Annotated in this window: 57 protein-coding genes and 2 pseudogenes (2 of these 59 running past the window's edge); 8 read left to right on the top strand and 51 right to left on the bottom strand. The window is 62.9% G+C overall.

Annotated elements, in window-relative coordinates; translation table 11 throughout:
* A protein-coding gene (locus Q8M73_05010; protein ID MDP2287906.1) for a hypothetical protein crosses the window boundary here: on the bottom strand, positions 1 to 1,389 show its 5' portion. 591 nt of this gene lie to the left of the window's left edge; only the first 1,389 of its 1,980 coding nucleotides appear in the window; its start codon is at positions 1,387 to 1,389; the stop codon falls past the left edge of the window.
* 100 nt (positions 1,390 to 1,489) lie between these two features.
* Here Q8M73_05010 and Q8M73_05005 point away from each other — a divergent pair, with 100 nt between their 5' ends.
* Together Q8M73_05005 and Q8M73_05000 are read left to right on the top strand one after the other, a co-directional pair.
* Entirely contained in the window at positions 1,490 to 2,203 is a 714-nt protein-coding gene (locus tag Q8M73_05005; GenBank protein MDP2287905.1) for a PIG-L deacetylase family protein, read from the top strand.
* A gap of 56 nt (positions 2,204 to 2,259) precedes the next feature.
* Positions 2,260 to 2,697, top strand: a complete 438-nt coding sequence (locus Q8M73_05000) for a nuclear transport factor 2 family protein (protein ID MDP2287904.1) — start codon at positions 2,260 to 2,262, stop codon at positions 2,695 to 2,697.
* Between the two features lies 1 nt (position 2,698).
* On the opposite strand, the gene Q8M73_04995 is transcribed toward Q8M73_05000, so the two are convergent.
* The 9 genes from Q8M73_04995 to groES all read right to left on the bottom strand — a co-directional run bounded on the left by Q8M73_04995 (position 2,699) and on the right by groES (position 11,948).
* On the bottom strand, positions 2,699 to 4,279 hold the full coding sequence (locus tag Q8M73_04995) for a glycosyl hydrolase 53 family protein (protein ID MDP2287903.1): 1,581 nt from the start codon (positions 4,277 to 4,279) through the stop codon (positions 2,699 to 2,701).
* A 41-nt stretch (positions 4,280 to 4,320) separates the two neighbouring features.
* Positions 4,321 to 4,677, bottom strand: coding sequence for a hypothetical protein (locus tag Q8M73_04990; protein MDP2287902.1), 357 nt, complete (start codon positions 4,675 to 4,677; stop codon positions 4,321 to 4,323).
* A gap of 8 nt (positions 4,678 to 4,685) precedes the next feature.
* Positions 4,686 to 6,251, bottom strand: a complete 1,566-nt coding sequence (gene guaA / locus Q8M73_04985; GenBank protein ID MDP2287901.1) for a glutamine-hydrolyzing GMP synthase — start codon at positions 6,249 to 6,251, stop codon at positions 4,686 to 4,688.
* Positions 6,252 to 6,285: 34 nt separating this feature from the next.
* Positions 6,286 to 6,570, bottom strand: a complete 285-nt coding sequence (locus Q8M73_04980; GenBank protein MDP2287900.1) for a CD225/dispanin family protein — start codon at positions 6,568 to 6,570, stop codon at positions 6,286 to 6,288.
* Between the two features lie 5 nt (positions 6,571 to 6,575).
* Positions 6,576 to 7,691: a GuaB3 family IMP dehydrogenase-related protein gene (locus Q8M73_04975; GenBank protein ID MDP2287899.1), complete on the bottom strand. Its 1,116-nt coding sequence runs from the start codon at positions 7,689 to 7,691 to the stop codon at positions 6,576 to 6,578.
* A 6-nt stretch (positions 7,692 to 7,697) separates the two neighbouring features.
* Positions 7,698 to 9,191 (bottom strand): IMP dehydrogenase, encoded by a 1,494-nt coding sequence (gene guaB, locus Q8M73_04970; protein MDP2287898.1) that lies wholly within the window; start codon positions 9,189 to 9,191, stop codon positions 7,698 to 7,700.
* A complete protein-coding gene (locus Q8M73_04965; GenBank protein MDP2287897.1) occupies positions 9,188 to 9,871 on the bottom strand; it encodes a DUF5701 family protein in 684 nt (227 codons plus the stop codon). Before Q8M73_04965 ends, guaB begins: the two co-directional genes overlap by 4 nt.
* Positions 9,872 to 9,938: 67 nt before the next feature.
* Complete coding sequence (gene groL, locus Q8M73_04960; protein MDP2287896.1) at positions 9,939 to 11,561, bottom strand: chaperonin GroEL; 1,623 nt, start codon at positions 11,559 to 11,561, stop codon at positions 9,939 to 9,941.
* A gap of 87 nt (positions 11,562 to 11,648) precedes the next feature.
* Positions 11,649 to 11,948, bottom strand: a complete 300-nt coding sequence (gene groES / locus Q8M73_04955; GenBank protein ID MDP2287895.1) for a co-chaperone GroES — start codon at positions 11,946 to 11,948, stop codon at positions 11,649 to 11,651.
* A 162-nt stretch (positions 11,949 to 12,110) separates the two neighbouring features.
* Here groES and Q8M73_04950 point away from each other — a divergent pair, with 162 nt between their 5' ends.
* Entirely contained in the window at positions 12,111 to 13,310 is a 1,200-nt protein-coding gene (locus Q8M73_04950; protein ID MDP2287894.1) for a hypothetical protein, read from the top strand.
* Here the strand turns inward: Q8M73_04950 and tsaD are convergent.
* The 13 genes from tsaD to Q8M73_04885 form a co-directional block, all read right to left on the bottom strand.
* On the bottom strand, positions 13,281 to 14,336 hold the full coding sequence (tsaD, locus tag Q8M73_04945) for a tRNA (adenosine(37)-N6)-threonylcarbamoyltransferase complex transferase subunit TsaD (protein MDP2287893.1): 1,056 nt from the start codon (positions 14,334 to 14,336) through the stop codon (positions 13,281 to 13,283). The genes Q8M73_04950 and tsaD overlap by 30 nt on opposite strands.
* Complete coding sequence (rimI, locus tag Q8M73_04940; protein MDP2287892.1) at positions 14,333 to 14,803, bottom strand: ribosomal protein S18-alanine N-acetyltransferase; 471 nt, start codon at positions 14,801 to 14,803, stop codon at positions 14,333 to 14,335. The genes tsaD and rimI overlap by 4 nt, the downstream gene beginning before the upstream one ends.
* Entirely contained in the window at positions 14,800 to 15,516 is a 717-nt protein-coding gene (gene tsaB, locus Q8M73_04935) for a tRNA (adenosine(37)-N6)-threonylcarbamoyltransferase complex dimerization subunit type 1 TsaB (GenBank protein ID MDP2287891.1), read from the bottom strand. Before tsaB ends, rimI begins: the two co-directional genes overlap by 4 nt.
* Positions 15,510 to 15,968, bottom strand: a complete 459-nt coding sequence (gene tsaE, locus Q8M73_04930; protein ID MDP2287890.1) for a tRNA (adenosine(37)-N6)-threonylcarbamoyltransferase complex ATPase subunit type 1 TsaE — start codon at positions 15,966 to 15,968, stop codon at positions 15,510 to 15,512. Before tsaE ends, tsaB begins: the two co-directional genes overlap by 7 nt.
* Positions 15,965 to 17,047: an alpha/beta hydrolase gene (locus Q8M73_04925; GenBank protein ID MDP2287889.1), complete on the bottom strand. Its 1,083-nt coding sequence runs from the start codon at positions 17,045 to 17,047 to the stop codon at positions 15,965 to 15,967. The genes tsaE and Q8M73_04925 overlap by 4 nt, the downstream gene beginning before the upstream one ends.
* Positions 17,044 to 18,174: an alanine racemase gene (gene alr / locus Q8M73_04920; protein ID MDP2287888.1), complete on the bottom strand. Its 1,131-nt coding sequence runs from the start codon at positions 18,172 to 18,174 to the stop codon at positions 17,044 to 17,046. The genes Q8M73_04925 and alr overlap by 4 nt, the downstream gene beginning before the upstream one ends.
* Positions 18,171 to 19,688 (bottom strand): NAD(P)H-hydrate dehydratase, encoded by a 1,518-nt coding sequence (locus Q8M73_04915; protein ID MDP2287887.1) that lies wholly within the window; start codon positions 19,686 to 19,688, stop codon positions 18,171 to 18,173. The genes alr and Q8M73_04915 overlap by 4 nt, the downstream gene beginning before the upstream one ends.
* Positions 19,689 to 19,690: 2 nt before the next feature.
* Positions 19,691 to 21,532 (bottom strand): glutamine--fructose-6-phosphate transaminase (isomerizing), encoded by a 1,842-nt coding sequence (gene glmS / locus Q8M73_04910; GenBank protein ID MDP2287886.1) that lies wholly within the window; start codon positions 21,530 to 21,532, stop codon positions 19,691 to 19,693.
* A 379-nt stretch (positions 21,533 to 21,911) separates the two neighbouring features.
* Positions 21,912 to 23,261 (bottom strand): phosphoglucosamine mutase, encoded by a 1,350-nt coding sequence (gene glmM / locus Q8M73_04905; protein ID MDP2287885.1) that lies wholly within the window; start codon positions 23,259 to 23,261, stop codon positions 21,912 to 21,914.
* Between the two features lie 3 nt (positions 23,262 to 23,264).
* Complete coding sequence (gene rpsI, locus Q8M73_04900; GenBank protein MDP2287884.1) at positions 23,265 to 23,762, bottom strand: 30S ribosomal protein S9; 498 nt, start codon at positions 23,760 to 23,762, stop codon at positions 23,265 to 23,267.
* A gap of 64 nt (positions 23,763 to 23,826) precedes the next feature.
* Positions 23,827 to 24,270, bottom strand: coding sequence for a 50S ribosomal protein L13 (gene rplM / locus Q8M73_04895; protein ID MDP2287883.1), 444 nt, complete (start codon positions 24,268 to 24,270; stop codon positions 23,827 to 23,829).
* Between the two features lie 150 nt (positions 24,271 to 24,420).
* Positions 24,421 to 25,434, bottom strand: coding sequence for a HAMP domain-containing sensor histidine kinase (locus Q8M73_04890; GenBank protein ID MDP2287882.1), 1,014 nt, complete (start codon positions 25,432 to 25,434; stop codon positions 24,421 to 24,423).
* Complete coding sequence (locus tag Q8M73_04885) at positions 25,431 to 26,111, bottom strand: response regulator transcription factor (protein MDP2287881.1); 681 nt, start codon at positions 26,109 to 26,111, stop codon at positions 25,431 to 25,433. Before Q8M73_04885 ends, Q8M73_04890 begins: the two co-directional genes overlap by 4 nt.
* 113 nt (positions 26,112 to 26,224) lie before the next feature.
* Between Q8M73_04885 and Q8M73_04880 the strand changes: the two genes are divergently transcribed.
* Complete coding sequence (locus Q8M73_04880) at positions 26,225 to 26,749, top strand: thioredoxin family protein (protein ID MDP2287880.1); 525 nt, start codon at positions 26,225 to 26,227, stop codon at positions 26,747 to 26,749.
* Complete coding sequence (locus Q8M73_04875; GenBank protein MDP2287879.1) at positions 26,749 to 27,486, top strand: cytochrome c biogenesis protein CcdA; 738 nt, start codon at positions 26,749 to 26,751, stop codon at positions 27,484 to 27,486. The genes Q8M73_04880 and Q8M73_04875 overlap by 1 nt, the downstream gene beginning before the upstream one ends.
* An 11-nt stretch (positions 27,487 to 27,497) precedes the next feature.
* Here the strand turns inward: Q8M73_04875 and truA are convergent, their stop codons facing one another.
* From truA to Q8M73_04785, 18 genes are all read right to left on the bottom strand, one after another.
* Positions 27,498 to 28,304 carry a tRNA pseudouridine(38-40) synthase TruA gene (gene truA, locus Q8M73_04870; GenBank protein ID MDP2287878.1) on the bottom strand — a complete coding sequence of 269 codons (807 nt, stop codon included), beginning with the start codon at positions 28,302 to 28,304 and terminating at the stop codon, positions 27,498 to 27,500.
* 50 nt (positions 28,305 to 28,354) lie between these two features.
* Positions 28,355 to 28,978, bottom strand: coding sequence for a 50S ribosomal protein L17 (gene rplQ, locus Q8M73_04865; protein MDP2287877.1), 624 nt, complete (start codon positions 28,976 to 28,978; stop codon positions 28,355 to 28,357).
* 39 nt (positions 28,979 to 29,017) lie between these two features.
* Positions 29,018 to 30,037, bottom strand: coding sequence for a DNA-directed RNA polymerase subunit alpha (locus Q8M73_04860; protein MDP2287876.1), 1,020 nt, complete (start codon positions 30,035 to 30,037; stop codon positions 29,018 to 29,020).
* A 74-nt stretch (positions 30,038 to 30,111) separates the two neighbouring features.
* On the bottom strand, positions 30,112 to 30,738 hold the full coding sequence (gene rpsD / locus Q8M73_04855) for a 30S ribosomal protein S4 (protein MDP2287875.1): 627 nt from the start codon (positions 30,736 to 30,738) through the stop codon (positions 30,112 to 30,114).
* 33 nt (positions 30,739 to 30,771) lie between these two features.
* Positions 30,772 to 31,179: a 30S ribosomal protein S11 gene (gene rpsK / locus Q8M73_04850; GenBank protein MDP2287874.1), complete on the bottom strand. Its 408-nt coding sequence runs from the start codon at positions 31,177 to 31,179 to the stop codon at positions 30,772 to 30,774.
* Positions 31,180 to 31,217: 38 nt separating this feature from the next.
* A complete protein-coding gene (gene rpsM, locus Q8M73_04845; GenBank protein ID MDP2287873.1) occupies positions 31,218 to 31,595 on the bottom strand; it encodes a 30S ribosomal protein S13 in 378 nt (125 codons plus the stop codon).
* 168 nt (positions 31,596 to 31,763) lie between these two features.
* A complete protein-coding gene (gene rpmJ, locus Q8M73_04840; protein MDP2287872.1) occupies positions 31,764 to 31,877 on the bottom strand; it encodes a 50S ribosomal protein L36 in 114 nt (37 codons plus the stop codon).
* A 23-nt stretch (positions 31,878 to 31,900) separates the two neighbouring features.
* Entirely contained in the window at positions 31,901 to 32,122 is a 222-nt protein-coding gene (gene infA / locus Q8M73_04835; protein MDP2287871.1) for a translation initiation factor IF-1, read from the bottom strand.
* A gap of 102 nt (positions 32,123 to 32,224) precedes the next feature.
* Entirely contained in the window at positions 32,225 to 32,500 is a 276-nt protein-coding gene (locus Q8M73_04830) for a hypothetical protein (protein ID MDP2287870.1), read from the bottom strand.
* 63 nt (positions 32,501 to 32,563) lie between these two features.
* Positions 32,564 to 32,881 carry a hypothetical protein gene (locus Q8M73_04825; protein MDP2287869.1) on the bottom strand — a complete coding sequence of 106 codons (318 nt, stop codon included), beginning with the start codon at positions 32,879 to 32,881 and terminating at the stop codon, positions 32,564 to 32,566.
* A 176-nt stretch (positions 32,882 to 33,057) separates the two neighbouring features.
* Positions 33,058 to 33,411, bottom strand: a complete 354-nt coding sequence (locus Q8M73_04820) for a monovalent cation/H(+) antiporter subunit G (GenBank protein MDP2287868.1) — start codon at positions 33,409 to 33,411, stop codon at positions 33,058 to 33,060.
* Positions 33,408 to 33,716 carry a monovalent cation/H+ antiporter complex subunit F gene (locus Q8M73_04815; GenBank protein ID MDP2287867.1) on the bottom strand — a complete coding sequence of 103 codons (309 nt, stop codon included), beginning with the start codon at positions 33,714 to 33,716 and terminating at the stop codon, positions 33,408 to 33,410. The genes Q8M73_04820 and Q8M73_04815 overlap by 4 nt, the downstream gene beginning before the upstream one ends.
* Entirely contained in the window at positions 33,716 to 34,129 is a 414-nt protein-coding gene (locus Q8M73_04810) for a Na+/H+ antiporter subunit E (protein MDP2287866.1), read from the bottom strand. Before Q8M73_04810 ends, Q8M73_04815 begins: the two co-directional genes overlap by 1 nt.
* A gap of 35 nt (positions 34,130 to 34,164) precedes the next feature.
* A complete protein-coding gene (locus tag Q8M73_04805) occupies positions 34,165 to 35,643 on the bottom strand; it encodes a monovalent cation/H+ antiporter subunit D family protein (GenBank protein MDP2287865.1) in 1,479 nt (492 codons plus the stop codon).
* A complete protein-coding gene (locus tag Q8M73_04800) occupies positions 35,640 to 36,002 on the bottom strand; it encodes a sodium:proton antiporter (protein MDP2287864.1) in 363 nt (120 codons plus the stop codon). Before Q8M73_04800 ends, Q8M73_04805 begins: the two co-directional genes overlap by 4 nt.
* Positions 35,999 to 38,755, bottom strand: a complete 2,757-nt coding sequence (locus Q8M73_04795; protein MDP2287863.1) for a proton-conducting transporter membrane subunit — start codon at positions 38,753 to 38,755, stop codon at positions 35,999 to 36,001. The genes Q8M73_04800 and Q8M73_04795 overlap by 4 nt, the downstream gene beginning before the upstream one ends.
* 202 nt (positions 38,756 to 38,957) lie before the next feature.
* A complete protein-coding gene (locus Q8M73_04790; GenBank protein MDP2287862.1) occupies positions 38,958 to 39,734 on the bottom strand; it encodes a universal stress protein in 777 nt (258 codons plus the stop codon).
* 43 nt (positions 39,735 to 39,777) lie between these two features.
* The gene (locus Q8M73_04785) at positions 39,778 to 42,447 is read right to left on the bottom strand and encodes an HAD-IC family P-type ATPase (protein MDP2287861.1); all 2,670 of its coding nucleotides are present in this window, start codon (positions 42,445 to 42,447) and stop codon (positions 39,778 to 39,780) included.
* 739 nt (positions 42,448 to 43,186) lie between these two features.
* Between Q8M73_04785 and Q8M73_04780 the strand changes: the two genes are divergently transcribed.
* Positions 43,187 to 43,354, top strand: coding sequence for a hypothetical protein (locus Q8M73_04780; protein MDP2287860.1), 168 nt, complete (start codon positions 43,187 to 43,189; stop codon positions 43,352 to 43,354).
* 538 nt (positions 43,355 to 43,892) lie between these two features.
* Here Q8M73_04780 and Q8M73_04775 read toward each other — a convergent pair.
* Together Q8M73_04775 and Q8M73_04770 are read right to left on the bottom strand one after the other, a co-directional pair.
* Positions 43,893 to 45,509, bottom strand: coding sequence for a Na/Pi symporter (locus tag Q8M73_04775; protein ID MDP2287859.1), 1,617 nt, complete (start codon positions 45,507 to 45,509; stop codon positions 43,893 to 43,895).
* Between the two features lie 346 nt (positions 45,510 to 45,855).
* Positions 45,856 to 46,477: pseudogene (locus tag Q8M73_04770) on the bottom strand (hypothetical protein).
* Positions 46,478 to 46,614: 137 nt separating this feature from the next.
* Here Q8M73_04770 and Q8M73_04765 point away from each other — a divergent pair.
* Positions 46,615 to 47,871, top strand: coding sequence for a serine hydrolase (locus Q8M73_04765; protein MDP2287858.1), 1,257 nt, complete (start codon positions 46,615 to 46,617; stop codon positions 47,869 to 47,871).
* Between the two features lie 39 nt (positions 47,872 to 47,910).
* On the opposite strand, the pseudogene Q8M73_04760 reads toward Q8M73_04765, so the two are convergent.
* From Q8M73_04760 to Q8M73_04725, 8 genes and pseudogenes are all read right to left on the bottom strand, one after another.
* A pseudogene (locus Q8M73_04760) lies at positions 47,911 to 48,074 on the bottom strand (IS1380 family transposase).
* Between the two features lie 160 nt (positions 48,075 to 48,234).
* Complete coding sequence (locus tag Q8M73_04755; protein MDP2287857.1) at positions 48,235 to 49,209, bottom strand: carbamate kinase; 975 nt, start codon at positions 49,207 to 49,209, stop codon at positions 48,235 to 48,237.
* Complete coding sequence (locus Q8M73_04750) at positions 49,206 to 50,585, bottom strand: DUF1116 domain-containing protein (protein ID MDP2287856.1); 1,380 nt, start codon at positions 50,583 to 50,585, stop codon at positions 49,206 to 49,208. Before Q8M73_04750 ends, Q8M73_04755 begins: the two co-directional genes overlap by 4 nt.
* Positions 50,585 to 52,060 (bottom strand): acyl-CoA synthetase FdrA, encoded by a 1,476-nt coding sequence (gene fdrA, locus Q8M73_04745; protein MDP2287855.1) that lies wholly within the window; start codon positions 52,058 to 52,060, stop codon positions 50,585 to 50,587. Before fdrA ends, Q8M73_04750 begins: the two co-directional genes overlap by 1 nt.
* On the bottom strand, positions 52,057 to 52,860 hold the full coding sequence (locus tag Q8M73_04740) for a DUF2877 domain-containing protein (protein ID MDP2287854.1): 804 nt from the start codon (positions 52,858 to 52,860) through the stop codon (positions 52,057 to 52,059). The genes fdrA and Q8M73_04740 overlap by 4 nt, the downstream gene beginning before the upstream one ends.
* A 12-nt stretch (positions 52,861 to 52,872) precedes the next feature.
* A complete protein-coding gene (locus Q8M73_04735) occupies positions 52,873 to 53,784 on the bottom strand; it encodes an ABC transporter permease (GenBank protein MDP2287853.1) in 912 nt (303 codons plus the stop codon).
* Positions 53,781 to 54,887 carry an ABC transporter permease gene (locus Q8M73_04730; GenBank protein MDP2287852.1) on the bottom strand — a complete coding sequence of 369 codons (1,107 nt, stop codon included), beginning with the start codon at positions 54,885 to 54,887 and terminating at the stop codon, positions 53,781 to 53,783. Before Q8M73_04730 ends, Q8M73_04735 begins: the two co-directional genes overlap by 4 nt.
* Positions 54,884 to 56,398 carry an ABC transporter ATP-binding protein gene (locus Q8M73_04725; GenBank protein ID MDP2287851.1) on the bottom strand — a complete coding sequence of 505 codons (1,515 nt, stop codon included), beginning with the start codon at positions 56,396 to 56,398 and terminating at the stop codon, positions 54,884 to 54,886. Before Q8M73_04725 ends, Q8M73_04730 begins: the two co-directional genes overlap by 4 nt.
* 232 nt (positions 56,399 to 56,630) lie before the next feature.
* Between Q8M73_04725 and Q8M73_04720 the strand changes: the two genes are divergently transcribed.
* Positions 56,631 to 56,955, top strand: partial view of a BMP family ABC transporter substrate-binding protein gene (locus tag Q8M73_04720; GenBank protein MDP2287850.1) — the 5' portion only. The gene runs 863 nt beyond the window's last position; 325 of the gene's 1,188 nt are visible here — the first part of the coding sequence; it begins with the start codon at positions 56,631 to 56,633; its stop codon lies off the right edge, out of view.

Below are 56,955 nucleotides of genomic sequence, written 5' to 3'. Positions count from 1 at the left end.
CAAGCTCACCGTGCGCGACTCACCTGCCTGGATCGGCCCATCGGTGACCGTCTCGTACCCCACAACCGAGCCAACTGGGTGGAAGTCACTGGGTTCTGGTTCAAGCGGTGGCGGGCTGGCTGGGGTCACGGTCTGCGCAGGTGGCTTCTCTGGAGTGGCAGTCGGGGCAGGAACACTGCCGACTGGTCCGGTTGGCAGCTGGGTTGCCGAACCAGTGGCATCGGCCCGGTAGTAGCCCAGTACTTCAACGACGAGGTCGGTTGCACCCTGCGAGGTGGCAAGGGCGATGGTGCCGTCAGTTGAGACCGGGACGGTGGCCTCACCGCTTGCATCGGCATTCATCCCCACTTCAACCACCGGCTGGCTGGTGGACTGGCCTGGGGACCACACGCGGATTGTGGACTTCACATTGGAGCCTTGTGCCGTCACCCGAACGCGAACCGATCCGACGTTGGTAGCCGGGATTCCACCAACTCCGGTGATCTTGGGGAAGATGCGATGCGAGTCGCCCGTCCATCGATCCTGCTCAAGTCGGCAGCGAATCGGCACGCCAATCGTTGCTCGCGTATCCAGCACGCGCACTGCGCCTACCGGGATCAGCTCGCCGCGGGCATCCGGGTACTTGGTGCTCGCACCTGAGGTCACGCGTGGGCAGTAGGGAGCAACGATCGGATTGCCTGTCCACATTGACGTGATGCCTGCAGCGCCATCCCAGGTCAACGAGATGTGGATGTGATTGCGGTGGCAGGTGTTGTCTGAGCCCGGGGCCGGTCTGGCGAAGCAACCCTTGAGTTCTGACCAACCGCGGGCCGGGTCATAGCCACGCCAGATGCGGTCATTCCAACCGATGTACATCACGCCCATGCGCATCGCATTGGCATATGGCACTCCGTTGGCATCGGTGGCCAGGAGCCAGTTCAGGAAGGTCTCAGCGTTGGCTCGGTCCTGAGCATTTCGAACGCTGACCATCCAGTCGATTGCTCGACCTTCCTTGTGCTCACTTTGCGCGCCGACATCGCAGCCGCGGGGAACGTAGGCCTGTTGCGCGGCCCCGTAGGTTGCGCGGATGAGGTCCACGACCCGCTGCGCACCAGGCTTGATGCTCGGATCACACACCATCTGACCTTCATAGGTCGGAGCAATGTCCACCTGCGGTGGGACAGCTACCGGCAGCGCTGGCACGGCCGCCGGGGGCAGGCCGGTGCCGGGCACGGGAGCCCCAGCCACCACGCCTGTCCAGTTTGAGGGGGTCCAGCCCGAATCGGCTGCCTGCGCAGCAGGGAGGATGGAAGCGAGTAACGTGCCTGCCAGCAGCCCGGTCAGTGCGACATGTCTGCCCAGACGACGGCGTCGTTTGGGCAGGGCAAATCGCCCGTGGCGGGGAAGCACGCGCTCATGTTGTCACGGATGAGGCCAAAGTGACGACTGTGGCAGGTGCTCACGGAGTGAATTTATCCTGTGATCGGGATCACAGGGAGACTGGAGATCCATGACTCAAGCCTTCAAGCGGGCTCTTGTGGTGACAGCTCACCCAGATGACGTCGATTTTGGTGCCGCGGGCACAGTCGCGAGTCTGGTTGCCGCCGGCACCGAGGTCACCTACTGCATCGTCACCTCCGGCGATGCTGGCGGCTTTGATCCGGCTGTTCCTCGCTCGGAGATTCCCCGAATCCGCCAGGAGGAGCAACGAACTGCCGGCGCGGTTGTCGGAGTAACCGATGTGCGCTTTCTTGGCTATATCGACGGCGAACTCACGGTCACCCACGATCTGCGAAGAGATCTGAGCCGGGTCATTCGCCAGGTACGCCCAAACATGATGATCATCCAGTCCCCCGAGCGCAACTGGGCCCGCATCCCCGCATCGCATCCAGATCACCTGGCAACAGGTGAAGCCTCGATGTATGCCATCTACCCAGACGCCCGCAATCAGTTCGCGCATGTCTCCTTGTACAACGACGAAGGCCTGGAGGCGTGGACGGTGCCCGAGGTCTGGGTGATGGCCTCGCCAGATCCTGACTTCTTTGTTGACGTCACTGACTTCTTCGATCACAAGATCGATGCGCTCAAAGCGCATGCGAGTCAAACAGCTCACCACGAGGACCTCTCGGGCTTCATTCGTGGATGGCTCACTGCTGCAGCGGCAGCTGGCGGTTTGCCGGAAGGAAGGCTTGCCGAGGCTTTCAAGAAAGTGCTGATTCCCTGAGAAGGCTTTTGCGCACAGACATTCCGCCAACGGCACACAGATGCCAGACTGCGCGAATGAATACCGACGCAGCAGACATTCAGCATCTGATCGCGCGTTACCCCGTCATGGGTGATCTCGGTAAGGGAACCGACGTCGTTCGGCTCTACACCGCCGAAGGCAGTCTGGAACTGCCCGACGGTCGCGAAGCCAAGGGTCACGATGCGCTCCGAACTCTCCTGCGAGAATTTCATGCTGGCGTTGCAGGAGAGCCACGTTCGGCATCACTGCGTCATCACGTGACCAGCCACTCCTCGCAGAGCGCTGGCATCGACAAGGCGAACGCGACCACCTACTTCCTGGCGATCACCAGCCAGGGCATCGACCATTGGGGTCAGTGGGAGGACTGGCTCAGGCGCACGCCCGATGGCGGATGGCGCCTGCACAGTCGCAAGGTGGTAGTCGAAGGAGCAGTCGAGGGCTCGTGGAGTGCCTTCGCCTATCCCAAAGCCTGACTCAACTCGACGCGGTGTTCGACTTCACCCCGAAGTTTGTGACATAGGCCGAGCCAGCACCCTTGGTGACCTTGCCCACCGTGAAGCTGCCGTCAGCCTGCACGGTCGCCTTGTTGCCGGCCGTGAACTTCTTCTGCGCGCCCTGCTTCCAGAACGAGGTCACGATCTCACCGGGCATGCCTGTGCTCTGGCCTGTGATGACCAATCCGGGCTTGCCGTTCACTGAGCCCTTGGCCACCTTGATGGTGATGGTACGAGTGATCGCTGGACCAGAACCAGGCAGTGGCACGGCAGCAGCATTGGGCGTTGCCCCGAGGGTGCACTGTGCGGTATCAGCAGGCAGGCAGGTGAACTTCACCGGACCACTGGCCAAACTGACCGGACCACTGGTGTTGACGGGCTGGCCCAGCCAGTTCTCGGCCGTTGCCGTCGGTGGCTTGGTGAGGCTGGCGGCTCCATCGTTCGCAGACATCGCCAAGTAGAAGGCGCCGCCGCTGCCTGTGAAGTAGCAGCGGATGACTCCATTGAGATCATCGCAGCCCTTCAGGGTTGCGCCACTGAGCCACGCGCGCGTGGTGTTGTACGCCCCGATGGTCGTTGTGGTGCCATTGAACATCTGCACACCAAGCAGTGAGTACGAAGTGGCGGTCCACATGTACCAGAAGGTGGCATCGATACCGAGTCGAACTGAATCCACGAAGGTGCGAGCGACGAACTGGCCGCTGGTGTTGGCGTCGAAGTCTGAATGCGGCGTTGGGCCCGGACCGGCAAGACCGTAGTTGACCTCGGTGTCCCAGACCTGCTTGTTGAGGGCGGCCTGATCATTCTGGGTCGCCTCAATCAACACTCCACGCCATTCGAGCACATCCTGATAGCGATCCGCGGGGCCCTGATTTCCGGCCGGGTAGGTGTGAATGGTCCAAGCATCAAAGGGGTAGCCAGCCGATTTCAGCGCTGCGGCATAGGGAGCAAAGAAGGTGGCGACCGAACTTGCCAGACGAGTGGTCGTGGAAGCTGCAATTACCTGAGTATTGGGGCTGATCGATTTAATCGCCTTGTATGCGCGGGCAGTGAGATCAGCCATCTCGGCGGGCGTACCCGTCCAGAAGGTCTGCAGGTTGGCTTCGTTCCATACTTCGACTGCGCCGATGCGCGCGCCATAGCGCTGCATGATCGCTGTGACGTATGCGGTGTAGGTGTCCGGGTTCGATGGTGCCGAGGCCGTGCCAGCCCCCCAACGGGGATCACCCGCACTTGGATTCGCGGCCGCCCAAGTAGGCGTAAGGCCCAGCACTACCAGCGGCTTGGCCCCGGCAGCCTCGGCTTGGGCTATGCGCTGATCCATGACGGTGAAGGTGAAGACTCCCGGCGAGGGATTGATGTCGCGCCAAGCCATGCCCATGTCCCATAGCCGGATGTAGGCCGCGGCTACTCCTGGCGAGCCTGTCACTTCAGGAGCAAGGCCAAGGGAGTACTCCGCTCCAGGCACCACGACGTCCGCGGCGTGAGCCGCCGGAGCTATTCCTGAAGCGATGAGTGCAAGGGTGGCGGCGCCAACGGCAAACTTCTTGGAAATACGCATACGGACAATGTAACCCTCACTACCCACGGAAAACTAAGGGCTTAAGTCCAGAAAACTGCAAGCACCACGTTGACCAAGGTGAGCGCGCCAATGACTGCCCACAGTGCCACCTGCGGTGGCTGACGCTTGCGACCAATGAAGGCCAGCGCGGTGATCACAAGCACGATGCCGAGCTTCACCGAGATCTTCGTCATGTTCAGCGGACCTTCATCGGTCAGCTGATCTGACTCAACAATGCCGACCAGCAGCACGCCGGTCACCAATTGGGTCAGGGCGCCATGGAGCATCGCCGGATTGACGCCCTTGCTTGACGAGGACATCTGCACGATGAACCCGCCGAGCAGGCTGGCCAGGCCAATGAAGTGCAGGACGACGAGCAGATTGAAAAGAAATTCCATGACTCAGTTCACTCCCATTCGATGGTGCCCGGTGGCTTGCTCGTCAGATCAAGTACGACGCGATTGATCTGTGGGACTTCGTTGGTGATACGGGTGGAGATCTTCTCCAGGACTTCGTACGGCAAGCGTGACCAGTCGGCAGTCATGGCATCCTCGCTGGAGACCGGTCGCAGCACGATCGGGTGCCCATATGTGCGTCCATCTCCTTGCACGCCAACCGAGCGCACGTCAGCGAGCAACACCACTGGGAACTGCCAGACCTCGCGATCAAGGCCGGCAGCAGTGAGTTCCTCGCGGGCAATCGCATCGGCTTCGCGCAGGATCTCCAGGCGCTCGGCATTGATCGAGCCCACAATGCGAATCGCCAAGCCCGGTCCGGGGAATGGGTGACGCCAGACGATCTCTGGCGGCAGGCCCAGGTCCAGACCCACCTGCCGCACTTCGTCCTTGAACAACGTGCGCAGCGGCTCAATCAATGAGAACTGCAGATCCTCGGGGAGTCCGCCGACATTGTGATGACTCTTGATGCTGGCAGTACCCGCGCCTCCACCGGACTCGACAACATCAGGGTAGAGAGTGCCCTGCACGAGAAACTCGACCTTCTCGCCCGAAGCTCCGGCTTGTTCGATCACATCAAGCTCTGCTGCTTCGAATACCCGAATGAACTCGCGACCGATAATCTTGCGCTTCTGCTCTGGGTCAGTGATGCCATCCAGATGCTGCAGGAACTGCTCCTGCGCATCAACGACAACGAGCTTGATGCCCGTTGCCGCCACGTAGTCGCGCTCGACCTGCTCGGCTTCACCCTTGCGAAGGAGTCCATGGTCAACGAATACGCAGGTCAGTTGATCTCCTACTGCCTTTTGCACCAAAGCCGCCGCCACTGCTGAATCAACACCACCGGAGAGTCCACAGATCACTCGTCCCGTGCCGACCTTCGCGCGGATCAGTGCGACTTGCTCGTCGATGACATTGGACATCGTCCACGTGGGCGGCAGTTGAGCGATGTCTCGAAGAAAGTTCACCAGAATCGCCTGGCCCTGCTCGCTGTGCAGCACTTCAGGGTGGAACTGCACTCCCGCGAGCTTTCGTTCAACGTCCTCGAAGGCGGCGACCGGTGCACCCGGAGTACTGGCGGTGACGGTGAACCCCGCGGGCGCATGCGTGACGCCGTCACCATGTGACATCCACACCTGCTGCGAACTGGGGAGCCCGGCAAAGAGCGTGCCTCGTTGACTCACTTCAAGTTGGGTGCGCCCGTACTCGCGACCACCGGTGTTAGCCACCTTGCCTCCGAGGGCTTGCGCCATCGCCTGGAAGCCGTAGCAGATGCCAAAGACTGGAATGCCAAGTTCAAGGATGCCGGGATCAAGTTGGGGGGCACCATCGTCATAGACACTCGACGGGCCACCGCTGAGCACGACGGCTGCTGGGTTCTTTGCGGCCACTTCGGCGGCGGTGATGGTGAAGGGGACGATCTCGGAGTAGACCTGTCCCTCGCGAACGCGGCGGGCAATGAGCTGGGCATATTGAGCGCCGAAATCAACAACAAGGACGGTTGGCTGGCTGCTCACAGGGAGACTTTACCTGTCAGGTGATATCGCAAACTCAAGTGCTGAACGCGCCCATCAGGCCGAAGATGACCAACAAGGCCAGATTGATGATGAAACCCAGGATCACTGTGATCATCAGCCAACGGCGAGCCAGTCGACTTGATCGGCGCGCTTTGTCAGCGTCGTCATGTTCTATAGCGCGCAGGGTGCGATAGCCGAACCAGATCGCCACCAGCCCCAATGGTGCAAAGCAGAAGGCGGTTGCCGCGATAGCCCACCAGATGTACGAAGGTGGCGCTGCAGCGACCTCGGTTTCGGGTAGCGGATCGAGATCGGTCATGGCTGCTACGAGCCGCCGATGACCATCTCAACGCGCTGGAACTCCTTGAGTTCGCTGTAGCCCGTTGTTGCCATCGCCTTGCGCAAAGCACCTGCAATGTTCATGGTTCCGTCGGCGCGACGCGAGGGTCCGTGCAGGATCTCTTCGAAGGTGCCGACCTGCTCGAGCGCATTTCGCTGACCCCGTGGCAGTTGCGCATGCCAGGCCTCTGCACCCCAGTGCGCACCCTGACCAGGTGCATCCGTTGCGCGGGCAAGCACTGAACTGAGCATTGCTGCATCTGCACCGCAGGCAAAGGCTTTGACGATGTCTCCACTGCGACCCAGCCCGCCATCGGCAATGACGTGCACATAGCGGCCACCGGACTCATCAAGGTAGTCGCGGCGAGCGGCCGCGATCTCGGCGATCGCGCTGGCCATAGGTACGCGCACACCCAGCACGCCTGCAGTCGTGGATTCAGAGCCGCCACCAAAGCCAACAAGCACTCCGGCCGCACCCGTGCGCATCAGGTGCAGGGCTGCTTGGTAGGTAGCGCAACCACCCACGATTACCGGTGATTCAAGTTCGTATATGAACTGCTTGAGATTCAGTGGCTCTTCATCGCGCGTCACGTGCTCTGCAGAAACTGTGGTGCCGCGAATCACAACGATGTCGGCACCCGACTTCGACACCAGTGGCGCCAACACCGCGGTGGCCTGCGGGCTCACCGCGACAGCGACGGTGATGCCGGCAGCCTTGAGTTCCTTGACGCGCGTTGCAACAAGGTCCGGATCAACAGCGGCAGCGGCATAGATCTGCTGCAAGCGCAGAGCAACATCGGCATCGGACAGCTCGGAGATCTCCTGAAGCAAAGGCAGCGGATCCGCGTAGCGACCCCATAGGCCTTCGACATTCAAGGTGGCGAGCATGCCGAGGTTGCTGAGACTCTGAGCGCTGCTGGGGCTGACGATGGAGTCCATCGGCGCCGCGAGGAATGGCAATTTGAACTGGTAAGCGTCGATCTGCCAGTTGGTGGAGACCGCTTGCGGATCACGGGTGCGCCGACTTGGAGCGATCGCAATCTCGTCGAAGGTGTACCCACGACGGGCACGCTTGGTCCCACCGATCTCGATGGTGTCCATGTTCGCCTAACGCCCGGTGTAGTTCGGAGCTTCGATGGTCATCTGCACGTCGTGCGGATGTGATTCACGAAGCCCAGCTGAGGTGATGCGGACAAAGCGTCCACGTTCTTGCAGAGCTGGAACTGTGTTGGCCCCGGAGTAACCCATGGCCGCGCGCAGTCCGCCGACAAGTTGGTGCGCAACTGCAGTGAGTGGTCCGCGGTAGGGCACCAGACCCTCAATGCCCTCAGGAACCAGCTTGTCATCGCTGAGCACATCGTCTTGGAAGTAGCGATCCTTGCTGTATGAACGCGCCTCGCCGCGCGACTGCATGGCGCCAAGTGACCCCATACCGCGGTAGGACTTGAACTGCTTGCCGCCGATGAACACGACCTCGCCGGGCGCTTCCTCGGTGCCGGCGAGCAGGGAGCCGAGCATCACGACGTTTGCTCCTGCAACCAGGGCCTTAGCGATGTCGCCGGAGTACTGCAGGCCGCCGTCGCCGATGACGGGCACGCCAGCCGGACGAGCAGCAAGGGAAGCCTCGTAGATGGCCGAGATCTGCGGAACTCCAACACCGGCAACGATGCGAGTAGTGCAGATTGAACCTGGGCCGACACCCACCTTGATTGCGTCAGCACCGGCATCAACAAGTGCCTGCGCACCTTCGCGGGTGGCGACGTTTCCGCCCATGATGTCAACGTGGGTCTGGCTCTTGAGCAAGCGCACCATGTCGATGACTGCGCGCGAATGCCCGTGCGCGGTGTCGACAACAAGAAAATCAACGCCGGCTTCGATCAAGGCCTTTGCGCGACGCTCGGAATCCTCACCGACGCCCACTGCTGCACCCACGACCAAGCGGCCACCGGAATCCTTGGTGGCATTGGGGTACTTGTCGGTCTTGGTGAAATCCTTGACGGTGAACAGGCCGCGCAAGCGACCGCTTTCATCAATCAGCGGCAGTTTCTCAACCTTGTGCGAGGCCAAAATCGCAAGTGCATCCTCAGGGCTGACTCCAACTGGTGCAGTGACCAGCGGCATGCGAGTCATGACCTCTGAGGCAGGACGAGTCATGTCATCTTCAAAGCGCATATCGCGGTTGGTGACAATGCCGACCAGCATCCCGTTGGCGTCGACCACTGGGACACCGGAGATGCGATAGCGCGCGCAGAGTTGATCCACGTCAATCAAGGTGTCGCTGGGAAGGCAGGTGACCGGATGGCTGACCATGCCTGCTTCGGAGCGCTTGACCATGTCGACCTGAATGGCCTGCTCATCGATTGACAGATTGCGATGCAGGACGCCGACCCCACCGAACCGGGCCATGGCAATGGCCATCCGGGCTTCAGTGACGGTGTCCATGGCACTGGAGACCAGCGGCACACGCACCTTGATGTTGCGGGTCAGGTAGGCGGAAGTGTCGACTGCACTGGGCACGACATCGGACTCCGACGGCAGTAGGAGGACATCGTCGTAGGTCAAACCCAAGTATGCGAACTTATCTGGGACCTCACCTGTCATGGGCTAAGGCTACCGGTCACAGGCAGGGCCAAAGCCGCTTCCCGGCCTGCCTGCATGTGTGCTTGCGCACGGCCGGTAACGGAGGCGAATCCGAGCCAGGTGTGCCGATTGCCCGCCCAGCACCAGCCGACCTTCGGCGCTTCCTTGTTCTCTGGGCCATCTCGGCCAGTCCCGCCACTGATCCAGATCGCAGGGGTGCGTGCGTCCAGAGTGCCCTTGGCGTCCTTGATCTTGCGAGAGGCGATCGTCATGAAGCAGTGGTTTGCCTCCAACTGCTGCGGCGCAGTGAGCAGCCAGCTGATGCCTTCACTGATCGTCAGCGGACTGGTGCCGCGGCGCCGAAACTCCACGTAGGCCTCGTGCGGGCTCCAATTGCGCAGATCATCCCCGCGGTCGATCTCGTGCAGGAGGTACAGCGGTTGCTCGGGAACCTCGACGCCCGCAATTGTGTCGAACTCATCGAGATCTGGCATATCAACCACCACGAAGCCGGCTTTGTCATTGCGGCGAAGCAGCGCAGCCAGTTGACTTGGCGGCACCAGGCTTGGATGCACCGCCACAACAGCACTCTCGGACTGGCCCAGCTGCGCGCCGAGCTCCCTGAATTGGTCAGCACTTGTGCCCGCCAACTCGTGGACGCCCAGCGAAATGAGTGTGCCGATCTGGCTTGCAATGCTCATCGCCGAGAACCTCCAAACAAAGAATCCCCCGAAGCCGTCGGCTTCAGGGGATTCTTCAGTGAATCAATTAGTGGCTGTGCCCGTGGCCGCCATGTGCGCCGGCTGGCTCGTCAGCATCTTCACGCTTCTCAACCACGAGAGCCTCGGTGGTCAGGAGCATTGCCGCAATGGAAGCCGCGTTGACAAGTGCCGAGCGGGTGACCTTGACGGGGTCGATGACGCCGTCAGCGATGAGATCGCCGTAGGTGTCGGTGGCCGCGTTGTAGCCCTGGCCCACCGGGAGTTCCTGCACCTTGGAGACCACGACGTAGCCCTGCTCGCCCGCGTTCTCGGCGATCCAGCGAAGGGGCTCGACTGCTGCAGCGCGCACGATGCGAACACCAGTGGCCTGATCCCCGGAGAGACCAAGATCGTCCTTGAGTACAGAGATTGCCTGCACGAGCGCAGCTCCACCACCGGAGACGATGCCTTCGTCGATCGCTGCGCGAGTTGCCGACACAGCGTCTTCGATGCGGTGCTTCTTCTCCTTGAGCTCAACCTCGGTGTGTGCACCAACCTTGATGACGACAACACCACCGCTGAGCTTGGCAAGACGCTCCTGCAGCTTCTCCTTGTCCCAATCCGAATCCGAGGATTCGATTTCCTTGCGGAGTTGAGCAACACGATCGGTCACCGCACCAGGTGCACCGCCGCCATCGACGATGGTGGTGTTGTCCTTGGTGATCACGATGCGACGAGCGGTGCCCAGCACCTCAAGGCCGACCTGATCAAGCTTCAGACCAACCTCGGGAGCAACAACCTGTGCGCCCGTGAGCACGGCAACGTCTTCCAGGATTGCCTTGCGGCGATCACCGAAGGCCGGGGCCTTCACTGCTGCTGAGGCAAAGGTGCCACGAATACGGTTGACGACGAGCGTGGACAGTGCCTCGCCCTCGACGTCCTCGGCGATGATCAGCAGCGGCCTGCTGGCCTGCATGACCTTCTCAAGGATGGGCAGCAGCTCCTGAACGCTGGCAACCTTGCCCTGCACGATGAGGATGTAGGCGTCTTCGAGGACAGATTCCATGCGCTCGGCATCGGTGACCATGTACTGGGAGATGTAGCCCTTGTCGAACTGCATGCCCTCGGTGAACTCAAGCTCGATCTGCGTGGTGCTGGACTCTTCAACCGAGATGACGCCATCCTTGCCGACCTTGTCGAAGGCATCAGCGATGAGGTTGCCGATCTCGCGATCCTGGCTGGAGACCGTCGCCACATCGGCGATTTCTTCCTTGCCATTGACCGGACGAGCCGCCGCCTGCAGCGCCTCGGACACGGCTGCAACAGCCTTGTCGATTCCGCGCTTGAGGTCCATTGGCGATGCGCCAGCGGCGACCTGCTTGAGGCCTTCGCGGACCATGGCCTGGGCCAGGACAGTCGCGGTGGTGGTGCCATCGCCTGCGACGTCGTTGGTCTTGGTGGCTACCTCTTTGGCGAGCTGGGCGCCAAGGTTTTCGTAGGGATCATCGAGTTCGATCTCACGAGCGATGGTGACGCCGTCGTTGGTGATCGTGGGGGCGCCCCACTTCTTGTCGATGACCACATTGCGGCCCTTTGGGCCAAGGGTGACGCGTACCGCGTCAGCAAGTGCGTTGACGCCGCGCTCAAGACTGCGTCGGGCGTCCTCGTCGAATTCCAGAATCTTTGCCATGCGAGTTCTTCTCCAAATGGATCAGCGATGTGATGAACGAAGCGCCCCGCCCCGGCTGACCGGTGATCGGGGCGCTGCGTCAGAGATTTACTTCTCGACGATTGCGAGGATGTCGCGTGCAGACAGCAAGAGGTAATCCTCGCCGTTGTACTTGACCTCGGTGCCGCCGTACTTGCTGTAGATGACAACATCGCCGACTGCAACATCCAGGGGGATGCGCGCAGCGCCAGCGTCGTCGAAACGACCCGGGCCCACTGCAATCACGGTGCCCTCTTGGGGCTTCTCCTTGGCAGTGTCAGGGATGACGAGGCCAGAAGCGGTGGTCTGCTCGGCTTCGAGGGTTTGGACCAAGATGCGGTCCTCGAGTGGCTTGATGGTGACCGACACGGTTGCGTCCTCCGGATAGTCGGCTGGGCCCTTTTTAGGGGGCGAAACGGTTAGGTCAATTACTGTGCTGGTTGGCACTCCCCAGCGGCGAGTGCCAACGCTGAATCTACGCAAGGAGTTAGCACTCCGTCAAGTCGAGTGCCAACCTGCGAGGATTCCCCGATGCCATGGATCACCTCACCTCAGGGGCAAGCTGCTCGCGAGATGGCCGGGCGGCTGCTCATCGCCTTTCCCAAGGATCCACTCGTGGCCGGAACCGCTCTACGGCGTGAGCTGCCCGGCCTTGCTCCCGATGATGCCGCAATGGCCATCGTCCAGGCGCAACTGAGTCAGATCGCCCATGAGCGCTACGGCATCCAGGCTGATGCGCTGCTGCTGACCCGCGATGGGCTCGAACAGGCCACTCGCCCCGAAGTCGCCGCCCAGCGCGCTGACTTCCTGGTCACGCACGGCGCTCGTCGGGTCGTGGATCTGACCTCGGGGCTGGGATTCGACGTCCGGGCCTTCCTGGCAGCTGGCCTTGAAGTCACGGCCATCGAGCTGGAAGCACTGACCGCTGAGTATCTGCGCGTCAATGCACCCCAAGCCACCGTGCTCCAGGCCGATGCCACGCAACTGCCCGACGCATTTCTCGACGAGCTCGGGCCAGACACCGTGGTGTTCCTGGACCCGGCTCGCCGCAGCGGTCAACGAACGATGGACGGAGCGCGCGCCCAGTCAGAGCGCGACCCCGAGCGGTGGTCGCCGCCATGGTCCTTCGTCACCAGCCTGGCGCAGCGCGGACTGCGGGTGTGCGTGAAGTTGGCCCCCGGTTTCGACCCGGCATTCATGCCAACCGGGTGGTCAGGCGTATGGACGAGCATCCGTCGCGAAGCAGTGGAGGCAATGCTGTGCTCCTGGGCGCTCGGGCAGCCTCGAACTGCTCTGGCCATTGGCGATCGGCCTGTTCAGTTCAGCGGTGACGGCAGCGCTACGCATACGACAACGCCCGTGGGGGCTTGGCTGCATGAGCCCGACACCTGCTTGGTGCAAGCACGTTTGCTTGACGACTTCTGCGCTGCTCACATCCCACTTCAACGCATCGACGACGTGAGCAGCTGGCTGACATCCCACGAGGTGGTGCAGCATCCGATGCTGCGCAGTTACCGCGTGCTTGAACAGTTGCCCAATGACACACGTGCCCTGCGGAAGGAGTTGATTGCTCGAGGAGTCGGTGAACTGACGATCAAATGTCGCGGCATGAAGATCAACGCTGACGCCTTGCGCAGGGAGTTGCGCCTTGACACAGGCACTGCCGCAACCATCGTCATCACCAGAGCCGAAGGCGCGCGATCAACTCTGCTCGTGCATGAGGACCGTTGAGACCGGCAGCACCGACAGCGTGGGAAATCCCAATGGCGATGGCAGTGCCCCTTGCCGCATGAGCTTTGAACCAAGGGCCGCGATCATCGCTCCATTGTCCGTGCACAACTGCGGACGCGGAATGCGCAATGCGATACCAGCAGCCGCACAACGCTCTGTCGCCAATGCGCGCAAGCGGCTGTTTGCCGCCACGCCTCCCCCGATGACGAGGTGATCGATGCCAGTGTCCTTGCAGGCCGAAATCGCCTTGCGTGTGAGTACATCGACAACGGCTTCCTGAAATGAAGCGGCCACATCGGGGATCGATATTGCCACGCCACTGGTCTGCTGCTGCGCAACCCACCGGGCGACCGCTGTCTTGACGCCGCTGAAGGAGAAGTCGTATGGCCGCTCCTGCAAGTCACGTGACGACGTGAGCCCACGTGGAAAGTCGATCGCCTTGGGGTCTCCGTGCTGAGCCTCACTGTCGATCCATGGACCACCAGGAAACGGCAGATCGAGCAGTCGTGCGATCTTGTCGAAGGCCTCGCCCGCGGCGTCGTCAATTGTTGCGCCCAGTGAAGTGATCTCCTGTGCATCGTCGCGCACCATCAACAGCGATGAGTGACCACCGGAGACAAGGAGGCCGATCGCTGCGGCCGGCAGCGCGCCGTGCTCGAGTTCGTCAACCACCACATGGCCCGCCAGGTGGTTGACGGCGAACACCGGGATCTCCAAAGCAGTCGACAGTGCCTTCGCCGTTGCCGTGCCGATCAGCAGTGCGCCGGACAGACCCGGGCCCGCGGTCACGGCGATGGCATCGAAGTCGGCAAGACCCACCCCGGCCGTCTGGCAGGCTCGCTTGATCGTGGGAACCATTGCTTCCACATGGGCGCGCGATGCCACCTCCGGCACGACTCCCCCGAACCGAGCATGCTCATCCACACTGGACGCGACTGCATCGGCCAGCAACGTGGTGCCGCGCACGATGCCGATGCCTGTTTCATCGCAGCTTGATTCGATGCCGAGGATCAGCGGATCACTCATGAGTCCGCCCTGCTCGCCAGTGGGCGCAAGCGCATCACCAGGGCGTCGACTCCGGGTGCGTAGTAATTGCGACGAATGTTCAGGCGCTGGAATCCACGACGTGCGTACATCGACAGTGCCGCGTCATTGTCAGAACGCACTTCAAGCACTAACTGCGTGCAGTTGCGCGCAATCGCCTGATCGATCAGTTCCTCCAGCAGGAGTCGCCCGATGCCCTGGCCCTGCGCCTTGGGACTCACGGCGATCGTCTGCACATCAGCATCAGGCGCCAGGGCGAACAAACCGGCGTAGCCGAGTACTGAGACGTCATCGACTGCAAGGAAGTAATAGCGAGTGGCCTGCGCCATCTCTGCCCAGAACTGTTCGATCGACCACGCATCAACCGGAAAGAGCTGTTGCTCAAGAGCTGCCACCTGCTCGATGTGCCACCACTTCATCGGCACCAACCGAATTGGGGTGGCGTTCACTTGACGGACTCCACTGCATCTGGCCTGCGTACGTACAGCGGCAAGGCCTGCAAGAGGGTCTGGCCCGCAAGTGCGGCTGCAGTTGCGCCGAGGTCATGGCCGTGAGTTGAAAGTTCAATCGCGGTGGCGTCCACGCCCTGCCCGCCGGCGAGATGGTGCAGCGCATAGCGGGCGATCTCGCGCGCATCGGGATAGGCGACCGTCTCGGACTCACGACAGTCCAACAACTCGGCATATGACAGCGCGATCTCGCCGAACCACGGCAGTTGACGGACATCGGCGTCGATCGCGCCTGGCGCAGAGACAAAGGGCCCTTGGATGCGATCGCCAGATGATTCGTAATGCGCCCAGTAGATCTCGCGTCGGCGCGCGTCAATCGCGCAGGCGAATGGTCCGCTCACTGCATCGGATGCCGCCAGTGCCATCGCATCGAGTGAGCACACGCCATACACCGGAACATCCCAGCCAAGTGCGTAGGCCTGCGCAGAACTGACTCCCACCCGCAGCCCGGTGTAGGCACCCGGTCCGACACCACACGCAACCGCGGTGATGCGTGGCCTACCAGCCTGGATCAACGCTCGTTCAACCATGACTGCCAGCACTTCTGCATGCGAACGCGCGTCGACGTGCACTTCGTGCGCCAGGAGATCCTCGCCGTCCAGCAGCGCAACGGAGGTTGCAGCCGATGCCGTGTCGACCGCGAGCATCACCATTGCGAGGTCAGTTCCTCTACTGCTGCAGAAGTCCAGCGCGGCCCCACTCCAACGAAATCAACGCGACGAGTCTCGTCCTCGGTGTGGCTTCGCTGAATGCGCACGATCAATCGATTCTCGGCGAGGCTCTCAGTCTTGCCCTCGCCCCATTCGACCGCCACCACACTTCCGATCAGGTCCAAGTCCATGATCTCGAGCTCAACAGCCGAGCCAAGACGGTAGGCATCGACGTGGACCAATGGCAGCACGCTGCCTTCGTGCGAACGCGCAATGACGAAGGTCGGGCTGGTCACGCGCTCACTCACCCCGAGACCACGACCCAGGCCCTGCACAAATGTCGTCTTGCCGGCTCCGAGCTCGCCGATCAGCACCAGGAGATCTCCGGGCTGAAGGTGGGTGGCAACTGACTTGCCCAGATCAAACATGCGCTCACCTGTAGCCACTTCAATCATGCGTCGAGCATCCGATCTACTGCGAGATCCGCCTTGACCTGATCAAGCAATCCAACGATCAGCGCATCGACCTCATTGTGAAATTCGATGCCAACCATATGTCCGCCGCCGGCGATGATGGCCAAGGTTGAGCCGTGAATGCTCGCAGCAATGCGTTCGCTGTGAATCACGGGAGTCATGCGATCCTTCTCGCCGACAATCACCAGGCAGCGCACCGCGCCCAGGCTCGGCAGGACGTCGAATCTGTTGTGCTCCTGCAAGGCAGGAAGAAATTCAGCGAGCACATCGATTGGCGTGCTGTCGATCATCTCGGCCACAAACTCACTCGCCTCTCGCGACGGAGTAGAACCGAAGGAATAGGAGCGGAAGACCAGTTCGGAGACATCGCTTGAGGCTCGTCGGCCAGTTTCGACAATGCCCTTGCCGCGCGCCAGGACCGAAGCCACCACGGGAGCAGCGCGGTGCACCATATGCCGCATCACAGGCGGCATCCCGAAGGTGACGTCCGAGAGCCCACCAGCGGTGGAGGCGATGAAGGCGATGCCGTGCACTCGATTGGCAATCAGCTCGGGGCGCTGCGCGGCTAATGCCATGACCGTCATGCCACCCATCGAGTGGCCGATCAGCACAATCGGCCCGAGCGCGGCGACTTCGTCGATGATGGTGCCAAGATCGCGTCCCAGCTGTTCGACTGTATGCGTGGTGTGGTGTGCGCGACCCGAACGACCATGGCTGCGCTGGTCGTAGGAGATGACGCGCGCTTTGCCCTGCAGGGCCGCACGCTGAAATACCAGCGAATCCGCGCTCAAGGCGTAGCCATGGCACAGGATCACGCTGATCACCGGCTGCTCGGCCTCGCACTCGTCAATCTCGACATGCAATTCGGTGCCATCAGCCATCACCAAGCGGCGCACTTCAGGAGTGAAATGCGGAATCAGCCAATCAGCGTCCGCGTGAATTGAGCGCGAGACGAGACGGCGCTGTACGGCGATACCAATGGCGGTACCCGCAGCGATAGTTCCTACTGCAAGGAGACCACCACCAGCGATCTTCACCGCCCCGGGAATTGCCGGACTCATGCAGTGCTCACGTATTCACGCGGAATGCGAGTGCCGATGCGCGTGACGATCTCGTATCCGATGGAGTTGCTCTGCGTACCCCAGTCATCTGCAGTTGCTGCTCCTGTGGAGGCATCTCCAAAGATCAGCACGGCTTCGCCGGCCTTGACCACTCCGAGTTCCGGCGGCAGTTCGATGACAAACTGATCCATAGCGATGCGTCCCAGCACGGCACAGCGCAAACCGCGCACCAGAACGAAAGCACCCTCAGCCGCACGCGGTATGCCATCGGCATAGCCAACTGGGACCAGACCCACTCGCGTCGGCTCGGTGGCAGTCCACTTTCCCCCATAGGAAACCGACTGACCAGCCGGAATCGTCTTGACGTGCGCAAGTTGTGCGTGAAGCGACATCACTGCGCGCAGACCCAAACGCTGTGCGCTTTGGGGATCCATCGGCGAGATGCCGTACATGGCGATGCCGATGCGCACGAGATCAAACTGAGTATCGGGGTACTCCAAGGTGCTCGCACTGTTGGCCAAGTGCAGCAGCTGCGGCTCCAGTCCGGCCGAGCGCGCAATCCGAACGGCTGCCAGGAAGCGCTCTCGCTGTTTGGCGATGGTCGGATCATTGGCGGTGCTGGCATTTGCCAGATGCGACCAGATGCCCACGACATTGATCCGGCCGCGCGATTGCAGCGCCTTTGCAGCAATCGCCAGCTCTTCCCATTCATGCTCGTCCGCGCCGCTGCGGGAAAGGCCAGTATCGATCTTCAGGTGAATACGGGCCATCACGCCGAGTTCAGCGGCGAGTTCGGTCACTTCAATGAGCGACCACATCGCCGACACCGAGACCTGCACTCCAGCCGTCAGACACGGACCAAGACTGGGGTCACCAGGGGTCCACAGCCACGCCAGGATCGGTTCTTCGTCACCGCTGGCTCGAAGCTCTAGAGCCTCTTCGAGCAGCGCAACCCCAAGCCACTCCGCGCCCGCCTCACGTGCTGCCTTGGCGATCGGGACCAGACCGTGCCCATAGGCGTCGGCCTTCACCACTGCAAGAAATTGCGAGGCGGGAGCGGCTGCTCTCACGATGGCGACGTTGTGCGCCAGAGCCGTGAGATCCACGACTGCATGTGCTCGGGTCATTGGACCATTCTCGCTGGTTGTCGCACCGCAGCCACCGCTGCAGGCAGCGCGGCGACCAGATCAGCTGCCGTCACCGGCCGACCACCAGTGCTGGCAAGCACTCCAGCAGCGCCATGCAGCCAGCAGGCCGCTGCAGCGATCTGCGCTGCACTGTCATCGCTGATGCGCGTTCGGCTGCGTGCTGCAGCACCGGCAAGCAAGGCACCGGCGATGCCGGTGAGCACATCACCGCTTCCGGCAGTGCCCAGCGCAGCTGTGCCGATCTGATCGATGAACAACTGGCCGTCGGGTCCGGCGATAACCGTTCCGGAGCCCTTGAGCACGACAATCACGCGGAGGTCACTCGCAAGGAATTGGGCAGCAGCAATGCGTCCCTCGCCAAGGGAAACCGAACTCAGCCGGGCGAACTCCCCATCGTGCGGAGTCAGCACGGTCGGATAGATGCGGTTGCGCACAAGGTCTTGCAACTCCTCGCTGCTGGCCAATGCCGTCAAGGCCCCAGCGTCGATCACCACAGGTGTGGGACATCGCAGAATCGCAGCGAGCGCTTCTGTGTCACCAGGCTCCCCCGCAAAGCCGGGGCCAATTGCCCAGGCATTGACTCGTGCATTGCTCGCTGGGTCGGTGGCCGTGACGACCAGCGGCGGGTACGCCGCAACAACTTGGTGTGCCAGATCATCATCGCGGTCCAGGTACTCAACCATGCCGATGTCGGCGGTGGCGGCAGCCGAAGTCGTCAGGAAAGCTGCCCCCGGGTACTGCCGACTGCCGGCAACCACACCCACAACTCCGCGCCGGTACTTGTAGTCGCCAAGCGAAGGCTCAGGCAAGCACTGCGCAATATCGTCAAGTTCCAGGCAGCCGCCGATCTGGTTCAACTCATCTGCAATGCCGATGTCGATCACCCGCACTCCCCCGGCGTATCCCTTGCCCGGCAGCACAATCAGCCCAGGCTTGAGCCCTCCGAAGGTCACGGTCTGATCGGCCATCACGGTGTCGGCAGCGCATAGTCCGGTGTCGGCCTCGAGCCCGCTTGGAACATCAACGGCGATGACCAGTGCCGCCCTGCCGCGCACGGCCCGCGCAATGCTGGCAATCGGCTCGCGCAGTTCTCCTTGCATGCCGATCCCCAGCAGCCCGTCGACAATCACGTCGGCAGATGCCAGAAGCGCCTCGCACTCCGGTGACGGCCATCGGACAATGCGCCCGCCTGCAGCTGCCAATGCCGCGACACCGTCGATGTGGGCTTGCTCCACGGCACTGATCGCATCAACCTTGAGTCCACGCTTTGCAAGCTTGGCACCAGCGAACAAGGCGTCGCCCCCGTTGTTGCCCGGGCCCACGAGCAGCACGACTCGAGTGCCAACGACAGTTCCGCGCACTTGCGAGAGCAACTCGATAATCGACTGCGCAAGCCCATGGGCGGCGCGATCCATCAGCATTCCGCCTGCCAACTCCATGGCATGCGCCTGCTCTGCAGCTCGGATGGCCGCCGCATCGTGCAGGGTGATCATGACTATTCGACGGTGACTGACTTGGCGAGGTTGCGCGGCTGGTCCACATCGTGACCCATGGCCGTGGCCATCTCGCAGGCAAAGACCTGCAGTGGCACAGTCGACACCAGCGGCTGCATCAGGCTCGGCACGACCGGCACGCGAATGATGTGATCGCTGAAGGCGACGATCTTCTGATCACCCTCTTCGGCAATGGCAACTATGAGCGCACCTCGTGCGCGCACTTCCTGAATCGCAGAGATCACCTTGTCATGCATCAGGCTGTTCGGTGAGGGCACGATGACCACCACGGGCAGTCCCTCTTCGATGAGGGCGATCGGGCCGTGCTTCAACTCACCGGCCGCGAAGCCCTCGGCATGCATGTACGCAAGCTCTTTGAGCTTGAGCGCGCCTTCGAGGGCAACCGGATAGCCCACGTGTCTGCCAATGAACAGCACAGCGCGGGCACCAGCCAGCTGACGCGCAATTGCGCGCACCGGCTCGACCGTGTCGAGCACGAGATCCACTTTCTCCGGCATGTTGTCGAGTTCGTCAAGGATCGACTTGATTTCGCCAAAGGCCATCGACCCGCGCACCTGCGCGAGATACAGGCCGATGAGATACGCAGCGATGATCTGCGTGAGAAAGGCCTTTGTCGATGCCACGGCGATCTCAGGGCCCGCATAGGTATAGAGCACACCATCGGATTCACGCGGGATGGTCGAGCCAACGGTGTTGCAGATGGCCAGAGTGCGAGCACCTTGATTCGCCGCATGGCGCAAGGCCATCAAGGTGTCCATGGTCTCGCCAGACTGCGAGATTGCAATGACAAGGGTGCTCGGGCCGACGATTGGATCGCGGTAGCGGAATTCACTTGCGAACTCGACTTCAACCGGGATGCGCGTCCAGTTCTCGATGGCGTACTTCGCAACAAGTCCGGCGTGATAGGCCGTACCGCAGGCAATGACCACTACTTTGTCGACACCGCGCAACTCATCGTCTGAAAGACGCATCTCATTGAGCTGCAATTTGCCCGAAGCGCCAAGACGTCCGCGGAGGGAATCTGCGACAGCCTTCGGCTGCTCGTCAATCTCCTTGAGCATGAACAGCTCATAGCCACCCTTCTCTGCCGCCGAGGCATCCCAATCGACGGTGAACGGGCGAACGTCAACTTCATTGCCATGGAAATCAGTGACTGAAATGGCATCAGGGGTCAGCGTGACCACTTGATCCTGACCAAGCTCCAAGGCATTGCGCGTGTGATCGACAAATGCCGCGACGTCAGAGGCCAGGAAGTTCTCGCCTTCACCGACACCCACGACCAGTGGAGAGTTGCGGCGGGCACCCACCACTACATCGGGGTAGAGCGGCGAGACGGCAACCAAGGTGAAGGCGCCTTCGAGCAATTGGCACACCTCGCGCATCGCCACTGACAGGTCGCCGGCGCTTGGGAGAATGCGAGCAAGCAGGTGAGCCACAACCTCTGAATCAGTGTCTGAGGTCAGGCTCACCCCGGCTTCTGTGAGCTCCTCGCGGAGTTCGGTGAAGTTCTCGATGATGCCGTTGTGGATGATGGCCACCGAGCCGTCTTCACTGACATGTGGATGCGCATTGCGATCGGTCGGACCACCATGCGTTGCCCAACGGGTGTGGCCGATTCCGGTGGTGGATTCCGGCAAGGGATCAGCACCGAGCAGGGTCTCCAGATTGGTCAGCTTGCCTGCCTTCTTGCGCACATCGAGCAGTCCATTGGCGATCACGGCCACGCCAGCGGAGTCATAGCCTCGATATTCCAGCCGACGCAATCCCGAGACGATGATCTCCAAGGCCTGCTTCTGGCCGACATAACCCACGATTCCACACATGAAGAGCAGCCTACGCAGGTGTGCTGCAAGATAGGTGCGTGCTCACCGTGCGGCTGAATTGTCCAACTGAGTTGAGCCAGCAGGCCCAGGATGTGTTGAGCAAGGAAAATGGCGTAAGTGTGCTGAGTGTGATCACAGGAGCGAGCGCAAGGCCTCCCGGCGATCTGATGTACGCCGACATCTACTCAGTCCGGCTGATTGATCGGCGTCTTCATCTCCGTCACCACCATTCCGGCTTCCGGTGACGCAGCGCTGTCGCTGGTATTCGCTCGTTGGAGTGAACTCGCCGGGTCACTCACCCAACTCGTCATCAACATTGCCGGGATGGCTATCGCTGGTTGGATCACTCTCGCGTTGCAGCAGCAAGTCTGGAAGCGGGTTACTGCAAGGAGAGATTCGTCCGCACTGCCTGGGCCAGATCATCTGTGATGCGCTGCGCTAACTCAGGGGTAGGCGCTTCGACCATTACCCGAATCACTGGCTCGGTGCCAGAGGCACGCAGCAACACTCGGCCGCGATCGCCAAGTTCGGCCTCAGCCGCAGCGACAGCGGCTTGGACTGCAGCAGAACTGCTCACCGCTGACTTATCGACACCGCGCACATTGACCAGAACCTGCGGCAATTTGGTGATCTGAGCAGCGAGCTCAGCGATGCTCTTGCCGGTGAAGGCAACCTCCGCCAACAGATGCAGAGCCGTCAGCACACCATCGCCAGTTGTCGAGTGCTCAAGCATGACCACGTGCCCGCTCTGCTCGCCACCCAGATTGAGTCCATCTGCCTTCATCGCCTCAAGCACGTAGCGATCGCCAACATCGGTTTCGATCACCGTGATGCCGTGCTCCTGCATGGCAATCTTGAAACCCAGATTTGCCATCACCGTTGCGACAACAGTGTTCTTTGTCAGCAGTCCCTCGCGATTCATGCCCAAGGCGATGATGGCAAGGATGTGATCGCCGTCGACGACATTGCCTTGCGCGTCAACGGCCAGGCAGCGATCTGCATCGCCGTCGTGCGCGATGCCAGCGTCAGCACCATTGGCCTTGACCGCTGCGATGAGATCACCCAGATGCGTGCTTCCGCAGTTCTCGTTGATGTTCAGGCCATCAGGGGAATGATGAATGGCGATGACTTCTGCTCCTGCTGCGGCAAGTACAGATGGCGAAATATGTGAGGCGGCGCCATTGGCACAGTCGACAACGATCTTCAAACCGTCCAGGCGATGCGGCAGAGTGTCGAGCAGGTGGCGCTCGTAGAGCTCAATGGCAATGTGGTTGTCAATGATGCGGCCAACATCTCCAGCAAGCGGACGATCCCAGGGCTCGCGGATCCGCGCTTCGATTGCATCTTCAATTGCATCATCAAGCTTATGACCGCCACGCGCAAAGAACTTGATGCCGTTATCGGGCATGGGATTGTGCGAAGCCGAGAGCATGACGCCCAGATCGGCATCAAGATCAGCGGTCAGAAAGGCAACTGCTGGTGTCGGGACGACGCCAAGCAAAGTGACGTCGACTCCCGCACTTGCCAGCCCAGCCACGATTGCCGATTCAAGGAAATGCCCGCTGATGCGTGAATCGCGGCCTACCACGGCATGCGGACGCCGACCACGATTCGAACTGGATTCACACAGCACATGTGCTGCGGCGACGCCAAGGTCCAGCGCCATTTCAGCAGTGAGATCGCGGTTCGCGAGTCCGCGAACCCCGTCGGTGCCGAACAGGCGACCCAAGGCTTAGCGCTTGCTGTACTGAGAAGCCTTACGGGCCTTCTTGAGACCGTACTTCTTACGCTCCTTGACCCGTGGGTCACGAGTCAGGAAGCCGGCCTTCTTCAGTGATGGGCGGTTGCCATCGTGATCGATGGCATTCAGTGCGCGGGCAACGCCAAGGCGAAGAGCACCGGCCTGGCCCGAAACGCCGCCACCGTGGATCCGCGCAAGCACGTCGAACTTGCCTTCAGCACCAGTGGTGGTGAAAGGGTCGTTGACCTCTTGCTGGTGCACCTTGTTAGGGAAGTAATCGTCAAGGGTGCGGCCGTTGATGGTCCAGTTGCCAGTGCCAGGGACGATGCGCACGCGCGCGATGGCCTGCTTACGGCGACCGGTTGCGGCGCCTGGTGCGACAACAACATCGCGCGTCACAACTGCGCGCGCGGGAGTCTCCGAGGTGTACTCCGAAGGAGCGTCCTCTTCGATGTCGATGTCTACGTCTTCGATGGTGGCCTCTGACACGCGATGTTCCTTAATACGATTTTGGTGGATGTCTACTGGGCTGGTTGTTTGGTGGGCTATGCGCCTATTGGGCAATCTGGGTGATCGCGAAGGGCTGCGGAAGCTGAGCGGCATGCGGATGCTCGGCACCCGGGTAGACCTTGAGCTTCTTCAGCTGCTGCTTGCCGATCTTGTTGTGCGGGAGCATGCCCTTGACTGCCTTTTCAACTGCCTTGCGGGAGTTGTTGTCCAGCAGATCGGCGTAGCCAGTGGCCTTCATGCCGCCCGGGTAACCGGAGTGGTGGTAGGCCTTCTTCTGATCGCGCTTCTGACCCGTCAGCGCGACCTTGTCAGCGTTGATGATGATGACGAAGTCACCAGTGTCAATGTGCGGTGCGTAGGTGGTCTTGTGCTTTCCGCGCAGCAGGTTCGCAGCATGGGTGGCAAGACGTCCGAGGACAACATCGGATGCATCAATAACGTGCCAGGTGCGAGTTACCTCACCGGCCTTTGGGCTGTACGTGCGCACGGGACGCCACCTTCATTGTTGGATCGGACTTCTGCTGCGGACTTCAGGACTAGTTCGGGGAGCACTGAAGCGACCCCAAAGAGTACCCACTGGGCTGTCGATCCAGCAAATTGGGTGCGGACGCCTGCCCAGTGCCAAAGCGCACCTCCCTCAGGGCACCGCCAAGGGCAGTGTCAGTTCGAAGCAACAGCCACCCTCGACATTTCGCACGCTCACGCGTCCCCCGAGGGCGTCCATGGCGCTTTGTGTCACAGCCAGACCTAATCCGGCTCCCTCTGCTCCCCCTTGTGAGCGCGCTGAAGATCCGCGCCAGCCAGGCTCGAAAAGCCGGTCCAGATCCTCAGTCGCGATCCCTCCGCAGGTGTCGGTGACCGACACGACAACTTCGGTTCCGCGGCAGCGCGCCTCGACGGTGACAGGGGCGTGTGCGGGCGTGTGCCGCACAGCGTTCATCACCAGATTCGTGAGCCCACGTGAGAGTTCGCGTTCATCGACCATCGATGGAAGCGGCCCGCTGGCAGATCCACCTAGGCGAACGCCCTGCTCGATTGCGAGGGGCTCAGTCGCCGAGAGGATGTCGGACACCACATCGGCCACGTCAATGCGTTCGATTGTCAGCATCAACTCCTGGGATTGGAGTCTGGAGAGCGCAAGCAGGTCATCCACCATGCCTGTGAGTCGTTCCACCTCTCGCCTGATCTGAGCCAAGTATCGAGCGGGGTCAGGAGCCACACCGTCTTCCAATGCCTCCGACATTGCGCGCAGTCCCGCCAGCGGTGTTCGCAGGTCATGCCCAATCCACGAAGTCATCTCGCGACGCTGCAACTCGATTGCATTGGCGGCTTCAAGTTCAGCTGTGGCAACAGCTGCAGCCTGGGTGGCTTCATTCAGACGCCGCGCTGCAACAAGTCCAAAAGCCAAGGCAATCGGCAAGGCCGCGACGAAGACCCAGACCAGCACCACCAAATCGTGAGTGGACAGGAACATCGCCCAAGCACACACAGCGAGCGCGAGCCCAACCGCAGTCACAGGTACCAATGGCGCAACGATGGCAGCTGTTCGCGGGGAGCGGCGGCCCAAAAGGTTCACCGCCTGGAGTCCAATGAGACCTGTTGCCGCAGCAGTGCCGGCGGCGATGAGGACTACCTCAACCTCGGATCTCATGCTGGTTCCCACCGGTATCCAAGACCCCACACGGTCACGAGGCGGGTCGGGCGACTTGGTTCGACTTCGATCTTCTCTCGAAGCCGGCGGACGTGAACGGTGACGGTTGTGAGATCGCCAAACTCCCAACCCCACACGAGTGAGAGCAGTTGCTCCCGCGAGAACGTCTCTCCTCGATGGGCAAGGAAGAAGGCCAACAGCTCAAACTCGCGACCGGTTAGTGAGATGGGAAGGCCCATTCGGGTCGCCGATCGAGTGTCGACGTCGAGTGCCAGATCACCATCGACAGGGTCCGGTGAGGCAGCGGCAACCGGAGACTGCGAACGACGCAGTAGCGCAGACACCCGCAATACCAGCTCACGAGGAGAGAACGGCTTGGTCAGATAGTCATCAGCACCAAGCCCGAGCCCGGCGATGCGATCCTCCTCCTGACCAAGAGCGCTCAACATCACGATTGCCATATCTGGTTGCTCCGCTCGAAGGCGACGACAGACCTCAAGTCCATCAAAGCCCGGAAGCATCACATCAAGAACGACGAGATCGGGATTGGCCATCGCGGCCTGCATGGCACCTGGACCATCGGCAGCCTGGAGCAAGACATGTCCGGCCTGTTCAAGATAGGCGACCACGACTTCGCGCACAGTCTCGTCGTCATCAACAACGAGGATCGCAGCCATGGGTTCAGGGTATGCCCGCAGAACATACGCAAGGCGACTCAAGAGCGTTACGTAAGATCTTCGTAATGCGAATCCACTGGCTTTCAAGATGCCGGTTGTACTCAGATAGGCACATGACACAGACCAGAACATTTTCGCGCATATTGATTCCCGTTGCCATCGCAGCATCAGCTCTTGCGTTGACTGCCTGCTCCTCTTCAACACCTGAATCAGCCGAGAAGCCAATGTCCGCTGAAGCCACAATGGCGCCATCAACGAATGCGGATTCGAGTATGGAGAAGACGGACACCTCCGAGATGGACAAGGCTCCAAAGCCCAGCGCTTCCGGTTCGTACGTCACTCTTGCTGAGTACGAAGGCGACAAGTCCGCTTACACCGATACCAATGTCGTCCTGTTCTTCCATGCTGGCTGGTGCCCGAATTGCCGGGCAACCGAGGAGAACCTCAATGCAGACCTCGCAGGCATCCCATCTGACCTGACCATCGTCAAGGTCGACTTCGACAACTCTGATCAACTGCGCCAGAAGTACGGAGTGACCACGCAGCACACGTTCGTGCAGATCGACGCCAACGGTGAGCAGATCACGAAGTGGAGCGGTGCCGAAACAGCAGAGGACATTGCCAAGCAGGTTGTCTGATGCTGCTGCTGCTTCTGGGGGCGGTGCTGGCGGGAGTTCTCACCACGCTCGCCCCCTGTGTGCTGCCGATGCTTCCCGTGATCGTCGGCGGCTCGATTGGCTCATCGACCGCCGCCTCACGGCGACGCGCATACATCATCACAGCTTCACTCGGCATGTCGATCGTCGTCTTCACGCTGATCCTGAAGGTGAGCACTTCCCTGATCGGCGTGCCAACAGAGGTCTGGCAGTGGATCAGCGGCGGTTTGCTCATCGGCTTGGGTCTTGTCTCGGCGTTTCCCAGCTTGTGGGAGCACATCTCCGCGCGCCTGGGACTTCAACAACGCTCGACTCAACGACTCGTCTCAGCTCGCTCGCGCCAGGGCACTGTCGGGGCGGTGCTCACTGGTGCCGCATTGGGACCTGTCTTCTCCTCATGCAGCCCGATGTACGGATACGTGGTCGTCACTGTCCTGCCGGCCTCGCTCGGTCAAGGACTGCTGCTGCTCGGCGGTTACGTCCTTGGTCTATGCGCAACACTGCTTGCGGTGGCCTTGGTTGGTCAGCGTTTCATCGGCAATGCCCGCTGGGCATCTGACCCGCACAGCTGGTTCCGGCGCGGTCTAGGAGTGGTGTTCATCTTGGTGGGGCTCACGATCTTGACCGGACTCGATCGAGATATTCAGACCTGGATTCTGGAGCACTCCCCGATTGCGCCTTGGGAACTGGATTCAGGATTCATTCCTGAGACCTCCTGAATCTCCGGCGGTCAGTCGCACTCTTCACCAAGACTTCGGCGGGCCTTGGTCACCCGCTGGCGATCAGCCAGCTGGTCATCTGGCGGGTAGCCGACCTCTTCAAGGGTCAGCGCGTAGGCGGGCTGAACGGTGAGCCCGACATTGCGCTCACGGCCCGCCAGGATGTCGCTGGGCCACGAAGTCGCCTTGCGGCCATCGCCCACCGGGATCATCGCTCCCACCAGGCTGCGCACCATTGAATGACAGAAGGCTTCGGCCTGAATTGTCATCACGCAGACATCGTCCTGGCGATGCCATGTCAACTGCTCAAGTGACCTGACTGTGCTGCTGAAATCGCGGGGCTTGCAGAAGGCCGCGAAGTCATGCAGGCCCAGAAGGCCTTGCGCCGCCTGATTCATGGCATCCAGATCCAGGATGTGGGGATGCCACAGCACCTGCCGGCGCAACTGCGGATTCATCAGAGTGGAGTCATCACAGATGCGGTATGTGTAACGGCGCCACAGGGCTGAGAAGCGCGCATCAAAGCCAGGCGGGGCAACAGTCATGCGTCGAATGCGGATGTCCTCGGGCAGGGCTCGGTTGATGCGCCCAGCTCCGCGCAGAAGATTGGCTTGCTGCTGGGTGATATCGCAGTGCACTACCTGTCCACGCGCATGCACGCCAGCATCAGTACGACCCGCGGAGAAGAGATCGACTTGGCTCTGCGTCAGCAGACGCAGGATGCGGGTGACTTCACCCTGAACCGTGCGCAGATCCTTTTGAACAGCCCAGCCAAAGAAGTCGGTGCCGTCATATGCGATATCAAGACGCAAACGAATCAGCCCGTCACCCGGTGGACCGGAGACGGGCTGATTGAGTTCTTGCTGGGTCAGGACTTGTCCTCTTCGGCAGCCTCTTCGGCAGCCTCTTCAACGGCTTCAACCTCGATGACAGCGATCTCCTCTTCGATGATCTCACCCGTTGCATCCACGGTGATCTCGTCGACGATGATCTCTTCAGCCACGACATTGCCTTCAGTGTCAGTGATGACCTCATCAACGATCACGTCAGCAACGACCGGAGCTGCAGTGGCAATTGCGGCTTCTTTGGCAGCGCGCTTGGTGGCGGCACTGGCCTCAGCAACAACCTGCTCAAGCATGGGCTCACACAGCTCGATGATTGCCATCGGAGCGTTATCGCCCTTGCGGTTGCCGATCTTGGTGATGCGGGTGTAGCCGCCCTGGCGACCGGCAAAGCTCGGGCCGATCTCGGTGAAGAGCGTGTGCACGACCGACTTGTCATGAACGATGGTCAGCACACGACGACGTGCGTGCAGGTCACCGCGCTTGGCGAAGGTGATCAGGCGCTCGGCCAATGGACGCAGGCGCTTGGCCTTGGCCTCTGTGGTCGTGATGCGACCGTGCTCGAAGAGCGAGGTGGCAAGGTTGGCCAAGATCAGCCGCTCATGGGCCGGACCACCGCCGAGGCGGGGACCCTTGGTTGGCGTAGGCATCGAAAAATCTCCTGTCAGATGGGTAAATCGCTGGTGCGACTAGAGCTGCTCGTCCTCAGCAAATGCCAGGTCGTCATCTTCATCGTCTTCGTAGTAGGCAACCGCTGAAGGATCAAATCCTGGCGGGCTGTCCTTGAGGGCCAAGCCGAGGCTCACGAGCTTCACCTTGACCTCATCGATTGACTTCGCACCGAAGTTGCGAATGTCGAGCAGATCGGCCTCACTGCGGGTGATGAGCTCACCAACAGTGTGAATGCCTTCACGCTTCAAGCAGTTGTACGAGCGAACTGTCATATCGAGCTGCTCGATTGGAGTCGACAGCTGCTCGGCAACGAAGGTGTCCGTTGGCGATGGGCCGATGTCGATGCCTTCAGCGTCGACATTGAGCTCACGAGCCAGACCGAAGAGTTCAACAAGGGTCTTACCAGCAGATGCAACAGCGTCAGTTGGGCGGATCGAGTGCTTGGTCTCAACGTCGATGACAAGCTTGTCGAAGTCGGTGCGCTGCTCAACACGGGTGGCCTCAACCTTGTAGGTCACCTTGAGCACTGGGGAGTAGATCGAATCCACGGGGATGCGACCGATCTCTTGGCCAGGCTGCTTGTTGAGGGTTGCAGAGACATAGCCGCGGCCACGCTCAACGACGAGCTCGATCTCAAGTGAGCCCTTGTCATTGAGTTCAGCAATGTGCAGCTCAGGGTTGTGCACCTCGACACCAGCGGGTGGCTGGATGTCCGCGGCAACAACCTTGCCTGGACCCTGCTTGCGCAGGTACATCACCACTGGCTCGTCATGCTCTGATGACACAACCAACTGCTTGATGTTCAAGATCAGCTCAGTGACGTCTTCCTTGATTCCTGGAATCGTCGTGAATTCGTGCAGCACACCATCAATGCGGATGCTCGTGACAGCAGCACCTGGGATTGAGGACAGCAGGGTGCGACGAAGCGAGTTGCCAAGGGTGTAGCCGAATCCTGGCTCGAGGGGCTCGAGCACGAAACGCGAGCGGAACTCGCTGATCGGCTCCTCGGTAAGCACGGGGCGCTGGCTAATAAGCAATTTTCTTCCTTCCCGCGACGACCACTATTTGAAGTCGCGTTTCATCGAGTGGGGAGATTCCTCCCCACAAGGACTTACTTGGAGTAGAGCTCGACGATCAGTTGCTCTGTGACTGGGGTGTCGATGACGGCGCGGGCTGGCAGGGCGTGCACCAGGATGCGCATCTTCGACGGGATGACCTCAAGCCATGCCGGCACGGTGCGATCACCGATTTCGGCGTGGGCGATGATGAATGGCGTCATCTCACGTGAACCCGGTGCGACCTCGACGATGTCGTTGGGGGAAACGCGGAAGGACGGGATGTTCACCTTGTGGCCGTTGACCAGGAAGTGGCCGTGGGTGACCAGCTGGCGAGCCATGTCACGCGACTTGGCAAAGCCAGCGCGGAACACGACGTTGTCCAAACGGGTCTCAAGAATGATGAGCAGGTTCTCGCCGGTCTTGCCGGACTGACGCTGTGCCTCAACGAAGTAGTTCGCGAACTGCTTCTCAAGAACGCCGTACATCCGGGTGGCCTTCTGCTTCTCACGAAGCTGGAGCAGGTACTCGCTGTCCTTTGACCGTCCACGACCATGCTGGCCTGGAGGGTAGGGACGCTTCTCAAACGGGCAAGCGGCAGATTCGCACTTGGATCCCTTGAGGAACAACTTCATCTTCTCGCGACGGCACCGCTTGCAATCGGCTGCTGTATAACGCGCCATATCTCTTCGCTCTCCTGTTTTTCCTGCGCGCGATCAGACGCGTCGACGCTTGGACGGACGGGTTCCGTTGTGTGGCGCTGGTGTGACGTCGGAGATGGAGCCGACCTCAAGCCCAGTTGCCTGCAGCGAACGGATAGCGGTCTCGCGGCCGGAGCCTGGACCCTTGACGAACACGTCAACCTTGCGCATGCCGTGCTCCATTGCGCGACGCGCGGCAGATTCTGCTGCGAGCTGTGCGGCGAATGGGGTGCTCTTGCGGCTGCCCTTGAAACCAACCTGGCCAGCGCTTGACCATGCGATGACGGCGCCTGTGGGGTCAGTGATGGACACGATGGTGTTGTTGAACGTGCTCTTGATGTGAGCGTGACCGTGGGCCACGTTCTTCTTCTCTTTGCGGCGAACCTTCTTCGGTGCGCCTTTCTGGCCTGACTTGGGTGCCATGTTCTGTTTCTCCTACGAGTCCGGTTGAAGCCGACGAATTACTTCGTGGCCTTCTTCTTGCCAGCGACGGTCTTGCGCGGACCCTTGCGGGTACGAGCATTGGTGTGGGTGCGCTGGCCGCGGACCGGGAGGCCCTTACGGTGGCGAAGTCCCTGATAGCAGCCAATCTCAACCTTGCGGCGGATGTCTGCGGCAACCTCACGACGCAGATCGCCTTCAACCTTGAGGTTGGTGTCGATCCAGTCGCGAAGGGCGAGAGTTTGATCATCGGAGAGGTCCTTGGACTTCATTTCCGGATCAATGCCCGTTGCAGTAAGGGCAGCGGCGGCCTGTGAACGACCGACTCCATAGATATAGGTGAGTGCGATTGCCATGCGCTTTTCGCGCGGCAGATCAACACCGACAAGACGTGCCATTGACGTTCTCTCTTCTCTAAGCACGAGGTTTGGATTGAAGTACCAGTCCTGCCCGTCGAGGCAGGTCTTCGGCCTCGTGACCGAAGGTGTCGTCCTGGCTTTCGCCAGGGGTCGGGTACTTCTCAGACAGGGCGTCGGGTTGTCTCCCCAGCGACCTTCGTCAGGTGATTAGCCCTGACGCTGCTTGTGGCGAGGGTTCTCGCAAATCACCATGACAACTCCGTGACGACGGATGACCTTGCACTTATCGCAAATCGTCTTAACGCTCGGCTTGACCTTCATGATGTGTTTGCGTCCTCGTGTCGTTACTTGTAGCGATAGACGATGCGACCGCGAGTGAGGTCATACGGAGACAGTTCTACGACAACACGGTCATCGGGAAGGATGCGGATGTAGTGCATTCGCATCTTGCCGCTGATGTGCGCCAAAACTTTGTGCCCGTTGTCCAACTCCACGCGGAACATTGCATTAGGCAAAGACTCCATGATCGTGCCCTCAAGCTCGATCGCTCCGTCTTTTTTGCCCATACTGCTGCTTCGTCCTTCGTTTTGTGAGTGATGCCGGCGCCGTATTCCCAGACATGCCAAGACCACCAAATTGATGGTGGCGGGCAATCGGGGAAGCCAACGTCAGCCTGCAGAGTCTAGGGGGGCAGGGGCGCAATCGTCTAATCGGGGGGTTTTGTCCGATTTATGACTATCGGCACCCGCTGCCTGCTTGCTCACCTTGACCACCAGCACCTTATCGCTGAGCAGCTTGTCACCAGGGCTCGGAATGGGAATCGAGCGCTCATTGCGGGATTCCAGATCAAGGCGGGCCTTGGCCGCGGCTGGGGCGAAGATCTCTTCCAGTGCGCCAAGGCTGGACGAGGCTCCGGGCTGGGAGCCGCCCATCGTCTTGCGCATCCAACTGAGCACTGTGACCTCCGACCAAAGATTCAGTTTACTCCGGGCGCTAGCCCAGCCATTTCATCTGGCTTTGGTGTAGGTCACGGGGGTCTGTGTTCGTTCGAGGGCGTGGGCGTCTGCCCCGTGGGCCTGGGGTGGCGGCCTCAGGTGGTGCAGGTCGCGGGTGGTCAGGGCGAGGTGCTCCTCGAACGCTTTCGTCCCGCCGCCGGAGTCGGTGCGGACTAGCACCGTCGCCCGCTGGGCGGGATCGAACTGGGCCAGCGCCGCGTCCAGGACCGTGATGTGGTCGGTGGCGTTCACCCTGGAAGTGCCTTCCGCTACAAGGACCTCGACTCCTCGTAAGCCAAGAATCCCAGCAACGACAGGCACTTCTGTCATTTTACGACCGTGTCACCCCACGGGTTGATGAAATGGCCCGGCTAGGTGATTTCACAGGGGGTGAGGGGGACGCCCTGCTCACCGTCCCCCGGTGTTGTGACCTCCAGCGCGTGGAGGTGAGACAGCGCTTGTGACGACCCGTGCGATTGTCTGTGGCCCGGCCTTGGGCGGGCCCATCACTGCCAGGGGCCGGGACCCTCGGCCCGATCGGCCGGCTCGTCGATCTTCGTCACGGGCGGGCGCGCGGTCCCCGAGCGGTAGGCCGCCCGGCCCAGCACCAACCCACTGAGCGGCACCGTGACCACGTGCGCGGCCAGTACCAGCAGCAGAACCACCAGAACTCTGGGAGATCCGGCGTCCATAAGCGCAGCGAAGAGGACGAGCGCTACCCCGAGCGCCGCTGCCTTGGAGACTGCGCTCGCCCGGGTGAGCGGATCCGGCAGTCGCAGGAGTCCGAGTCCGGCCAGCGCGACGAGGCCGGCGCCCAGCAGGATCAGTCCGGCCGTCACCGGCGTCAGGTCGTCGGTCATGCGTCCTCCCGGGGGTCGTGGGGGGCCTCGCCGGCGTCCAGTCCCCAGGCGTGCTGGCGCGCGGGCACCATTCGAGCCAGCCCCAGCGTCGCCAGGAAGCCGATGAGCACCGCGGCGAGCGCGATGTCGAGCAGCGCGGGAAGGTCGATCCTCATCTCGACGAGCACGATGGCGCACACCGCGGCGATGAACCCCAGCTCCGCGGCGACCAGTCGGTCCGCTGCCGACGGGCCCCGCACGGCTCGGTAGACCGCGGCCAGCATGCCAAGGGCGACCAGCGCAAGGGCGACGTCAGCGACCGTCATCACGAACCTCCCTCCGATGGGCCGGCTGCCGCCAGGCGAGACTGCGGCACGGCCCGGCGCCCACGCAGGGCGCGCAGCACCCGTCCCTCGATGTCGATGAGATCGTCCCGCAACTCCTCCGGGTCCGCGGCATACATCCCGTGCACCCACACCTCGGTCAGCCGTGGATCGATGCCGACCACGAGGGTGCCCGGAGTCAACGTGATCAGGCCAGTGAACAGGCTGACCTCCAGCGGAGTCCTGCAGCGCAGCGGGACGATAAGCACGCCGGGGGCGAGCCGGGCCGACGGCGCCACGATGTCGCGCGCCACCATGGCCGAGGCGCGCACGATGGCCACAGTCGCCCATAGGGCCAGGCCCGCGAGGGCGGGCAGGCGGCCCACTGCCCGCCCGAGCTTCCGCAGAAGGGTCATCACCGCCCCGACTCTCGTCCTGTTCGCCGGATTATTCATCGGCCCAGCACCGCCTCGACGTAAGTCGACGGATCAGAAAGCCCGGCGCCGGCCGTGGCCGCGAGTTCGAGCAGCGGCCCGGGGAAGATGCCGATGGCCAGGCTCACGCCCGCGAGCACCAGACCGGGCAGGACCAGCCCTGGCTGCCAGGGGCCCTGCCCGCGCGGGGCGCTGCCGGCGCTGGCTCCGACACCCGGCGCCTTGCCCCAGAACACCCCGGAGCCGACTTTGAGCATGGACACCAGAGTGCCGACGCTCACCAGCAGGGCCAGCCAGAACACCAGGTAGTTCCCGGCATCGACGGCGGCGTCGAGCACTCCGAACTTGGCCCAGAAGCCGGAGAACGGGGGCAGGCCGGTCAGCGACAGGGCAGCGAACAGGAAGGCCACGGCCACCAGACGATGCTGACTTGCTACGCCGCCGAGCCGAGCGATGCGACCCGTCCCGTGCTGCTGCTCCACCACACCGCCGGTGAGGAACAGCGACGTCTTCACCACAGTGTGGTGGACCAGGTAGAACACCGCGGCGGCCATGCCGATAGGGCCGGCCAGAACCAGGCCGACGAGGATGTAGCCGACCTGGCTGACCATGTGGAACGACAGCACCCCGCGGATGGAACCCTCTCCCAGCGCGCCGAGCACCCCGATCACCATGCTCGTGCCGGTGACCGCCACGACGACGAGGGTGACGGTGGGACCGGGCTCGTACACCACCGACAGCACTCGGATCAGGGTGTATACGCCGACCTTCGTCAGCAGTCCGGAGAACAGCGCGGTCACCGCCGGACTCGCATACGGGTAGGTCGCCGGCAGCCAGGTGTGGACCGGCACGACCGCCGCCTTCATGGACAGGGCGATGAGTATGACGCCGACCGCGACGGCCACGATCGGGACGCCTCCCTGGTCCGCCAGGGCGGCCACGTTGACGGTGCCGGTCACGCCGTACACGGCGCCCAGTCCGGCCAGGAAGATCGTCGATGCCGTCAGGTTGATCGCCAAGTAGAGCCGTGTCGCCCGCAGGGCCAGCGGGCCGCCGCGACGTGTCATCAGCACGTACGACGGCAGCAGGGCGACCTCGACCATGACGAACAGGTTGAACAGGTCGGCCGTCAGGTAGGCGCCGTAGACACCCGCGGTCATGACGAGCGCGAGCGGGACGAACCAGCGGTTTCTGTCCTGGTCGCTGGCGAAGGCGAAGGTCATCGACGCGAAGACGAGGACACCAGAGACCACGAGAAGCATGGCACTGAGCAGGTCGGCGGCGAAGGGGATCCCCAGTCCGGCCGGCCAGCCGCCCACCTGCGCCGCGATGACCTCGCCGCCACTTGTGGCCACCGTCAGCATGACGCCGACCGTCGCCACCGCGGCCGGTGTTGCCAGCCCGAGTACGCGGCCGAGCAGCCGACTGCCGCTCAGCGCGACCAGCAGGGCAGCCAGCAGCGGGATGGCGAACACCAGCGGCAGCAGGGCGGTCACCGCTCCTCCCCGTCCGGGCGCTCGTTCGACGCGTCCGGGTCGAGGTCGGCGGCCGGCCGGCGCCGACTGCTGTCGCCCTCGGTGCGGGTGACCAGCGAGACCAGGTACACCGTTACGCCGAACGTGATGACGATGGCGGTGAGGACGAAGGCCTGAGGAAGCGGGTCGGCCAGCAGGGCCACGTCCGACTGACCCAGGAGTGGCGCCGTGCGTCGGTCCGTGCCGCCGGCGGAGATGATGAGCAGGTTCACCGCGTGCCCGAGCAGGATGAAGCCCAGTACCAGTCGGACGCCCCCGCCGCGGACCAGAAGCCAGGTGCCGACGGCCGCGAGGGCGGCGATCGCGAGCGCCATCGTCATGACGTCACCGCCGCGTCGTCGGTCCGGTCGGCCGGCTCCGGTGCACGGCCCCAGCCAGCCAGCCGGTCGACGGCAGCTTGGACCAGGCCGACGACGACCAGGAGCACGCCCAGGTCGAACACCATCGACGAGGTGACGTACCCGTCCCACCCGGGCATGGAGACCGGGAATGGCTTGAGGAAAGCCCCGGCCATGAGGAGGCCCAGGATGCCGGTGCCGACGGCCACGAGCAGTCCGGTGCCCACGAACGCCGAGGGTGATGGCAGCCGGACCGGCACCCCCGAGATCCGGGCGACGACCAGGGCCGCGCCGAGTCCGAGACCTGCGATGAATCCGCCGCCTGGCTCATTGTGGCCGCGCCAGAACAGCACGGCCGACAGGCCGACCAGCAGCGGGATGACGACCGCCGATCCCGTCCGTAGGACCAGCCGCTCCCCGGGCCCGATGACCGAGGGTCCGACCGGCAGCAGGCCGCGCGCGGCGCCTGCGGCGAGCAGCCCCCATGCCGCGGCCGCGAGAACCACGATCTCCCCGAGCGTGTCCAGCCCGCGGAAGTCGACCAGGATGGTGTTGACGACGTTGGTGCCTCCGGTCTCCTGCTCGGCCATGGACACGTAGTACTTGGCTGAGTCCGACGGGCCGCGACGGCCCGTGAAAGCCCAGGCCGCGGCCCCGGCCAGCAGGCCGACGCCGGTCGCTGCCGCAGCAGCGACCGCCGGGTGGCTGCGCGGAGGGGCGGGCCGGGGCAGGCGCGCCAAGGCCGGTGCGGCGATGACGACGGTGAGGATCTCGACGAGCAGCAGCGTTAGGGCGACATCCGGGGCACCGAGCAGGAGCAGCCACACCGCGATGACGAGGCCGACGATGCCGGCCAGGACGAGCGCGGACAGGGTGGTCGGCGCCCGGGTGAGGGCGAGCACTGCTGGCAGGAGCACCAGCAGGACCAGCAGGTCGACCGGCCGTGCGGTCCCCTCGACGGCGGGGGCCAGTCCCGGCACGGTCAGGAGCGCACCGACAGCAAGAGCCGCGAGCAGAAGGCCCACACCGGCCAGGTGGACACCGACGGAGGTGGAGTGCGCCGAGCGGCCGACGCGTGCGCCGAGCGCCAGCGTCGCATCCCACCCTTGGTCGAACAGCCCTGGCCAGCGGGCGGGCGGCGGGGTCGTCCCGAGCCACCGCTGGAGCCAGGTGCGACGGAAGTGGATGAGCAGGCCCAGGCTGATGGCCATGGCAGACAGGAAAAGGGCGATGGACAGGCCGTGCCACAGCGACAGGCCGCCCGGAGTCGGGGTGAACCCGGTGTCGATGGTGGCTCGGGCGACGATGCTGTCGAGCAGCCAGGGCGCGACGCCGAGCAGCAGGCCGGCGAACGCCGGGATCGCGGCCGGGGCCAGGAAGGCCCAGGACGGCTCGTACAGGGACTTCTGAGTGAGCGGGCCGGCGAAGGCACCGCTGATGATGCGGGCACTGTACGCGAAGGTGAGGGCAGCGCCGATGACGGCAACCCCGGCGGCTACCCAGCCGGCCCAGGGCGTCCCCTGGGTCCAGGCTGCGTCGGATGTGCCGATGAAGGCGTAGAAGGCCTCCTCCTTTGCAACGAACCCCACCAGCGGTGGCACGCCGGCCATCGACATGGCGGCGAGCCCGGTCAGCACCGCGGTGATCGGCATCGCCCGCCACAGGCCGCTGAGCTCGCGGATATCGCGGCTGCCCGCTTCCCGGTCGACGATGCCGACCAGCATGAACAGCGTCGCCTTGAACAGCGCGTGGGCGGCGACCAGCAGCACGGCCGCCGCCAGCGATGCCGACGTTCCGACGCCGACGAGAGCGACCATCATGCCGAGCTGGCTCACCGTCGAGTACGCGAGAAGCGCCTTAAGGTCGACCTGCCGCAATGCCTGAAACGCTCCGAACACCATGGTGGTCAGGCCGATCCCCATGAGGGTCAGATGCCAGCCCGGTGCCTCGACGAACAGCGGAGAGAACAGCAGGAGCAGGTAGATGCCGGCCTTGACCAGCGTCGCCGCGTGCAGGTAGGCGCTGATCGGTGTGATCGCGACCATCGCCCCGGGCAACCACCCGTGGAAGGGCAGCTGCGCCGACTTGGTGAAGGCCGCGACGACGACAAGCGGGCCAACCACGAGCATGTCCAGCGGAGTCAGCGCCGCAGGCGCCGTCAGCAGGATGGCGTCTATCTCGGTTGTCCCTGTGCGGGCGATGAGAAGCACCGAGGCGGCGAGGAGGGCCAGCCCACCGCCAGCCGTCACCACGAGCGCCCGCACTGCAGGCCGGGCCCCATTCAGGCCCTGCCCAGCCACGAGCAGGAAGCTGCAGACGGTGGTGATCTCCCAGAACACCAGCAGCAGGATGAGGTCTCCGGCCAGGACCAGGCCCAGCATCGCCGCAGCGAATAGGGTTAGGATGCCGAACAGCCGACCGTGCTCGTAGTCCGGATCTAGGTAGGGCGGGCAGTAGGACAGGACGAGTGCGCCGACGCCGAGGACCAGGGCGGCGAACAGCAGGCCGAGGCCGTTCAGTCGAAGCGAGAACTCCACGCCCAGTTCCGGAACCCACATCCAGGACTGGGAGACCTGGCCTCCCGCGATCACGTCGGAGGCCTGCAGCAGCAGCAGGACCATCGAGGTGAGGAAGACCCCGGCGATCACGTACCCGGTGTTGCGGCCGAGTCGTCGAGCCAGGAACGGAGCGGCGAACGCTGCAGCGGCCATCAATGCGAGGGGCACGATGAGCATGCGGGCCGCTCCTCCCTGATCGCGTTTGCAGCGCCGGACCGCGCGTGGCTGCCGCGCTGCCGCGCCTCCTTGACTCTAGGGGTCGGATGAGGCTGGCGGGCCGGCCGATCGCCTGGGTGGGCTGGCGGGCCCTTGGGAGCCCCGCGCTTACGGGAGGCTACCTGCCCCGATCAATCATCGGGCGCGCCTGATCGGTCCCCCGTCACGTCGCGCGCGCCATCAGCACGGAGCAGGTCGCGTTCGTGGCCAGGGAGGTGGCGATGGATCCCGCCCTGACAGCTGCGAATCCAGACAACCCCCGAGTGCCGAGGACAACGAGGTCTGCCTGCCACCACTCGGCTGCCTCGAGGAGCACCACCCGGGTGTCGACCGTGATCTGCAGCTCATCGGGAGGGGGGACCTCGACCCGGACCGAGCGGGCATCGGGACGGAGGATCTCGGCGACCCGCTCGGCGGCCGACTGCGCATCGAACCCGGAGTGCGGGACGCTGACCACGAGGACCTGCACCTGCCCGAGCCAGGGCATCGCCCGCATGGCCTCGACGGCAGCATGGCAGTCCGCGGAACCGTCAGCGCAGACTAGGGCGCGCCTGGTGGGGACTCCGTGGCGGGCGATGACCAGCGGCATCGGCGGCTCGTTCAGCAGGGCGTCGGTGGTGCTGCCCAGGTGCAGGGTCTTGCGGAACCCGCGCCCTTTGGGTCCCACGACGAGCAGGTCGCGGTCCCGCAGCCCTGTCAGGGTGCGCATCGGGTCGCCGATGATCTGTTCGTGGTGCACCGGGGTCTGGGTCCACTCCCTCAGCAGCTCTCGCGGGTGCCGGGCCCCCCAGGCATGCACCTCGGTGTCCTGCGCCTGGCCCGCGGGGGTGGCGGTGAGGGCCTCGATCTGCCATCCGGGCCAGTCATGCGAATTGATCCACAGCCAGGCGACATCGGCCGCTTGGGACTGGTCGTCGCCGAAGACGAGCCTGCGTGTCATGGTCGCTCAACTCCCTGTCCCTGATGCACCCCGAACTGAAACGTCATAGTTGCTGGACCCCCCGGGATCGCCAGAACGCCTTCTCGGCCTCAACAAGGAGGAACTTGACCGCCCCGAGCCCGAGGATGACCGTCCACGACACCCAGCCCAGCGGTGCGGTGTGAAAGACCTGCTGCATCACGGGTAGGTAGGTGAAGGCCAGCTGAAGGACGATCAGGATGGCGCTGACCCACACGGCGACTCGGTTGCCGGTGAATGCCTCGGCGTTCAGTGCCGAGCGGGTGAAGTGCCGGACGTTGAACAGGTAGAAGATCTCACCGACCACCAGAACGTTCACGGCGGTGGTGCGGGCCACCTCTATGGAACTGCCTCGGGTGAGCTCCCACTCGAACGCGATCAGGGTGATCAAGGTCATGAGCAGGCTGACATAGGCGATGCGGATGCCCAGCGGTCTGGTGATCAGCGGCTGCTGGGGTGGCCGGGGCGGCTGGGCCATCACACCCTTCTCGGCCGGTTCGAAGGCCAGCGCCAGGGCCAGGGTGACGGCGGTGACCATGTTGATCCAGAGGATCTGACCGACTGTGACGGGCATGGTCAGCCCGAAAACCAGGGCGACCAGGATCAGTCCCGCCTGCCCGCCGTTGGTGGGCAGGATGACCAGCAGCGACTTCTTGATGTTGTCGAAGACCACCCGGCCTCGCAGGACCGCGCCGGCGATCGTGGCGAAGTTGTCATCCGTGAGGACCAGGTCGGACGCCTCACGGGCCGCGTCGGTGCCTCGGCCGCCCATCGCGACACCGATGTCCGCGGCCTTCAGCGCGGGTGCGTCGTTGACCCCGTCGCCGGTCATCGCCACGTAGATGCCATCGGACTGCATGGCGCTCACGAGGCGCATCTTGTGCTCTGGGCTGGCCCGGGCGATGACGTCGTGGCTGGCGGCAGCCAGCTTCAGCTCCTCGTCGTCGAGCGCCTCGATGGCCTCTCCAGTCAGCGCCTCGTCACCACCGAGCCCCAGGTCCCTGCCGATGGCCAGCGCGGTGGCGGCGTGGTCTCCGGTGATCATGACGACTCGGATGCCCGCGGACTGGCACTTGGCGACCGCGGCTATCGCCTCCTGCCGGGGTGGATCCAGCAGTCCGACCATGCCCAGCAGGGTGAACTCGGGCAGGTGGTCGGCGTCCAGCGCGTCGGTCGACGCCGGCACGTCGGCGCGGGCCAGAGCCAGGACCCGTTCCCCGGCGGCGGCGGCGGCGGCGATCCGTGCCTCCCACCCGTCGTCGCCGACCTGCCCGCACATGCCGAGCACCCGCTCTGGGGCGCCCTTGACGATGACGAAGGTCTCGCTGTGGTGGTCATGGTGCAGGGTCGCCATGTAGCGGTTCTCGGACTCGAAGGGGATCTCGTCGATGCGAGGCATCTGGGCGGCCAATTCCACCCGGTCCACGCCTGCCTTGAGCCCTAGGGTGACCAAGGCTCCCTCGGTGGGGTCCCCCACCACGGACCAGGTTCCGGTGTCGTCGTGGGTGAGACCGGCGTCGTTGCACAGCAGGGCAGCAATCGCCAGGCCCTGCACGTCACGCCGGTCGGTGACCGCGACGTCCTTCCCTGACTCGGTGAAGCCACCGTCGGGGGCGTACCCCACCCCGGTGACGGCCACCTCGGTATCGGGCAGCATGATCCGGACCGCGGTCATCTCATTGCGGGTCAGGGTTCCGGTCTTGTCCGAGCAGATCACCGAGACCGAGCCCAGGGTCTCGACGGCCGGCAGGCGACGCACGATCGCCCGGTCGGCGGCCATCGCCCGGGTCCCGATCGCCAGCACGATCGTGATGATCGCCGGCAGGCCCTCTGGGATCGCGGCCACCGCCAGTCCGACGACGGCCAGGAACGCCTCCGACGCACCCATCCCGCCCAGCACGGTGGCGTACAGGAACGCGGCTAGCCCGATGGCCAGGATGAATGCGGTGATCTGGCGGGCGAACTGGTCCAGCCGCTGGGTCAGCGGTGTGGACAGGGCCGGGGCCTCGCCGACCATGGCCCCGATCCGGCCGACCTCGGTCTGCGCCCCGGTGGCCACTACCACCCCGCGGGCCTGCCCGTAGACGACGAGTGTGCCCGAGAAGGCAACACAGCGCCGATCTCCGATACTTGACTCCGGGTCCACGGGGTCCACCGACTTCTCCGCGGGGGCCGACTCGCCGGTCAGGGCCGACTCCTCGACCCGCAGGTTGTGCACCCGGATCAGCCGGAGATCGGCCGGTATCCGATCCCCGGACTCCAGCAACACGAGGTCGCCCGGCACCAGGCCGGTGGCATCCACCTCGCGGCGCTGGCCCTCGCGGAGCACCGTGGCCTGGGTCGCAAGCATCGCGCGGACCGCCTCGAGGGCGCCCTCAGCCTTCCCCTCCTGGACGAACCCGATGAGCGCGTTGATCACTACCACGCCGAAGATCACCGCGGAGTCCAGGTAGTGCCCAAGCAGGGCGGTGACCACACCGGCCACGATTAGCACCAAGATCAGCGGGTTGTTGAACTGCGCGACCAAGCGCGCCAGCCGACCACGATGGCGCGCCTCGGGAAGCCGGTTCGGCCCGTACCTGTCCAGCCTCTGCGCCGCGTCTGCTGAAGTCAGCCCCCGGTCGCGGTCAGTCTCAAGGTCAGTCATTACCTCGTCCACCGGGGCTGCGTGCCACGGTCGCGAGCGCTCAGTCATAGGACCTTTGGCCGCCAACATCAGCATCAACTCTCTGCCCCGGTAGGCCGGGGAGAACGCCTTGAGGCCCGGGATACCTCCACGCTACCTCGCGGCCGAACGGCACCGAGGCCCCTGGGCTTGACGCAACGAAACTGCGACTCAGATGCGATACCCCTGTGACCTGCCGAGCTCGGGCCAACTGATCTTCGCCCACAGAACAGTGTTTTGGACGATATCCAGTCCGCGCTCGGGCGCAGTGCGCACGACCAAAAAACAGGGCAGTGACCATCACCGGCCAGGAGGCAGAACGGCCGGCAGTTGGGTTTCACGGACTACGGAGCGCCCGGCACGTTCGATGATCCACTGGGTGGGGAGTTCTACCCGAGGCCCGCTTCATCAAGTGCGAGCTGTTCTACCCGCGTCTTCATGACGCTGCCCTTCGTGTCCGGAAATGCGCTCCCACCCGCTTCGCGGTCGAGAAGGCAGTCATGCAATGGAACGCGGAGGATCTCGAGCGCGCGAAGTGCGTTGAGGGTGCCGCTGTTGGTGTTGTGCGTTCCCCGGAGTAGTGGCGCAGCCACCCCGTTAGCCAGCGCCTGGCCGCGAAGCCGGCCGTTGAGCTCACGAAGATCGGCGAGAGCGCGCCAGTCCCGCCGCCGGAAGGCATGACTGGTGACGGTCTGCCGCTATCCGGAGTTCGGGTACTCGACGCGACGCATGTCATCGGGGGGCCGACCCCGACCATATGAACTGGCGCATGGAGACCGACATCGGCAAGCGCTCCGCCTATTGCGACTTACGCGACGCGGCCGACCATCAGAGGTTCCTGGCCCTCGTTAAGGACGCCGACGTGGTCACCTGCTCCTACCTCAACCTGGACCAGAAGGGCGTGTCGCCCAAGACGCTGGCCGCCGCCAGCCCGTGAATCATCACGCACGAGCTGCGCTGCTTCGACTTCGAAGGCCCCTGGGCGAACTTCCGAGGATTCGACATGCTCGCGGTCGCGGTGTCCGGCTGCGTCGACGTGGAGGGGGCCGTCGATGCCTCGCTGATGCCTCTGTAGGCAATCTTCGCTGACTACCTGGCGGGCTATGTCGGCGCAGCGGCAATCACCTCGGCACTGCTGAAGCGCGCCGACGAGGGCGGAAGCTACCGGGCACGGGTGTCCCTGACGCGCATGGCCATGTGGGCACAGGACATCGGCCTGCTCGACGCCGCAGCGCTCAATGGCACCAAGTCGTGAGCCGATCTCGTCGCCGAGGCCGACCTGCCCACCGTGACGATCGACAGTCCCTTCGGTGAGATCACCTACCTGCCGTCACTGATACAGATGACCGAAGTACGAAGCAGATTCGACCGAGGCCCGCAACCACTCGGCTCGTCTCCACTGACCTGGTAGCGGGCCCCTAGAGCCGTATAGGACGACAGGCTGACACCCGGCCAGGCTCCAGTCGGCCGTTCTCCTATCGGCTGGCTGACGCGCGCATCTCACTTAGCCGAGCCGCGCTCAGTGCCAACCGTCCAAGCAGATCGGCGAGATCCGACTCAACGACGTGACGATCGACGTCGATGCCCGCTCCGACGTTCAACAGGCGCGCGGTCGCCAAGGACTCGAGCTGTGCCTCCACCTCTTCCCCAAGCGCAGGCAGCGTCGCGCCATTCATGGCGCGCTCGAGTTCGCCGCGCACAAGGTGTTGCAGTGCAACCAGCGCCCCGGCCGATTCCTCGCTGAGCGACGTCCCGGCTCTACGCCTTCTGCGGGCGACTCGCCGGAAGGCCGAGCCGAGAATGTCAGCGTCATGAGCAAGTTCGTCCGCCTGGCTCAGCAGACCCAGGAGTTGCCGGCTCTGGGCTTCGTCAAGGCTGCTGTGAGACAGCTCGGCCAGGAAGGTAACGATGGCCCTGTGCCGATAGCGGATCGCCGACTTGCGCTCCTCGATGGACTCATCGCTTGGCATTCCAGCGACGGGTCTGGCTGCGACAGCAGGGAAGTCGGTATCCAAGAAGTCGCCCACCTGGGCCGCCAGATGGCGGACCTCCTCGGCGACGGTGTCCAGCCCAACGGCCGCGGTTGCCGTGGTGTACCCGTGCAGACCAGTCCGTGCGTCATCGCCTTCCGTCGTCCTGGACCGCGCGCGGACGATGCGCCGAACCAGAGCGACCATTGGGGTGAGCAGGGCGAGGAAGACTACCGTGTTGACAGCATTGAAGATCGTGTGCGCATTGGCCAGCTGGCGCGGCGAGGCGACCTCGTCCGGGGAGATGGCCTGCACGAGGTCGACCAATACCGGCAGGGCGATCAACCACGCTAATGCACCGAAGACGTTGACCAGCACGTGCACCATAGCCGTCCGCAACGCATCGACCCCCTTGCCGATTGCGGCGATGAGAGCTGTTACGCAAGTGCCGACGTTGGCGCCCAGGATGACGGCGATACCGGTCGGCAGGTCGATGAGCCCAGTGGCAGCAAGCGCAACCACAATGCCCGTCGTGGCGCTAGACGACTGCACGAGGGCGGTGACAGCTGCCCCGAGGACCACGGCAACGAGCGGGCTGGTGGCTCCCGACAGCAGCCCGAGGACCGGCGGGTAGGTAGCGAGTGGCTGCATCGCATCGCTCATCACCTGCAAGCCGAGAAAGAGGATGCCCAAGGAGGCAATGGCGCGCCCCGCCTGCTGCCACGGTCGCCTCGGCACGAACAGCCACATCACGCCCCCGGCCGCGACTAGCGCGAGGCTGAAACCGGCGGCATCCAGCGCGATGACCTGCGCGGTAACCGTTGTCCCGAGATTGGCACCGATGATCACCGCCGCCGCCTGCGTGAGGCCGAGCATCCGCGCCGAAACGAAGCTGACCGTTAGCACGGTCGTGACTGAGGATGACTGGAGGGCAGCCGTCGTGACAGCCCCGGTAGCCGCCCCGCTCACGCGATTGCCAGACACGGCGGACAGGATCCGCTGCAGCCGGTGGCCGGCGAGCGCCTTGAGCGCATCCGTCATCTGGTCCATACCGATGAGGAACAGCGCAAGTCCACCAGCCAGGCCAGTGGCCAGGGCGAACCAATCAAGGGAAGTGTCCAATAGGTGCCAGCCACCTCCTCATGGGAATGGATCGACCGAATGCTCATGAGTGTAGTGACTCTGGCGTCAGCAACCGGGTCGCGCAGAGGGGAATCAGATGCGCGACCGAGGGTCGTTGGCAAGTGGGCGATGGTGACTGTCGCGGACAGCCTTCGGCGATGATCATGGCTCTCGACGACCTGGAGCGCCTCTAGGCGACCATTGCCGTTCTCGCTGACGGGGCCCTCATTCGTTAGCCCACCGATCCCGAGACGGATCTCGCCGAGGGCCGCGTCCAAGATCGTGACGCACTCGCTGCTGCCATGCGCGCTCGCCCGGCCGGTGCCTGACGCGTAGTGCTTAGGCGTCAGGCCTTGGCGGCCTGCATCGTGTAGCTGAGCGGCAGCCGATCGGGCCCCTCGCGCAGGTGCCACTCGCCGCGGGAGTCGCAGGCCATCGCCCCTCGGCCAGCGCGTTCCACGGCAGGCTGCGATGCTCGACGAGTCCGGTCAACTCCAGACCCGCATCGAGCACGGCACTGATGACCTCGCCGATGCCGTGATTCCATGAGTGACTGGCCGAGTGCTCGAGTCGGCGTCGGTCTGCACATACGTCCCCGGCTCGTCATCCTCGATGGGGTCACGGGTCTGGAAGTACGGGTAGCGGACCACCAGACTGCCATCGGACAGGCCTTCGTCCAATGCCCACATCATCGAGTGACCCTCGCTGACGAACAGGCGCCCTCCGGACAGCAGGTGGTCCGCGACAGTGTGGGCCCAGCGCTGGATGTCGGGCAGCCAGCAGAGCGCCCCGATGCCGGTGTAGACGAGGTCGAACTGGCCGGATACGAGCAGGTCGGACGCGAACGCGACATCGCCAATGTAGGACGGATCGGCGATGAACCGGTCAAGGCCGTAGTCGGGGGACGCCGCGTGGATCGGCGCCCGCTCGTCCCAGAACAGGCGATTAAGCCTGCTCGATTCGTCCACGTGGGGACGCTAGCCCACGGCACAGCGCCTGCCGCGACGCACGGCTCCAAGCAGATCAAGTCGGGGGCACGCTCGGCCTTGCATCGTGGCCGTCGCCGGCGTAACGTCGAATCAACAACGTTGTCACGGAGGTCGTGATGCGCAGGCCATTCACTGTCCTTCTCGCCTCGACCGTCGGCCTAGCAGCGCTCGCGGTACCACCGGCAGTCGCCCATCCGACGAAGACTCCCGGCGCCCGCGCGGACCCGTCCTGCGCGACGTTGTGGAAGATCTACCCTGCAGGCATCGCCCGGGACGCGAAGTCCAGGGCTGCTGCGGTCGCGGACGGCTTCCAGGCCCCGAGGGTCTCGGCGCCCGTCTACCGAGCCAATCGCGTGCGCCTGGACCGCGACGGGGACGGCGTCATCTGCCCCCGCAAGGCGTCCACCACGCCGTCCAGAACGACCCCCACCGATCCAATCGCGCCACCCAACCCCGCCTACGAATCGACGGCAGCGGCCGTCCGTGCCGCCGGGGCGACGTGCATGGTGGTGCGCGAGGACGGCGAGGTCGTCGGCGAGTGGTACTGGGACGGACGCACGCCGGCGACGCAGACCACGGGCTTCTCGACGATGAAGGCAGTCACCGGCACCCTGATCGGCATCGCGCAGTCGCAGGGCCGTCTCACCCTCGACCAGAGAGCCTCGGACTTCATCACGGAGTGGAGGGGCACCCCGAGCGAGGGCGTGACGATCCGCCAGCTGCTGAGCATGACGTCGGGCCGCACCACCAGTTTCGCCGACGCGCAGAACATGGTGCTGTCCGCCGACGCGACGGGCTACTCGATCAGGGTCGGCCAGTCAGCGCCGCCCGGGACGGCGTTCCAGTTCAGCGACAGCGCCGTGCAGACCCTGGCGCGGGTGCTCACCGTGGCGACCGGCCAGTCCGTCATCGCCTTTGCACAGCAGAGCCTGCTGGGACCGGTGGGCATGTCCGGCACCACCCTGGTTCAGGACGGCTCCAATGCAGCCAACATGGCCTTCAACTACACCACCAGCTGCCGCGATCTCGCCCGGCTGTCGCAGCTCTACATGCAGGGCGGCACGTGGGACGGCCGGCAGGTCATCGCGGCCGACTACGTCAATCAGGCGCGCAGCCCCAGTTCGGACCTCAACCGCGCCTACGGCTTCCTGTTCAACCTGAACACGCCGGGCACCGCCTCCTACTATCCCGGCGCCCCGTCGGACGCGTTCAGCTTCATCGGCGACTGCGGTCAGGTGAGCGCGGCCTATCCCACCTCAGGGGTCATCGTGTCGGTCATGACGACTGCCAGCCTGCTCGATGCATTCTCGTGCGATCCGACCGGATCCCGCGTCAGCACGATCTCCCAGGCGGCGGCCGCCGCGGGCAGGTGACGCTGATCGCCGATGAAGTGGCATTCCTGCGAGCGCGAAGTCGCCGGCGAGGTCGTCGATGATCCGCGAGATCGTGGGATCGGACGCGAACGGCCCGAACAGGTGTGGGCGGGCCCGCAGCATCACCAAGTCCGCCGGGCACTGCCTCCCCCAACGAGCATCACCGCCAGGTCCGCGATCGCCTTGCCCGGGTGGTGGACCGCGCCCCGCCTCGTGAAGCCGGCCAGATCCGTGGTCAACGCCTCGACCCCGCCGCGGACGAGCGATACTTGACCTTCGGATGCGAGCAGGTAGCGATCACTTCGGAAGTGCCTGTCGTCATTTCACGCCCGTGTCACCCACCAACCACACGAAATGGCTGGGCTAAGGCTCCAAGCCCTCAAGCACTGCAACGATTCGGGTGCCGGCCAGGCCGCGCAATGACTCGCGGACGAATTCAAGTGAAGTGATGACGGCATCTGAGCCGCAGCCATTGACGAAACTGATGGCCGACTCCATTTTGGGACCCATCGACCCCGCCGGGAAATGTCCCTGCGCCGCAAAGGTCGCGGCTTGCTCAACAGTGATGACATCAAGGGCCTGCTCATTTGGTCCGTGGAAGTCCACGAAGACTCGATCAACGCCGGTCACCATCACCAGCACATTGGCCCGAAGCTTGGCTGCCAACAGGGCAGAGACGCGATCCTTGTCGATGACGGCATCAACTGGCACGAGCTCGTCTTCGCAGATCGTCACCGGAATGCCACCGCCACCAGCCGCCACGACAACGGCATTGGCCTTCACCAAGGTGCGGATGGCCTCCAACTCCAGGACTTCCAGTGGCGCAGGGCTCGGCACGACTCTTCGGAAGCTGCCCTCTTCGACCTCGTCGACATCCCAGCCATCTTCGACCACGTGCCGACGAGCCATCTCGGCATCAAGCCAGCCGCCGATGGGCTTGGTCGGCGTGATGAACGCTGGATCGTCGATGTCGACAACAGTGTGCGTCAGCAGTGCAGCAACCGGATTGCTGAGATGCCGTTGACGCATCACTGAGTTCAATGCCGCAGTGATGATGTGCCCGATGCCGCCCTGAGAGTCAGCAACGGCGAGCCACAAGGGCAGCGAAGGCAGCTTCTCTACTTTGGCGTCAGAGGCTGCGAGCTCACCTCTTCGCAGAATGAATCCAACCTGCGGCCCATTGCCGTGCGTGATGATCGGTGTCCAGCCATCTTCGATGAGATCAGCGATGATCTCGGCGAACTCATGCGCACGCTCGGCCTGGATGGCAAGAGAGCCGCCTTCGCCCTCCTTGATCAAGGCATTGCCACCGATGGCGATCAGCACGGTGCGACTCATGCGATCACCGCTGCACTGTGTGCCATGGCGAGCGCTGCCAGCGCTTGGACGAAGACTTCTGGCGGCGCAGTGACCGTGCCTGCTCCGATTTGTCCGACGCCGGCTTTCAAATGAGCAATGCCGGTGTTGATCACGGGCAGCACGCCCGTCTCGACGACCTTGCGCACATCAATGCCCGACGGAGTGCCGATGAAACCAAGCGTGGGCAATTGAAAGACCGGGTGCTCAGAGACAGTGATCCGACGCATTGCCTGAGTTGTGGCAATGGCATCTGCCGCGGTACCGCCGACAAAGCGCGTAATGGCTGGTGCTGCGGCCATCGCGAAGCCACCCAGTCCAAGGGTTTCAGTGATGGACGAGTCGCCGAGATCAGGATTGGCATGCTCGGGTCCGTAGCCCGGGAAGAACAGTCCGTCGGCCGGCCCGACCGGCGCGGTGAACCACCGGTCGCCAGTACCGGCCACTCGCAGGCCGAACTCCACTCCATTGCGACACATGGTGGTCACGACCGTTGAACCAGGCACGTCGCTGCCGGCGTCCAGTGACAACTTCGCTGCAGCCATGGAGATGTTGAGAGCAAAGTGGTCATTGTCGGCAAGGAACTGCAGGGCCTGCACTCCATTTACCTGTGTCGCCAGCACGGGAGCCAGCCGACGAGCCAGCAGCGAGGTGGATGCCAGGTTGCGATTGTGGCCTTCATCGCCCATCGACAGTGCTTGCGCAATGAGCGTGGTGATGTCGATGGGACCTGTGACCGCCAGGGCCTCGTTGATCGCCGGTGCCATGACCGCGCCTAGCCAATGCAGTCGCGTCAGCACCTCGGCATCGAACGCTCCAAAGCGCAGGACCTTGCCCAGGCCTTCATTCAAGGTGGCAAAGGCCGAACGATCACCATCAACAACGACGAACACCGGCATCGATGGCGAGACGACCCCAGCCATTGGACCAACGGTTGAGTGGTGATGGCAGGGATCAAGTGCGATCTGACCAGAGCCAAGCAAGGCACGAGCCGAGGCCTCATCTGCTGCCCACTGTTCATACAGCGTGGCTCCGATGAGCGCGCCCTGCATCGGTCCGCACATGTCCGACCAGGCAATCGGCGGTCCGGAGTGCAGAAGAATTCGCCCCTGCATGCCCGGGATGACATCTGCGGCAAGTTGGACCGATTCCAAGTGCGGGCGCACCGCGTGAATCAATGCGATGGCGCGTTGATTGGCCTCATCAACGGAATCCTCCGTGAGGATTGCCAGTTGTCTGGCGCCTTCGGCGTCGCCCCACGCCGGTGGTCGCCAATCCAATTGCACAACATCGGCTTCCGGGATCGAAGCGGTGATGAGCGAGGCTCCAGCCGCAACTACGCGTAGTCCACCGAACATCAGGCACCCACAATTCGAAGCGCAACTGCCGTGCGCACTGCAGCGGCATTGCTCTCAGCGACGATGATGCCGGCGTCCAACAGGAGTGCGCGTTGAGTTGTGATGGATTGCGGATCGCGACTGGTTCCGCAGATGCTCGCCACGATATGCACCACCCGACCATCGGCCTTCGCTGCGGCTTGCGCTGCGACTGCGGCTTGCGCCAATGGCGTTGCGGGATCCATGGACGAACCGAAGCCGAGGACGAGATCGACCAGGATGATGCCAATCGACGGATCAGCACCAGCTTCCGCAACGCGCGCCGAGCGCACGCTCGGATCGATCATCGGATGCGGACGCCCAATGGTGTACTCGTCATCACCGAGATCCAGGATCTCGGCCGTGATCCCGTTCTCGCGAAGGAGATATTTGGCTTCGCTGGCCAAGGTGCCCCCGGTGTACAGCCCAAGAACTCCCCCACCGTGCACACCTGATTCAGGAAGCACCGCAAGTGGGGAGTCATCGAGTGCGGGCGCGCCGACCAGCGTGGCCGCTGCAGTTGCGGCAGCCGCGAGAGTCGCGGTCGTGGTGACGGGTCCGTTGGTGCCGACTTGTGAATTGCCAATCAGACACACGACAACTGGCTTTGCTGACTTTGCCAGCCTTGCCAGAAGCGCTTCAGCGACCTCGGGTGCCGGCGGCTTGCCGATCAGGATGATGCAGCTGGTTTCACCATCAGCACTCAGCAGATCCAGCGCAAGGTTGGTCATGCTCGCACCGACTTCGGCACTCAGATCGCGACCGCCGACGCCGATCACCTGCGAAACGCCCACTCCTTGGGCATCGAGTTGGCACATCACCTCCTGCGCTCCAGTGCCTGATGCCGACACGATGCCCACCGGCCCGCGAGACACCGCGTTCACAAAGCCCAGCGGAACTCCGTCGATGAGTGCGGTACCGCAATCGGGGCCCATCAGCAGCAAGCCCTTGCTCACCGCAAGTGCCTTCAGTTCGACTTCATCTGTGACAGAAACGTTGTCTGAGAAGCAGAAGACGTGCAGCCCTGCCTGCAGCCCTTGCTTCACGAGCAATGGCGCATGGGCACCCGGCGTGGAAACCGACACCATGTTTGCCCCGGAAATTGCCTGCACCCCTTCCAGGAGTGTTCCTGGGCGCGCGCGCTCGGCAGAGCCATTCTCGCCTTGACCAACACCCGCCACCTGATCAGTTGCGGCAGCTATCGCTGCTTGGGCTGCGGCATCGTCATCGCACCGCACCACAATGACGAGATCATCCGGTGAAGCCGCAAGCGCATCTGGAAGCATCCCGGCCGTCGCCAGAATCTCCAGGTTGGCGGGGGTTGCCATGACCACGCCAGCTCGCTCAACGCCTGCAATGCCTTGCAGTTTGGAGGCAATCATCATCAAGGTCACCGAATCGCGATACAGACTCGGGAAGACCACACTCTTCAGCACTGACTCTCCGGCGACACTCACGTGGAGCTCGCGATCAATGACGCCGAACGCTCTCCCGCGACAATCAGGCCGCCGAGCATTCCGGTGGCCAGGTCCAATCCCGAACTGGCGCCCCAGCCTTGAATCGATTTCATGATCTTGGTGGCATCGGATTGATGTGCGAAGGATCCGGCCAGCAGGTGCACGCGCTCAGCGAAGCGGCCCTCTTCGGCCGCACGCAAGTACAGCCGGGAGGCGCGCGTCGTGCGATGCGCAATGTCACAGGCCATCGCGGCGATCAGGGTTGCCTCAGCAACCAGGCCACTGCTGCGCAAGGCTGCGCAGACGCCGACCAGCAGATCATCACCTGCAGGGGTGCTGCCTTCTCCGCTGCCGACAAGCTCGTGCACGGATTCAGCCAGATCGGCGGTCATCTGATCACATGCTTGGTTGGCTACCGATTTCGCGCCCTCAACAGTCGTGACACCGAGCTCACGTGGACGAGAGCGATCGAGCAGATGCACAGCGAGCAGAAGGGAATCCTGATCAGTGCGGGCTCTTCCCAGACGCAGATTCACGAGTTCGATGATCTCCATCGCGCGACTGTCACAACGGAAGGTCACGCGAGATCCGTCAATCCGAGCGCGCCATTGCTCGAAGACATCGCGCGAGTAATGAATGCCGCCAGGCATCAAGCCGACTTCGCCCGTGGTGACAACAACATCGTCTTCATATGACTCATAGGGTCGAAGCACCACGGTGTTGCGACCGGAGTGCGCAACTTGGAAGTCACTCTCATAGCTGGACAGCAGCGGCGATGCCGCGTCAATGCGCACACTCATGCCCAGTCGCTCTCACGCATTCGCGTTGTCAAAGACTTTGCGCAATTCAGCTGGCGAGGAGTTGACCGCGCGTTTCCCAAGGAATACCAGCAGCAGCAGTGTTAGAACGAACGGCAGCATGTCGAGTGCAAATTGATTGATCTCGTAGCCATTGGCCTGTAGCACTGGGCTGAGCGCAAGTGCCGAGCCAAACAGGTATGCACCACCAATGACTTTCAGTGGATCCCACGCAGCAAAGACAACAAGGGCGACCGCGATGAAGCCGCGACCGATGATCATGTTCTCAAACCACGACTGCGAATAGGCAATGGAGAGATAGGCACCACCGACGCCGGCAAAGATGCCACCTGTCACGACAGCGATGTAGCGCACCTTGACGATGCTGTAACCATTGACGGTGAGCACTTCAGAGCGCTCACCAGCAGTGCGCAGCATCAGACCGATCCGTGTTCGGAAGATGACAAACCACATCAGCGGGGCAACGAAATAGGAGATGTACGTCAGGATGTTCTGATCGAAGAAGATCGGCCCGATGATGGGAATGGATGAGAGCCCGGGGATCGCAATCGGGTCAAATGCGTTGATCTTCTGGCCGACATAGCCCGAGCCGTACAGGGCAGTCAGGCCAAGGGCCAAGAAGAGCAGGGAAAGACCGCTGGCAAACTGATTGGCCTTGCGACTCACCACGAGAATTGCATGAATCAGTGCGAGCGCACCTCCGGCAGCTGCGGCCGCCAGGATGCCCAGCCAAGGGCTGCCCGTCATCGAGGTCACGGCGAAGCCGGCAAAGGCACCCATGAGCATGCAGCCTTCAGTGCCGAGGTTGATGACGCCCGCGCGTTCGCTCACAGTTTCACCAAGTGCCGCATACATGATGGATGTTCCACCACTGACTCCGCCGCTCAGGACGTCCACAAAGATCATGATTCCGAACCCTTCTTCTTGAACCATGGACTTGCGGTCCACCCGAGCACTGCAATCAGCAGAAGACCAGTCAGGATGTTGATGGATGCTGCGGGCAGATCCGAGTCGATCTGCAGACTGTCGCCCGACACGATCAAGATGGCAAGAATCACTGACGACACGATCACCAGCAGCGGCCGATGTCGCACCAGCCAACTCGCCAGGAATGCTGCGTAGCCAATGGTTGCCAGCAGACCTGGGCGCAACTGATACTCAGTGCCGGCGTAATAGATCATGCCGCCGAGCCCTGCCAAGGAACCGCCGAGCAGCATTGATGACATCAGGAGTCGGTTCACGGGAAGGCCTGCTCGACGAGCAGCCTCTGGGTTTCCACCGGCGACGGCCAGCTTGAATCCCCAGCGCGTGAACTTCAGCAATGCCCACGCCAAGATGGCGCAGGTCACCGCAATGATGATGCCGATGGTGACCGTCGTGTCGCCGATCAACGGCAGGTGCGCATCGTCCTGCAGAGGCGGGCTCGCGGGCTGCCCCGTGCCGTTGGGGTCCTTCCACGGTTGGTAGATCAGGAACAGCAGGAGATCCAGCGCGATGAAGTTCAAGAGCAGGGTGCTCACTGCCTCATTGACTTCGGCAGTGACGCGCAGGAATGCCGCCAGCCCAGACCACAATGCGCCGGCCACCATGCCAGCGATCACCATCAAGATGATCAGGACTGGACCAGCGACGCGACCCTCGGTGAACTGGAAGACCCCCGCGGCCGCCACTGCACCAATGATCAGTTGTCCCTCACCGCCCACGTTGACCAATCCCGCCCGAGCGGGGATGGCCACGGCAAGAGCAGCAAGAATGAGTGGCGCAGCCTTGACCAGCGCTTGTTGCATGGCGAAAGGCGATTGAATTGTGTTCGCCCATGCCTCAGAGAAGACGTTGAGTGGGTTTGCTCCACGAGTCATGATCAGGAAGCTGAAGATGATGAGTGCAATGAGGATCGCACCGACCCATCGACCGGTCAAGCGGGCAAGCATCTCTGCACGTGGCCCGAATGCAGACTTGCCATCATCGGAATTGGGCGAGAGATCAGGTGGGGTGATCGTGGTGGTCATGCGTGACCACCCACCATCAGCTGGCCGAGTGCGAATCGATCAGTGTGGGCTGCATCGACAACACCCATGATCATCCCTTCATGCATGACCGCGATGCGATCAGAAATTGACATCAGTTCGTCGAGATCCTCGGAGACGACAAGGACTCCGGCGCCCTGGGAGGCTCGTTCAATGAGCATCTGCTGGGTTCTTTGGGTGTTGATGACATCCAGTCCGCGCGAGGGGTACTCCGCAACTATCAGAGCTGAGTCATCAGCAAGGACTCGCGTCAGAATCACACGCTGAATATTTCCGCCCGACAAGGTCGCCACACGTCGCTCGACTGCAGCCATGCGCAGCTGCACTCGCGCATTTGCATCGGTCGTCCACTTCTTGATGGCTGCCCAGTTGATCCCGGTGAGACCACTGGGTATCGCTACCCCTCGCAAGGCCATGTGCTCCAACACGGTCATATCGCCGACAACGCTGTCTGCCACTGGGTCCTCTGGCACCCCTACAGCGCCAGCCTTGCGCGCGCCCGATGGACTGGCTCCAATCACTTCACCCGAGATCGTCACCTTGCCATTCGTGGAGTGACGCAATCCCAAAATCACCTCACACAATTCTCGTTGCCCACTGCCCGCAACGCCAGCAATACCAACGATTTCACCGGCCTCGACGGTCAGCGTCGCGTGCTTGACCGCGGGCACTCCTTGATCGCCATCAGCACTGATGTCACTCACCTCAAGCACGACCGTGCCCGCTGCATGGTGCTCCGTGCGCCGGATTGCAGATACTGAGGAACCGACCATCGCGACGATGAGGGCACCATCGTCGTATTGCTTGGGATCCTCGCCATCGAGAATCACCTTGCCGCCTCGCAGCACCGTCACCCGATCGGCAATGGCGCGGACCTCTGGCAACTTGTGGGTGACGATGACAACGCCATATCCCTCGTCCTTCAGGGTGCGCAGAACTGCGAAGAGTCCCTCTACCTCCTGAGGGGCAAGGACGCTCGTCGGCTCGTCAAGAATGACCAAGCGGGCTCCTGTGACCAGCACCTTCAAGATCTCAACCCTTTGGCGTTCACCGATGGACAGGTGTCGCACCAATGCATCCGGGTGCACGGAGAGTCCAAATTGCTCGCTGGCCGTGACGATCTGCTCGCGAATCGCCTTCATGTTCAAGCGCTTCACGCGTAAGGCAAGGGCGATGTTCTCAGCCACCGTCAGAGCGGGAACCAGCCGGAGATCCTGAAAGACCATGCCGATGCCGAGCGCCCGCGCTACAAGCGGAGTCGAGATGACTACTTCACGGTCGTGGAACATCATCTGACCTTCGTCAGGGTGATAGAGCCCGAAGATCATCTTGAGCAGCGTTGACTTTCCCGCGCCGTTCTCACCGATGAGCGCATGTATCTCCCCGGTCTTCACGGAGAAGTTCACAGAGTCATTGGCCACGAGGTCCCCGAAGCGTTTGGTGCATCCGATGACATCGAGAAGCGGGGTTCCGGCGATCAGTGTGTCGGTCACGAGCAGGAAAGTAGTGAGGAAATATTTCCGCTGCGTGCTTCACGGTTTCCGATGCATTTCATTTCTGCCGCGCTATCAACGCGAATGTCGCATTTCTTGAGTGCCACGGAAATCAACACTTAACAATTCCAGCCAGCATGTGAAACACCGCATCTCTAGATTCGCGGTCGAGCGGCTTTGCGTTCACTCAACTCGCAGACATGCCATGTGTCTGACCACTGAAAGGTGCCATATGCGCAAGATCCCCATTGTCGGTGCTGCTATAGCGGCAGCGCTGATTTTCGCAGGATGCAGTAGTACTGCAGACACAGCGAGTACAGAGAGCACAACGCCGACCGAGGCGGCCTCCGTTGCCGCAGCAGGCAGCGGCCCGGGAACGGGAGGCGACGCTGTCGGCTTCATCTTCGTCGGACCAAAGACAGACTTCGGCTACAACCAGGCGGCCTACGAAGGCAGCCAAGAGGTCGCAGCGGCCTTCCCGGACATGACGGTGCTGACTCAGGAGAACGTCCCTGAGGACGACAATGCCTACCGCGTCATGCAGGGCATGATCAGCC

The organism is Actinomycetota bacterium (assembly GCA_030684515.1).
Lineage (GTDB): Bacteria > Actinomycetota > Actinomycetes > S36-B12 > S36-B12 > UBA11398.
Note: the sequence above shows the minus strand (reverse complement) of the source record. Positions and strands in the feature narration are given on the sequence as shown.

Excerpts from the sequence above, each read along its gene's own strand:
- Q8M73_05005 (MDP2287905.1), top strand. The coding sequence starts at position 1,490 with ATGACTCAAGCCTTCAAGCGGGCTCTTGTGGTGACAGCTCACCCAGAT.
- Q8M73_05000 (MDP2287904.1), top strand. The coding sequence starts at position 2,260 with ATGAATACCGACGCAGCAGACATTCAGCATCTGATCGCGCGTTACCCC.
- Q8M73_04995 (MDP2287903.1), bottom strand. The coding sequence starts at position 4,279 with ATGCGTATTTCCAAGAAGTTTGCCGTTGGCGCCGCCACCCTTGCACTC.
- Q8M73_04990 (MDP2287902.1), bottom strand. The coding sequence starts at position 4,677 with ATGGAATTTCTTTTCAATCTGCTCGTCGTCCTGCACTTCATTGGCCTG.
- Q8M73_04980 (MDP2287900.1), bottom strand. The coding sequence starts at position 6,570 with ATGACCGATCTCGATCCGCTACCCGAAACCGAGGTCGCTGCAGCGCCA.
- Q8M73_04975 (MDP2287899.1), bottom strand. The coding sequence starts at position 7,691 with ATGGACACCATCGAGATCGGTGGGACCAAGCGTGCCCGTCGTGGGTAC.
- guaB (MDP2287898.1), bottom strand. The coding sequence starts at position 9,191 with ATGACAGGTGAGGTCCCAGATAAGTTCGCATACTTGGGTTTGACCTAC.
- Q8M73_04965 (MDP2287897.1), bottom strand. The coding sequence starts at position 9,871 with ATGAGCATTGCAAGCCAGATCGGCACACTCATTTCGCTGGGCGTCCAC.
- groL (MDP2287896.1), bottom strand. The coding sequence starts at position 11,561 with ATGGCAAAGATTCTGGAATTCGACGAGGACGCCCGACGCAGTCTTGAG.
- Q8M73_04950 (MDP2287894.1), top strand. The coding sequence starts at position 12,111 with ATGCCATGGATCACCTCACCTCAGGGGCAAGCTGCTCGCGAGATGGCC.
- tsaD (MDP2287893.1), bottom strand. The coding sequence starts at position 14,336 with ATGAGTGATCCGCTGATCCTCGGCATCGAATCAAGCTGCGATGAAACA.
- tsaB (MDP2287891.1), bottom strand. The coding sequence starts at position 15,516 with ATGGTGATGCTCGCGGTCGACACGGCATCGGCTGCAACCTCCGTTGCG.
- tsaE (MDP2287890.1), bottom strand. The coding sequence starts at position 15,968 with ATGATTGAAGTGGCTACAGGTGAGCGCATGTTTGATCTGGGCAAGTCA.
- Q8M73_04925 (MDP2287889.1), bottom strand. The coding sequence starts at position 17,047 with ATGAGTCCGGCAATTCCCGGGGCGGTGAAGATCGCTGGTGGTGGTCTC.
- alr (MDP2287888.1), bottom strand. The coding sequence starts at position 18,174 with ATGACCCGAGCACATGCAGTCGTGGATCTCACGGCTCTGGCGCACAAC.
- Q8M73_04915 (MDP2287887.1), bottom strand. The coding sequence starts at position 19,688 with ATGATCACCCTGCACGATGCGGCGGCCATCCGAGCTGCAGAGCAGGCG.
- glmS (MDP2287886.1), bottom strand. The coding sequence starts at position 21,532 with ATGTGTGGAATCGTGGGTTATGTCGGCCAGAAGCAGGCCTTGGAGATC.
- Q8M73_04890 (MDP2287882.1), bottom strand. The coding sequence starts at position 25,434 with ATGAGATCCGAGGTTGAGGTAGTCCTCATCGCCGCCGGCACTGCTGCG.
- Q8M73_04885 (MDP2287881.1), bottom strand. The coding sequence starts at position 26,111 with ATGGCTGCGATCCTCGTTGTTGATGACGACGAGACTGTGCGCGAAGTC.
- Q8M73_04880 (MDP2287880.1), top strand. The coding sequence starts at position 26,225 with ATGACACAGACCAGAACATTTTCGCGCATATTGATTCCCGTTGCCATC.
- Q8M73_04875 (MDP2287879.1), top strand. The coding sequence starts at position 26,749 with ATGCTGCTGCTGCTTCTGGGGGCGGTGCTGGCGGGAGTTCTCACCACG.
- rplQ (MDP2287877.1), bottom strand. The coding sequence starts at position 28,978 with ATGCCTACGCCAACCAAGGGTCCCCGCCTCGGCGGTGGTCCGGCCCAT.
- rpsD (MDP2287875.1), bottom strand. The coding sequence starts at position 30,738 with ATGGCGCGTTATACAGCAGCCGATTGCAAGCGGTGCCGTCGCGAGAAG.
- rpsK (MDP2287874.1), bottom strand. The coding sequence starts at position 31,179 with ATGGCACCCAAGTCAGGCCAGAAAGGCGCACCGAAGAAGGTTCGCCGC.
- rpsM (MDP2287873.1), bottom strand. The coding sequence starts at position 31,595 with ATGGCACGTCTTGTCGGTGTTGATCTGCCGCGCGAAAAGCGCATGGCA.
- rpmJ (MDP2287872.1), bottom strand. The coding sequence starts at position 31,877 with ATGAAGGTCAAGCCGAGCGTTAAGACGATTTGCGATAAGTGCAAGGTC.
- infA (MDP2287871.1), bottom strand. The coding sequence starts at position 32,122 with ATGGGCAAAAAAGACGGAGCGATCGAGCTTGAGGGCACGATCATGGAG.
- Q8M73_04830 (MDP2287870.1), bottom strand. The coding sequence starts at position 32,500 with ATGCGCAAGACGATGGGCGGCTCCCAGCCCGGAGCCTCGTCCAGCCTT.
- Q8M73_04825 (MDP2287869.1), bottom strand. The coding sequence starts at position 32,881 with ATGACAGAAGTGCCTGTCGTTGCTGGGATTCTTGGCTTACGAGGAGTC.
- Q8M73_04820 (MDP2287868.1), bottom strand. The coding sequence starts at position 33,411 with ATGACCGACGACCTGACGCCGGTGACGGCCGGACTGATCCTGCTGGGC.
- Q8M73_04815 (MDP2287867.1), bottom strand. The coding sequence starts at position 33,716 with ATGACGGTCGCTGACGTCGCCCTTGCGCTGGTCGCCCTTGGCATGCTG.
- Q8M73_04810 (MDP2287866.1), bottom strand. The coding sequence starts at position 34,129 with ATGACCCTTCTGCGGAAGCTCGGGCGGGCAGTGGGCCGCCTGCCCGCC.
- Q8M73_04800 (MDP2287864.1), bottom strand. The coding sequence starts at position 36,002 with ATGACGATGGCGCTCGCGATCGCCGCCCTCGCGGCCGTCGGCACCTGG.
- Q8M73_04795 (MDP2287863.1), bottom strand. The coding sequence starts at position 38,755 with ATGCTCATCGTGCCCCTCGCATTGATGGCCGCTGCAGCGTTCGCCGCT.
- Q8M73_04790 (MDP2287862.1), bottom strand. The coding sequence starts at position 39,734 with ATGACACGCAGGCTCGTCTTCGGCGACGACCAGTCCCAAGCGGCCGAT.
- Q8M73_04785 (MDP2287861.1), bottom strand. The coding sequence starts at position 42,447 with ATGACTGAGCGCTCGCGACCGTGGCACGCAGCCCCGGTGGACGAGGTA.
- Q8M73_04780 (MDP2287860.1), top strand. The coding sequence starts at position 43,187 with ATGGAGACCGACATCGGCAAGCGCTCCGCCTATTGCGACTTACGCGAC.
- Q8M73_04765 (MDP2287858.1), top strand. The coding sequence starts at position 46,615 with ATGCGCAGGCCATTCACTGTCCTTCTCGCCTCGACCGTCGGCCTAGCA.
- Q8M73_04755 (MDP2287857.1), bottom strand. The coding sequence starts at position 49,209 with ATGAGTCGCACCGTGCTGATCGCCATCGGTGGCAATGCCTTGATCAAG.
- Q8M73_04750 (MDP2287856.1), bottom strand. The coding sequence starts at position 50,585 with ATGTTCGGTGGACTACGCGTAGTTGCGGCTGGAGCCTCGCTCATCACC.
- Q8M73_04740 (MDP2287854.1), bottom strand. The coding sequence starts at position 52,860 with ATGAGTGTGCGCATTGACGCGGCATCGCCGCTGCTGTCCAGCTATGAG.
- Q8M73_04735 (MDP2287853.1), bottom strand. The coding sequence starts at position 53,784 with ATGATCTTTGTGGACGTCCTGAGCGGCGGAGTCAGTGGTGGAACATCC.
- Q8M73_04730 (MDP2287852.1), bottom strand. The coding sequence starts at position 54,887 with ATGACCACCACGATCACCCCACCTGATCTCTCGCCCAATTCCGATGAT.